This window comes from Parabacteroides distasonis ATCC 8503 (assembly GCF_000012845.1).
Taxonomy (GTDB): domain Bacteria; phylum Bacteroidota; class Bacteroidia; order Bacteroidales; family Tannerellaceae; genus Parabacteroides; species Parabacteroides distasonis.
Genome location: NC_009615.1, coordinates 4219901 through 4277571, shown reverse-complemented (window position 1 = coordinate 4277571; position 57671 = coordinate 4219901). Strand labels below are relative to the sequence as shown.

General features: G+C 45.0%; 34 protein-coding genes (2 of these 34 running past the window's edge). 13 read left to right on the top strand and 21 right to left on the bottom strand.

Translation table 11 applies throughout. The features are described from left to right. The 3 genes from BDI_RS17455 to BDI_RS17445 all read left to right on the top strand — a co-directional run. Positions 1-100: the 3' end of an LptF/LptG family permease gene (locus tag BDI_RS17455; protein WP_049762373.1), read on the top strand. It extends 1826 nt beyond the left edge of the window; the window shows 100 of its 1926 coding nt (coding positions 1827-1926); its start codon lies beyond the left edge, outside the window; its stop codon occupies positions 98-100. Positions 101-124: 24 nt separating this feature from the next. Further along, positions 125-1342, top strand: coding sequence for a bifunctional 3,4-dihydroxy-2-butanone-4-phosphate synthase/GTP cyclohydrolase II (locus tag BDI_RS17450; RefSeq protein ID WP_005859476.1), 1218 nt, complete (start codon positions 125-127; stop codon positions 1340-1342). Positions 1343-1423: 81 nt separating this feature from the next. Further along, positions 1424-2617 carry a pyridoxal phosphate-dependent aminotransferase gene (locus BDI_RS17445; RefSeq protein WP_005859478.1) on the top strand — a complete coding sequence of 398 codons (1194 nt, stop codon included), beginning with the start codon at positions 1424-1426 and terminating at the stop codon, positions 2615-2617. A 155-nt stretch (positions 2618-2772) separates the two neighbouring features. Here the strand turns inward: BDI_RS17445 and tsf are convergent, their stop codons facing one another. From tsf to BDI_RS17415, 6 genes are all read right to left on the bottom strand, one after another. Continuing rightward, positions 2773-3762, bottom strand: a complete 990-nt coding sequence (gene tsf, locus BDI_RS17440; RefSeq protein ID WP_005859480.1) for a translation elongation factor Ts — start codon at positions 3760-3762, stop codon at positions 2773-2775. A gap of 144 nt (positions 3763-3906) precedes the next feature. Further along, on the bottom strand, positions 3907-4743 hold the full coding sequence (gene rpsB, locus BDI_RS17435; RefSeq protein WP_005859482.1) for a 30S ribosomal protein S2: 837 nt from the start codon (positions 4741-4743) through the stop codon (positions 3907-3909). Between the two features lie 140 nt (positions 4744-4883). After that, positions 4884-5270 carry a 30S ribosomal protein S9 gene (gene rpsI / locus BDI_RS17430; protein ID WP_005859484.1) on the bottom strand — a complete coding sequence of 129 codons (387 nt, stop codon included), beginning with the start codon at positions 5268-5270 and terminating at the stop codon, positions 4884-4886. Positions 5271-5275: 5 nt separating this feature from the next. Next, complete coding sequence (gene rplM, locus BDI_RS17425; RefSeq protein WP_005859486.1) at positions 5276-5731, bottom strand: 50S ribosomal protein L13; 456 nt, start codon at positions 5729-5731, stop codon at positions 5276-5278. Between the two features lie 195 nt (positions 5732-5926). After that, positions 5927-6559, bottom strand: a complete 633-nt coding sequence (locus BDI_RS17420; protein ID WP_005859488.1) for a porin family protein — start codon at positions 6557-6559, stop codon at positions 5927-5929. Between the two features lie 332 nt (positions 6560-6891). Next, positions 6892-10101: a DUF6383 domain-containing protein gene (locus tag BDI_RS17415; protein ID WP_011967340.1), complete on the bottom strand. Its 3210-nt coding sequence runs from the start codon at positions 10099-10101 to the stop codon at positions 6892-6894. Positions 10102-10907: 806 nt separating this feature from the next. Between BDI_RS17415 and dnaE the strand changes: the two genes are divergently transcribed. Both dnaE and trxA read left to right on the top strand, forming a co-directional pair. Further along, a complete protein-coding gene (dnaE, locus tag BDI_RS17410) occupies positions 10908-14711 on the top strand; it encodes a DNA polymerase III subunit alpha (RefSeq protein WP_008772806.1) in 3804 nt (1267 codons plus the stop codon). A gap of 87 nt (positions 14712-14798) precedes the next feature. After that, positions 14799-15116, top strand: a complete 318-nt coding sequence (trxA, locus tag BDI_RS17405) for a thioredoxin (RefSeq protein WP_005867529.1) — start codon at positions 14799-14801, stop codon at positions 15114-15116. A gap of 60 nt (positions 15117-15176) precedes the next feature. On the opposite strand, the gene mnmD is transcribed toward trxA, so the two are convergent. Then, positions 15177-15839 carry a tRNA (5-methylaminomethyl-2-thiouridine)(34)-methyltransferase MnmD gene (mnmD, locus tag BDI_RS17400; RefSeq protein WP_011967339.1) on the bottom strand — a complete coding sequence of 221 codons (663 nt, stop codon included), beginning with the start codon at positions 15837-15839 and terminating at the stop codon, positions 15177-15179. A 70-nt stretch (positions 15840-15909) separates the two neighbouring features. Here mnmD and BDI_RS17395 point away from each other — a divergent pair, with 70 nt between their 5' ends. Next, complete coding sequence (locus tag BDI_RS17395) at positions 15910-18303, top strand: TonB-dependent receptor (protein WP_011967338.1); 2394 nt, start codon at positions 15910-15912, stop codon at positions 18301-18303. A gap of 132 nt (positions 18304-18435) precedes the next feature. Next, positions 18436-21084 carry an ATP-binding protein gene (locus BDI_RS17390; RefSeq protein ID WP_011967337.1) on the top strand — a complete coding sequence of 883 codons (2649 nt, stop codon included), beginning with the start codon at positions 18436-18438 and terminating at the stop codon, positions 21082-21084. Here BDI_RS17390 and BDI_RS17385 read toward each other — a convergent pair. Continuing rightward, the gene (locus BDI_RS17385) at positions 21079-22086 is read right to left on the bottom strand and encodes a sensor histidine kinase (RefSeq protein WP_005859503.1); all 1008 of its coding nucleotides are present in this window, start codon (positions 22084-22086) and stop codon (positions 21079-21081) included. The two genes, BDI_RS17390 and BDI_RS17385, sit on opposite strands and share 6 nt — an antisense overlap. Next, positions 22083-23447 (bottom strand): sigma-54-dependent transcriptional regulator, encoded by a 1365-nt coding sequence (locus BDI_RS17380; protein ID WP_005859505.1) that lies wholly within the window; start codon positions 23445-23447, stop codon positions 22083-22085. The genes BDI_RS17385 and BDI_RS17380 overlap by 4 nt, the downstream gene beginning before the upstream one ends. Before the next feature lie 216 nt (positions 23448-23663). Here BDI_RS17380 and BDI_RS17375 point away from each other — a divergent pair, with 216 nt between their 5' ends. Beyond that, positions 23664-24269 (top strand): DUF4858 domain-containing protein, encoded by a 606-nt coding sequence (locus BDI_RS17375; protein WP_005859506.1) that lies wholly within the window; start codon positions 23664-23666, stop codon positions 24267-24269. Here BDI_RS17375 and nudC read toward each other — a convergent pair. Beyond that, entirely contained in the window at positions 24240-25013 is a 774-nt protein-coding gene (nudC, locus tag BDI_RS17370) for an NAD(+) diphosphatase (RefSeq protein ID WP_005859508.1), read from the bottom strand. The two genes, BDI_RS17375 and nudC, sit on opposite strands and share 30 nt — an antisense overlap. A gap of 213 nt (positions 25014-25226) precedes the next feature. Between nudC and BDI_RS17365 the strand changes: the two genes are divergently transcribed. Then, positions 25227-27614 (top strand): ABC transporter permease, encoded by a 2388-nt coding sequence (locus BDI_RS17365; RefSeq protein ID WP_011967336.1) that lies wholly within the window; start codon positions 25227-25229, stop codon positions 27612-27614. On the opposite strand, the gene BDI_RS17360 is transcribed toward BDI_RS17365, so the two are convergent. Then, on the bottom strand, positions 27553-31662 hold the full coding sequence (locus BDI_RS17360; protein WP_005859515.1) for a hybrid sensor histidine kinase/response regulator transcription factor: 4110 nt from the start codon (positions 31660-31662) through the stop codon (positions 27553-27555). The genes BDI_RS17365 and BDI_RS17360 overlap by 62 nt on opposite strands. Positions 31663-31824: 162 nt before the next feature. Here BDI_RS17360 and BDI_RS17355 point away from each other — a divergent pair, with 162 nt between their 5' ends. Beyond that, positions 31825-34221 carry a TonB-dependent receptor gene (locus BDI_RS17355; RefSeq protein WP_011967335.1) on the top strand — a complete coding sequence of 799 codons (2397 nt, stop codon included), beginning with the start codon at positions 31825-31827 and terminating at the stop codon, positions 34219-34221. Between the two features lie 347 nt (positions 34222-34568). Here the strand turns inward: BDI_RS17355 and BDI_RS17350 are convergent, their stop codons facing one another. Next, on the bottom strand, positions 34569-37583 hold the full coding sequence (locus tag BDI_RS17350; protein WP_005859519.1) for a DUF6383 domain-containing protein: 3015 nt from the start codon (positions 37581-37583) through the stop codon (positions 34569-34571). Positions 37584-38399: 816 nt separating this feature from the next. On the opposite strand from BDI_RS17350, the gene BDI_RS17345 reads away from it, so the two are divergent. Continuing rightward, entirely contained in the window at positions 38400-41102 is a 2703-nt protein-coding gene (locus tag BDI_RS17345) for a S9 family peptidase (protein ID WP_009275367.1), read from the top strand. A gap of 8 nt (positions 41103-41110) precedes the next feature. On the opposite strand, the gene BDI_RS17340 is transcribed toward BDI_RS17345, so the two are convergent. Together BDI_RS17340 and BDI_RS17335 are read right to left on the bottom strand one after the other, a co-directional pair. Next, positions 41111-42088 (bottom strand): ATP-binding protein, encoded by a 978-nt coding sequence (locus BDI_RS17340; protein WP_009275366.1) that lies wholly within the window; start codon positions 42086-42088, stop codon positions 41111-41113. 18 nt (positions 42089-42106) lie between these two features. Next, complete coding sequence (locus tag BDI_RS17335; protein ID WP_008779184.1) at positions 42107-42883, bottom strand: response regulator; 777 nt, start codon at positions 42881-42883, stop codon at positions 42107-42109. Between the two features lie 157 nt (positions 42884-43040). On the opposite strand from BDI_RS17335, the gene BDI_RS17330 reads away from it, so the two are divergent. Then, positions 43041-45404 (top strand): ABC transporter permease, encoded by a 2364-nt coding sequence (locus BDI_RS17330; protein ID WP_009275365.1) that lies wholly within the window; start codon positions 43041-43043, stop codon positions 45402-45404. Between the two features lie 22 nt (positions 45405-45426). On the opposite strand, the gene BDI_RS17325 is transcribed toward BDI_RS17330, so the two are convergent. The 7 genes from BDI_RS17325 to BDI_RS17295 form a co-directional block, all read right to left on the bottom strand. Then, complete coding sequence (locus tag BDI_RS17325; RefSeq protein WP_227742516.1) at positions 45427-46125, bottom strand: hypothetical protein; 699 nt, start codon at positions 46123-46125, stop codon at positions 45427-45429. 37 nt (positions 46126-46162) lie between these two features. Further along, on the bottom strand, positions 46163-48745 hold the full coding sequence (locus BDI_RS17320) for a M14 family metallopeptidase (RefSeq protein WP_011967333.1): 2583 nt from the start codon (positions 48743-48745) through the stop codon (positions 46163-46165). 15 nt (positions 48746-48760) lie between these two features. Continuing rightward, entirely contained in the window at positions 48761-50368 is a 1608-nt protein-coding gene (locus tag BDI_RS17315) for a RagB/SusD family nutrient uptake outer membrane protein (RefSeq protein WP_005859529.1), read from the bottom strand. Between the two features lie 12 nt (positions 50369-50380). Next, positions 50381-53650: a SusC/RagA family TonB-linked outer membrane protein gene (locus BDI_RS17310; RefSeq protein ID WP_011967332.1), complete on the bottom strand. Its 3270-nt coding sequence runs from the start codon at positions 53648-53650 to the stop codon at positions 50381-50383. 284 nt (positions 53651-53934) lie between these two features. Then, complete coding sequence (locus BDI_RS17305; protein ID WP_009275363.1) at positions 53935-55197, bottom strand: LVIVD repeat-containing protein; 1263 nt, start codon at positions 55195-55197, stop codon at positions 53935-53937. Positions 55198-55217: 20 nt separating this feature from the next. After that, complete coding sequence (locus BDI_RS17300) at positions 55218-56600, bottom strand: porin family protein (protein WP_041525615.1); 1383 nt, start codon at positions 56598-56600, stop codon at positions 55218-55220. After that, positions 56590-57138 carry an RNA polymerase sigma factor gene (locus tag BDI_RS17295; RefSeq protein WP_011967330.1) on the bottom strand — a complete coding sequence of 183 codons (549 nt, stop codon included), beginning with the start codon at positions 57136-57138 and terminating at the stop codon, positions 56590-56592. Before BDI_RS17295 ends, BDI_RS17300 begins: the two co-directional genes overlap by 11 nt. A gap of 101 nt (positions 57139-57239) precedes the next feature. Between BDI_RS17295 and BDI_RS17290 the strand changes: the two genes are divergently transcribed. Then, a protein-coding gene (locus tag BDI_RS17290; protein ID WP_005859539.1) for a hypothetical protein crosses the window boundary here: on the top strand, positions 57240-57671 show its 5' portion. The gene runs 387 nt beyond the window's last position; 432 of the gene's 819 nt are visible here — the first part of the coding sequence; its start codon is at positions 57240-57242; its stop codon lies beyond the right edge, outside the window.

Below are 57671 nucleotides of genomic sequence, written 5' to 3'. Positions count from 1 at the left end.
GTACCAACGTAAATTGCTACGGCATGATATCGTTATGGTACAAAAGACCAGTAAGGAGCTGATCAATATGATATATTCATTACATTTGCTAAAAAAATAACTCGGATATAAATAATCAATAAATATGAGCGAGATTCAATTAAACACCATCGAAGAAGCTATCGAGGATTTCCGTGAAGGAAAGTTCTTAATCGTTGTAGACGACGAGGACCGGGAGAATGAAGGAGACTTTATCATCGCGGCCGAGAAAGTAACCCCGGAAAAAATCAACTTCATGTTGAAAAACGGACGAGGTGTATTATGCGCCCCGATCACGGAAGAACGTTGCCAAGAGTTGGAGCTGGATATGCAAGTTGCCAATAACACCTCTTTACTAGGTACTCCTTTCACGATAACAGTAGATAAATTAGGAGGGAAATGTACGACCGGCGTTTCCATGTACGACCGTGCGGAAACGATCTTGGCGCTGGCTGATCCAAAGACCAAGCCATCCGATCTGGGACGTCCCGGACATATCAATCCGCTCCGTGCCCGCTCTCGTGGCGTACTTCGCCGTGCGGGTCATACAGAGGCTGCCGTGGATTTGGCCCGGTTAGCCGGTTTATATCCCGCCGGAGCCTTGATCGAGATCATCAACGAGGATGGAACCATGGCACGTCTGCCGCAATTAATTGAGGTAGCCAAGAAATTCGATATCAAGATTATTTGCATCAAGGACCTGATCGCTTATCGCCTCCGGACCGAATCGATCGTAGAGAACGGCGTAGAGGTAGATCTCCCTACCGAGTACGGACATTTCCGTCTCATTCCTTTCCGCCAGAAAAGCAATGGATTAGAGCATATAGCTTTGATAAAGGGTAAATTCGAAAAAGACGAGCCTATCTTAGTACGCGTGCACTCATCTTGCGCTACAGGTGATATCTTCGGTTCCATGCGTTGCGAGTGCGGAGAGCAACTGCACGAGGCTATGCGCCGCATCGACCAAGAAGGCAAAGGGGTTATCGTTTACCTGAACCAAGAAGGACGAGGCATCGGATTGATGGAGAAGATGAAAGCATACAAGCTCCAAGAGGATGGTTTGGATACGGTGGACGCGAACTTGCATTTAGGCCATCAAGCGGATGAGCGAGATTATGGTGTCGGAGCACAGATCTTACGTCATATCGGCGTAACGAAAATGCGCCTGATGAGCAATAATCCGGTAAAACGCGTAGGTCTGGAAGCATACGGACTTGAGGTAGTAGAGAACGTTCCTATCGAGGTGAAACCAAATCCATACAACGAATTCTACATGAAAACGAAGAAAGAACGTATGGGGCATGTGCTGCATAACATTAAATAGTTATCAGAACGTTGCAAGAATTCCGATTATTGATTACTTTTGTCGCATAATAATAAAACAACCTATACAAAAAGCAATGTCATGACACAAGTCTCAGATCGTTTAGCGAGTTTATCGCCTTCAGCAACATTGGCGATGTCACAAAAGAGCGGTGAGTTGAAAGCTCAAGGTATCGATGTTATCAACTTAAGTGTGGGAGAACCCGATTTCAATACTCCCGACTTCATTAAAGAAGCCGCGAAGAAGGCGATTGACGATAATTTCTCACGTTATTCTCCCGTAGCGGGTTATCCGGCATTACGTAATGCTATCGTTGCCAAATTGAAGAACGAGAATGGACTGGAATATACAGCAGGCCAGATCTCTTGTGCAAACGGTGCCAAACAATCCGTTTGTAACACGGTCATGGTATTGGTAAATCCGGGGGACGAGGTTATCATCCCTGCCCCTTTCTGGGTAAGCTATCCGGAGATGGTGAAGTTAGCGGAAGGAACTCCCGTTATCGTTCCGGCTGGTATCGAGCAAGATTTCAAGATCACTCCAGCTCAGCTGGAAGCCGCTATTACGCCTAAGACAAAAGCGTTAATCCTTTGCTCCCCCTCCAACCCGACGGGTTCTGTTTACAGCGCCGAGGAATTGGCAGGTTTAGCGGAAGTATTGAAAAAACATCCGGATATCATCGTTATAGCGGATGAGATCTACGAACATATTAACTATATTGGTAAACACAACAGCATCGCTTCTATCGAAGGAATGAAAGACCGTACGGTTATCGTAAACGGCGTTTCCAAAGCGTATGCGATGACTGGCTGGCGTATCGGTTTCATCGCCGGACCGGAATGGATCGTGAAAGCGGTTAATAAATTACAAGGACAATATACCTCTGGCCCTTGCTCCGTATCTCAAAAAGCGGCGGAAGCGGCTTATACAGGCTCACAAGAACCCGTTGAGGAAATGCGTAAGGCCTTCGAACGTCGTCGTGACTTAATCGTTAATTTAGCGAAAGAAGTTCCGGGCTTCGAGGTGAATAAGCCGGAAGGCGCCTTCTACTTATTCCCCAAATGTAGTTATTATTACGGCAAGACAGATGGAACCCGTGTAATCAACAACGCTGATGACTTAGCTATGTATCTCTTAGAAGTAGCGCACGTAGCTTGCGTAGGTGGTACCTCTTTCGGGGCACCCGAGTGTATCCGCATGAGTTACGCTACCAGCGATGAGAATATCGCAGAGGCGATCAAACGTATTAAGGATGCGTTGGCCGCATTGAAATAAGAAAAAATTAAACAGATATACTTACTTGGCAAAGTAAGATATATTGCATTGGACAAGTAAGTATATCTTCTATGGGCAAGTAAGCTATACTTCATAAAAAAGGCGATACATTGAGTTGTATCGCCTTTTTCTTTATATCAAATACGTTACCGCAATTACTCAGCACGCAAAGTGAAACGTTTGAACGCCAAGATTTGTAACTCAGGATCGATCTCCTTCATTGTCTCTCTTACAGTCTTCTTGCCATCCATAATGTCTTCTTGGTTCAACAAGCAAACCTCTTTCAAGAACTTGCCCAGACGACCCTTAGCGATATTCTCGATCATCTGTTGAGGTAAGTTAGCCGCCTTCTCAGCGGAAACAGTAGCAATGATTTCTTTAGCCTTAGCTACATCCTCTGCCGTGATCCAACCCTTATCCATGTTACTTTCCATGTGAGCCTCGCTATCTACATGCGAAGGATTAATACCAGCCTTCTTCAATGCAGCCTCTACAGCCTTCTGCACCTGCTCAGCCTTCGTCTTCTCGATAGCAACCTGGATCTCTTTCTCTTTTACAGACTCAGGAACACCAGCCTCATCAATAGCAATCGGATTCATAGCGGCGATCTGCATAACAATATTGTGAGCGGCTTCCTCAGACTCCTTGTTGAAAGCGGCGATCGTACAAAGTTGGTTCTTACCCATATGGTTGTATACAGTAGTGTAAGCACCTTCAACTACGCAGTAGCCATCCAACTCCATTTTCTCGCCAGTGATACCACTACGATCCGTAACAGCTTCTTGGATAGTACCCTTGCCCATAGGCAAAGCTTTCACCTCGTCCAAAGTACGGCATTTGTTAGCCACGGCAGCGTCCAAGATAGCTTGAGTCAAAGCCACGAAGTCCTCATTCTTAGCCACGAAGTCCGTTTCGCACTTCAAAGCGATGATAGCGGCGAACTCGCCATCCTTCTTAGCCAACACACAACCCTCGGCAGCCTCACGATCAGAACGTTTAGCGGCGATAGCCTGTCCTTTTTTACGGATAATTTCCATTGCTTTCTCGATGTCACCGTCAGACTCTGTCAAAGCCTTCTTACAGTCCATCATACCAGCTCCACTCATTTTGCGCAGCTTGGTAATATCAGCCATTGTTACAGCCATAATCTTATTTCCTTTATCTTTAAAATGTTTATACTTTCAAAAATTGACAATGGACAGTTGCCAATTGACAAATCCTGTCAAAAGCCAACTGCCCATTGTATTTGTATTCTAATTGTCAATTGTCAACGTCAATTGTCAATCGAATTATTCTTCGTCTTTCGCGAACTTACCGGCAACGTTAGCGTTCAACGCATCGTCGTCTTCTTTCTTCGTACGTTCTTTCTTAACAGCAGCTTTTGCCTTACGCTCTCTTTTCGGAGCTTCCTCAGCAGCCTCTGCGTCAATTTTCTCAGCCTTACGCTCTTGCAAGCCTTCGTTCATAGCCTCGCAGATAGCGCCCAAGATAACCTCTACAGACTTTGTAGCGTCATCGTTAGCCGGGATAACGTAGTCGATATTGTTCGGATTAGAGTTCGTATCAACCATACCGAATACAGGGATACCCAAACGGTTAGCCTCGCGAACAGCGATATGCTCTTTCATCACGTCTACAACGAACAACGCTGACGGAAGACGAGTAAGGTCTACGATAGAACCTAAAGTCTTCTCCAACTTAGCGCGTTGGCGAGTGATTTGAAGTTTTTCTCTCTTAGAAAGATTATCAAATGTACCATCTTTTGTCATCTTATCGATAGTAGCCATCTTCTTGATAGCTTTACGGATCGTCGGGAAGTTGGTCAACATACCACCCGGCCAGCGCTCGATAACGTAAGGCATACCTACGGAAGCAGCCTTATCAGCGACAACTTGTTTAGCTTGTTTTTTGGTAGCCACGAAAAGAACTTTCTTGCCTTGTTTAGCCAAGTTCTTCATAACTTCAGCGGCTTCGTCTACTTTAGCAACTGTTTTATAAAGGTCAATGATATGAATACCATTGCGCTCCATGAAGATATAAGGAGCCATAGCGGGATTCCACTTTCTTTTTAAGTGTCCGAAGTGTACACCAGCCTCTAATAATTGATCAAAATTTACTCTTGACATTGTTTTTTTCTTAAATCGTTTACTTTCTTTGTTTAATTTCAACCATCAGGTAGTCTTTCCGCATGTCCACATGTAAAAAGAATCCCGATAATTTAGATACTAAACGCTTCGCTTTACTTGTAAGGGACTCACAAATAACATTAACGTTTACTGAACTGGAATCTCTTACGAGCTTTCGGACGACCCGGTTTCTTACGCTCAACAGCACGAGGATCGCGAGTTACGAATCCTTCCGCTCTCAAGACAGCCTTATCTTCCGGATTAATCTTTATCAACGCACGAGAGATAGCCAAACGGGCAGCCTCAGACTGACCTTTGAAACCACCACCGTCAAGGTTGATCTTAATATCATATTGCTCTGCGACGTTCAACTTTGCTAACGGCTGCTTTACGATAAACTGAAGGATTGAAGAAGGAAAGTATTTTTCCAGCTCACGTTTGTTGATCGTGATCTTTCCCGTACCTTCGCTAACGAATACGCGAGCGACTGCCGCTTTACGTCTTCCTATTGCATTTACTACTTCCATCGTGATTATTTATATGAGTTTATATCGATTAACTTAGGTTGTTGAGCCTCGTGCTTGTGCTCAGTTCCCTCATAAACGTACATGTTGTTCAACAACTTTGCACCCAGACGGTTCTTAGGCAACATACCTTTTACTACTTTACGGAACAGACGGTCGCCACCTTTCTTCAAAAGATCAGCCGGAGTATACTCGATCTGTCCACCGGGATATCCGGTATATCTCAAATAAATACGATCGTTCCACTTGTTACCAGTCAGAACGACTTTGTCTGCATTGATGATGATTACATTATCACCACAGTCAACGTGCGGAGTGAAATTGGGTTTGTACTTACCGCGCAAAAGCTTCGCTACTTTAGCGCAAAGGCGACCTAACGTCTGGCCTTCAGCATCAACAATGACCCACTCTTTGTTTACAGTTGCCTTGTTTGCAGAAATGGTCTTAAAACTTAAAGTATCCACTGCTTAAAAATTAAATTAATTAATAACTCAAAAAACTAGCCTTACCAACATTGTCACAACGGACACATGATGCAACAACGTGCTAAGAACTAAACTCTTAGTACAATTTGATAATAATCGGCTTGCAAAGGTACGGGTTTTATCCGAAATACCAAACAAATCTAATTATTTTTCAAGTTATTATGAAGATACTCATCACTTACGGAAGTAATACCCCAAAGAGAATGTCACGTTATTTTGATAAACGGAAGTCTCGCCGTCACGCTTCAAGGCACGGCGGTCTATCATGCCGCATAGGGAACTTACGGAAAAGAAAAAGTTACTATATTCTACCGATAGGCCGACGTTCATGCCAAAATCGCAAGGTTTCAAATCCTTCTCCTCGGATACGCCGAAATGGAGATCCGGATTGGTCTCTCGGCTCTTCATCTTGCCAAACAAGGACCAATCAAAGGTAGGACCGGCGAATACGGACAGATGAACGTCCGTGAAGGTAAACGTATAAGCCACATTCACGGGTATCTGCAAAGAGTAATACCAACATTTATTATGAAGCGCCATCCCATGTATATCCTGATTCGAATAATAAGCGCCACCTTGGTTTACGAACGCCACCTCAGGACGAAGCGACCATTTTTTATTCTTACTCAAAGGAATATCCGCCAAACCCGCTATGCTGAAACCGAAGCGGGCTCCCGCCTCATACGTATCCTCCACTTTCTGGATCAACGAAGAATAAGCGCCTCCGGCACGTACGCCGAAAGAAACCTGAGCCATCGCCGGTAAAATCATCATCACGGCAATCAACAACAATCCGATCTTTCTCATAAACTTCCTCATTTGCTTTTCCTTCTAATAGCAAGCAAAGATATACATTTTTCAATAACATCTACATTTATCCTACTGAAACATACAGGAAAGCTACATAAAAAGAACAACTCATGAAAGGGCCGCTCAAAAGTTAGCCCCGATCGCAGAAACGACCGAGGCTATTTTTTTCCCACCTTCCCTCCTCACGGAGGCAACGGTGGATGAACTTTAATTTATTACTTTAGTATTAATATTAATCCATTCCCGCCTATTCGCCCTCACGGGGTACTTGAATCACTACAACTCCCGCAGGAATGATTTTCGATTTATGTTATTTATCGTCATTATTCTTATTTAACGACTGCCTTAACAGCTTCCTCGCCTTCTACAGACACCACAACGATACCTGCCGGAGCAGCGATCGTAGCGTTATCGGAAGTAAGAACCGTGTTAGCGATAGACTTGCCAAGAACGTTCGTTACAGAAACCATCTTGCCAGCCGCACCTTGGATCTCGATCGTACCGTTGCCAACGATAACCTTGATGCCTTCGGCAGCATCAGCGATAGACTCATTGGAAGTAGGATCACCAGCAGCGATAGTGAAACGCATAGCGTTTTTCTTGTTACCGCTCCAAGACAATTTATCGTTGACACCATATAAATAAGAACCCTTATCAGCTACAGAACGGATACGATAAGCGTTCTCGTCGTCCTCACACTGGATGATCTGAACCTTGAAGTTGTCCAAGCCTCCTAATACACCCTCATCATCAGCCTCTTTAGCCACGGCAACCTTGTTACCTTTAACGATCGTAGTCAAAGTATCCTTACTTTCCCAAAGAGTGGCCGGCTTGAAGACAGCCTTCGTGTCATCCTCGTTCCATTGATACTTTCTGTCGTATGTACCGTCTGCCACATAGTAGTTTACAGAGTCTTTCGGATTGAATAAGAACAGTCTGTTACCATCCTCAACCGTACCTTTGTTAGAGATATAGAAAGAAGGAACTACCGCATCCTTATCTGTTACCTGTAAGTAGAAAGAATATTGATTCTCGTTTACAACGATACCATCACGATCCTCGTTCATGGAGATATAGTTGTTCATCTCGCTTATCAGGGAAATATGTCCTTCCTCAGCGGGATAGCTGATTTCCGGAGCCTCAACAATCAAGTAAGTATTCAATAACCAATCTTGTTGACTACTCGGAGTTGTAGCGATAGGCCATGCATAAACAGAAGACGGAGTAGTATATTGACATTCGTCGATAGAAGCCTTATAAGTAGCGTCTACTACAGACGTCGTATTCGCATTTAAAATAGAAGCGATATTTGAGCTTGTGCTTGTCACCTCAATCAAATAAACAGAACCATCAGCAGCTTGCTTAATCACAAAACGTGTAGTGTTATTTTCGCCAACTAATTCCTCTTGGGCAGACACGTTAGGACTTCCTGCCGGGAAGTATTCCTCGGTTTCAATGCCATCATTGATATACTGCAATCGATAAACATAGGCATAAGCCTTATCACCTCTAGCTTGTACAGTCACACGTCCATCCTTGTTATAAACAAAGCTACGCTCGATGATCGTACGTTTGTTATCCTCTTTCACCAATTGCCATTGAGCGGCGCCAGATACCTCATTTGCGAACTTATCATTCTTATTCAATATATACTCTGAAACTGCTAAAGGCAAATTATTTTCGGTAGCTGCCACATACCACTTATTAGAAGTCTCGTTGTTATCACGAGCAAAAGCCATCGTCACCAAAGTCTCATTGTCCACGTTCAAGAAACCAGCGTATGGATCAACTTCTGCCGGAGTCAATTCCACGATTAGCTGTTGCATATCAGCATCATCGCCCTCTGCCTCACGATATGTGTTCTCATTTACGTAGATAGCGGTAACTGTTTTGTTATCTGTAGCCAATTCGTAAACATTCTCGCCTAAATCAGTTTTCGGGAACAAGCTAGCTTGGAAATACTCGCCGGTCTCACGGTTCGTGAATGTCACTTTATATGTATCGTCTACACTGGAAATAGCCCATTGATAAGCCGGAGTTTCCAATTGAGAAAGAACCTTAGCTTTCGCAACAAATTGGAACGAACCTCTCTTAACAGCATTCGTCAAATACTTTCCATATACGCTCTTGATGTCTTTCTTATCGACACCCTTACCATCTAAGACACGGATTGTATAAGCAGAAACCTTCGCCTCTGTATTCAACAACTCAATACCGCTCTTCATCCCGGCAGCACCTTGCTTGAATATAAAGTAGTTAATTGGGTTATTGCTAGCATCCGTCAAAGTAGAAGTCGTGGCCAAATAGTAGTTGTCATTGTGCTTCAAGATATGCAACTTCACCTTGGCATCTGCTTGATCCGCTTTGCTCGCTTGTTTGCGGTAACGGAATCGATCCACGTTCAACTCATACGGATAGCCCTCGGAATAACTCTTCTGTACACGGAAGTTAGCGTTGTTTATGGAGATCTCATCGCCAGCGGCTTTCCAGTTGGAAGAAGTTCCTTGATACAAATTCAACTCGCTGATCTTTTTCTCTACCAACATGAATCCATCACCAGACGCACGTCCCGCATTTGTACCTTCCACTGTTTCGGTTGAGCTTAAAACCAAGACAGTTGCGTCCATCCAAGCTTTATAACCGCTAGAAACAGCATTAGTTCCGCTACAATCATCCTTATCAGGTGCATTCTCTGTAAAGAAGTACATACCAGCGGGAATCTTCAAATCAGCCGTACTTCCTGAATAGGAAGGATAAGAAGTAGCGTCCACTCTCAAGTCAGAAGGCACATAACGGGCAACGATTCTTTTCTCATTGAATAGATTACCATTAGGCTCGCTAGTCTGATCGGAGTCCAATCTTTTTGAGACGAAAGAGAAACCTGCCGTGTTATACAAATCATTCAACTCATCAGCTCCCACAGCCCCTAATTCCTCTGATTCTACCGCATAGAAAGATAAATCAAAAGACGAAGCCGTAGTTGAAATTAAAGAGCCACCAGCACTCCATTTTAACTGGAATACATCACTCTTATTCCCGTTATAAGCGAATAGAGCCTTCTCGCTTGCAGTATATTTACCTGTTGTTCCGATTTGAGTAGCTCCAAATGCAAAAACATCTTTAATCACATTTCCAGAAGCCGCACTATTCAATTCTACGGCCTCTGAACCAGCAGTCGTGTTGACACGTAGAGTCTTACCTGTGGCTACATTCTCAAATTTGTACGAATAAGCGCCCAAATTCTCTGTTACGGTAACTTTCCAGATATACTGCTTTACATCATCTTTCTTGTCATCCGCAATAGAAGTAGCTTTATAATCAAGAATACCTTCTTGTAATACACCATCCTCGCTTACAGAAGTAAAACCATACGCTAAACCGTTGGCATCCGTCATCACATAAGCTCCGGATTTCAGTTCCGTAACAGCACTACCCAAGCCCAATAAACTTTGAATAGAGTTTTGAGCGAAGGCACTACCGCACAGCGACCCTGCCACGAGCAGACCCGCCGTTAACAATGTAGAAATCTTTCTGTTCATAATTTAGAATTTAATATTAATAATAGTGTTAATTAAGCACTTAGCTATTTTCTGATAGCAGACTACCGTTAGAAAACGACTAGTCTAAACCATCGTTTAGATCTTGCGTTTTTCGAGAGATACAAAGGGGAGTTTGTGGAAGGAAGAGCTTGTTTCGTAAAGGATAGCCTATCCTATTGATAAGAAAGCGAATAAGGCATGAAAAAAATAACACAGAAGGGTTGCAAGTGTCAAAGAAATGCGTACCTTTGCAAATGACTAATTAAAACGATCGTTTAAATCAATCATTTTTCTCTTCTATTATTTAATGTACATGCGTACATTAGTAAATACACCATGGAATAATCAACAAAAGTAAGATCACCTTTTGCGATAGATCGGAATATTAGTTTCCCTTGTTCTAGCAAAATGACACTTTGTAAACAGAACTCCCTGAGATTCGCTTTTTCCAAGCATAAGTACAGTATAAAACGGCTTTTCACACAGAAAAACGCCATTCATAACTATCTTCCATCCGCTAGTTCGAGCACCTCACGAAAACCTCCTGTCACGATATACGGCTTATATCAAGCAAAATATCAATACAACATCTGTTTATATAACATATAGATTCTATAGAATCACACATATTATAACCTCATTATATCCTTCAGAAAACACGTACGTCTTTTTCCAAAAACATGTACGTGTTTCCGAAAAAAGACGTACGTGTTTTTTTAAAAGCAAAACAACCTCTCTCGTACTAAAAAATATTTCCTACCTTTATGCACTCATTTCAATATGCACCAGACTATACATTAATATATATGGAACCGTTTATTCATTTACACGTACATACCCAGTATTCCTTGCTGGACGGACAGGCATCCATCGACGCATTGATCGACAAAGCGTACAAAGACGGAATGCGTGCGATCGCCGTAACAGACCATGGCGTTATGTTCGGTATCAAGGAGTTTTTCAATAAGGTTAGCAAAAAGAACAGTAAACCTCTCGGGATCATCAAGGACTCCGAGAAAGAACTAAAACCGCTGCTGGCCAAGGATGCGCCAACCGATGAGGAACAACAAAGGATAACGGAACTACAAAAACAAATCGCCGAAGCGAAAGCTTCCATCTTCAAGCCGATCATCGGGTGCGAATGTTATTGCGCTCGCAACGGAAGGCATAGCAAGCTGGCCTCGCAAGACGACCGTAGCGGCTGGCACTTGATCGTTCTGGCCAAAAATAAGAACGGATACAAGAACCTGATCAAGATGGTATCCCTCTCATGGACGGAAGGATTCTACGGACGTCCGCGTATTGACAAAGAGTTGTTGGAGAAATATCATGAGGATCTGATCATCTGCTCCGCCTGTTTAGGAGGAGAGATCCCACAGCATATCATGCACGGACGAATCGATAAGGCTGAGGAGTCTATCAAATGGTTCAAAAACTTATTCGGAGAAGACTATTACCTTGAGATGCAACGGCACGAGACACACGACCCCAACGCCGATTGCACGATTTTCCCGCATCAACAAGAGGTGAACAAGGTACTGATCGAACTTGCTCACAAACATAATATCAAGCTAATCGCCACCAACGACGTCCATTTCGTCAATGCCGACGACGCTGAGGCCCACGACCGCCTGATCTGCCTTAGTACCGGCAAAGACTTGGACGACCCCAAACGTATGCGCTACTCCAAGCAAGAATGGATGAAGACAACCGCCGAGATGAACACCATCTTCGCCGATATCCCCGAAGCTTTGAGTAATACCCTCGAGATAGCCGACAAAATAGAATTCTACTCCATCGACAGCGGTCCTATCATGCCGACTTTCGCCATTCCCGAGGAGTTCGGCACCGAGGAGTCCTACCGTCAGAAATTGACAGAGCATGATTTATTTGAGGAATTCACCCGAGACGAGAACGGTAATGTCGTATTAAGCGAGGAAGAGGCGCACTCCAAAATCAAGAAATTAGGTGGATACGACAAACTATACCGCATCAAGCTGGAAGCCGACTATTTGGCGAAATTGACATACGACGGAGCCAAGGAGCTTTACGGAGACCCCTTGAACGATGAAGTAAAGGAGCGTCTGAACTTCGAGTTACATATCATGAAGACCATGGGGTTCCCCGGCTACTTCTTGATCGTGCAAGATTTCATCCGTGCCGCTCGTGAGGAACTCGGTGTATCCGTAGGACCGGGACGTGGTTCGGCCGCCGGATCTGCCGTAGCTTATTGCTTAGGGATCACCAAGATCGACCCGATCAAATATGACCTCCTGTTCGAGCGTTTCTTGAATCCGGACCGTATCTCCCTCCCCGATATCGATACCGACTTCGATGATGATGGCCGTGGCGAGGTCTTACGCTGGGTAACGGAGAAATACGGTGCCGAGCGTGTGGCTCATATCATTACTTATGGTACGATGGCTACCAAGTCCGCTATCAAAGATGTCGCCCGGGTACAGAAATTACCGTTATCCGAATCGAACCGGTTAGCCAAATTGGTTCCGGATAAGATCCCTGACATGAAGAAGTTCAAATTGGGCGACGCCATCAAGTATGTGCCGGAACTAAAAGAGGCGGCTAACGGAAATGATCCGCTGGCACGGGATACCTTGAAATACGCCCAGATGCTGGAAGGCAACGTCCGTAACACGGGTGTACACGCCTGCGGTGTCATTATCGGACGTTATGATATATCGGATGTCGTACCTGTCAGTACGGCGAAAGACAAGGATACCGGCGAGGAGATGCTGGTTACCCAATACGAGGGTTCCGTGATCGAGGAAACCGGATTGATCAAGATGGACTTCTTGGGCTTGAAGACCTTGTCCATCATCAAGGAAGCGATCGAGAACGTGAAACTGACTACCGGACATGATCTGGATATCGACCATATCAGTCTGGAGGACCCCAAGACTTATAAATTGTATTGCGACGGAAAGACAACCGGTACATTCCAGTTCGAGTCCGCCGGTATGCAAAAGTATTTGAAGGAGTTGCAACCTTCTAAATTCGAGGACTTGATCGCCATGAACGCCCTGTATCGCCCGGGCCCAATGGATTACATCCCTTCTTTTATCGCCCGTAAACAGGGTAAGGAGGAGATCAAGTACGATATTCCCGTCATGGAACGCTACCTAAAAGATACGTACGGTATTACGGTCTATCAGGAGCAGGTCATGCTTCTATCCCGTTTGCTCGCTAACTTCACGCGTGGTGAGAGTGATGCCTTACGTAAGGCGATGGGTAAGAAGTTGATCGAGAAGATGAACCACTTGAAGTCTAAATTTATGGCTGGTGGTCAAGCCAACGGCTATAAAGAGGAAACTTTAAATAAGATCTGGTCCGACTGGGAGAAGTTCGCCTCATACGCATTCAATAAGAGTCACGCTACTTGTTACTCATGGGTGGCTTATCAGACCGCTTACTTGAAAGCGAACTTCCCGTCCGAGTATATGGCCGCCGTCTTGAGCCGAAGCTTATCCAATATCACGGATATCACGAAGTTCATGGATGAATGTAAAGCGATGGGTATTCAAGTATTGGGACCGGACGTGAACGAGTCTATCTTGAAGTTCAGCGTAGATAAGAACAAGAACATCCGCTTCGGGCTAGGCGCCGTGAAAGGCGTAGGTGAGTCAGCCGTACAAAATATCATAGAGGAACGCAAGAAGAACGGCCCGTACAAGAGTATCTTCGATTTCGTAGAACGGGTGAACTTGACCGCTTGCAATAAGAAAAACATAGAGTCCATGGCTTTGGCCGGAGCGTTCGATAACTTCGGTATCCAGCGTGAGCAGTTCTTCACCGACAGTGGAAAAGGGGAATTGTTCTTGGATACCTTGGTTCGCTATGGTAACAAATACCAGATGGATAAGAGCACGGCAGTCAACTCTTTATTCGGTGGAGACGCCTTGATCGCCATCGCTAAACCGGAGATCCCGCAATGCGAGCGTTGGAGCGATCTCGAACGCCTAAATAAAGAGAAGGAGTTGGTCGGTATTTACCTATCCGCCCACCCGTTGGATGAATACCGTATCATATTAAAGTATGTATGTAATACCGGCATGGTAGAACTTAACGAGCGGGAAACCTTACAAGGCCGGGAGGTTTTATTAGGTGGTATCGTCACCGGTTTCCGGGAAGGAATGACCAAGAACGGAAAGCCTTACGGAATCTTGAAGATCGAGGATTTCACGGGTAGTGGCGAGATCCCTCTTTTCGGACAGGATTATATCGAATACAGCAAGTATGGTAAAATAGGGATGTATCTCTTGATCACAGCCCGTGTAGAGCCTAGCCGCTGGGACCCCAATAAACTGGACTTCAAGATTGGTACCGTCAACCTTTTGCAAGACGAGAAAGACAAGCTGATCGAGAAAATCAGTATCACGGTCCCGATCCATGATTTGGACGAGCCGACAATCAATGAGCTTTCGGTATTGATCAAGAACAATCCGGGCCATAGCCTGTTATATTTTAAGGTTGTCGATGGGGAACATAATATTTCCCTAAATCTCTTCTCCCAAAATATCCGCTTAAACGTGACCCGTGAGCTGGTAGACTTTTTACAGGAGAACGAGAATATCGATTTTAAAATTAATGGTTAAAGTTGTACGACGCTGAAAGAATTTGTACTTTTGGCGTCATAACAATCATTAGATTATAATTCATAATTAAATAATACGTAATTCAAAATGGCACTACAAATTACAGACGCTAATTTCGAGGAGTTGGTTAACTCCGGAAAGCCCATGGTTCTTGACTTTTGGGCAGAGTGGTGTGGCCCTTGCCGCATGGTATCTCCTATCATTGATGAGTTGGCAACCGAATACGAAGGTCGTGTGACGATCGGTAAAATGAACGTTGACGAGAATGACGATGTAGTCGGACAATTCGGTATCCGCAACATCCCTACCGTTCTTTTCTTCAAAGACGGTAAGATGGTTGATAAAGTAGTAGGCGCTACGGCTAAGGATAAGTTCGTAGAAAAGATCGAGGCAATGCTTAAATAATTGAAAGTTGAGAATTGAGAATTGAAAATACCGAGGAATACGCTCTGTAACTTTCAATTCTCAATTTTTAATACCCCTAAGTATATGTCGCTTGCCCGGAGGACCGGGAAGACGGCTCATCTCAAAACCAGCCGCTTGCATACCTCTGCGTACCTCTCCTTTTGCGCAATAGGTTACGATCACTCCGCCCGGTGCGGTATGAGCATACAAACGATTATAGATTTCCTGATTCCACATCTCCGGTTGTTTCTCGGGCGCAAATGCGTCGAAATAGATCAAATCGATATCATCCGGTAGTTCACAGGCGTTACTATTTCCTTCTATTTTATGAAGTGTAAAGCGCTCTGAGATTGAAACGGGAGTATTCCACTCCGCCTCATGCAAGGCTAAGAATAACTCTTTTCTCTCCGGCCAGATCAGCTCTCCATAATTCAAGGTACGAATCGTATCTAAAGGAAGCGGGTATAACTCCACGGTATGATAATCAATATGATGTGCTTGAGATAGCTCGACATCCTTAAATGTCAAAAAGGCGTTCAGCCCTGTACCGAAGCCAACTTCCACGATTCGGATAAAGTCTTTCTCCCGCGCATGCAATCCCGCCTCAATAAATATATGTCTCGATTCCTGCAACGCCCCGTTCACGGAATGATAATGTTCATCCATCGCCGGAATATATAGCGTATGGCTTCCATCCGCCGTTATCTGTAATTCTTTCTCCATATGTATGCAAAGATAATACATACGAATCAGAATAATACTTATCTTTACCGCTATAAATATGATATAAGATATGGATAGACGCCATCTTTACTTCTTACTATTCTTATTATGTACCATACAAGCCGCTATCGGTCAACAGCGCTCCTTCTCTATCAAGGGAGTTGTAAAAGACGCATCGAGCGGACAGCCGATACCTTTCGCTAACGTAGTGGTATGGAACACGACGCAAGGGGCGGTCACCGATTCCACCGGATTATTCGAGATATCCGGCATATCACCCGGAAGCTATCGTCTCCAATCCTCCTTTCTGGGATATAAGCCATTCGTTACCGCCGAATTCAGACTAGCGAATAAAGATATATTCTTCCCGATCGAGCTAGAGGAAGCCAGCCAGAATCTGCAAGAGGTTAGCGTAGTAGCCTCTCCGTTCCGTAAAACCGCCGAAAGTCCGCTAGGACTTCGTGTAATCGGTTTCAAGGAGATAGAGAAAAGTGCGGGAGGAAACCGGGATATCTCCCGGGTAGTACAAACCTTTCCGGGAGTAGCGTCTACGGCAGCGTTTCGTAACGACTTGATGGTAAGAGGAGGAGGTCCCTCGGAAAACCGTTTCTTTTTGGATGGCGTAGAGATACCGAATATCAACCATTTCTCTACCCAAGGAGCCTCCGGAGGTCCGGTCGGTATTATCAATCCCGATTTTATCCGGGAGGTCAACTTTTATTCGGCCGCATTCCCCGCATCCAAAGGGAACACTTTAAGTTCGGTATTGGATTTTAAACTACAAGATGGGAATAAGGAGAAATTCTCATTGCGAGGAGTCCTAGGAGCCTCAGATATCGGTGTGTCCGCTAATGGACCGCTAGGAAAAAAGACCACTTACCAAGTGTCTGTTCGTCGCTCTTACCTTCAATTCCTTTTCGATATGATCGGCTTGCCGTTCTTACCTACTTTCACGGATGCCCAATTCAAGATTAAGCACTCCTTCAACCCCAAGAATGAGCTTACAGTTCTCGGATTAGGGGCGATCGATGATATGAAGCTGAATACAGGAATGGAAGACATGAGCGAGAAAAACCAATATATCCTCTCTTACTTGCCGGTCGTAAAACAAAAAACGTATACCCTTGGAGCGGTTTATAAACACTACGCCGGTAAAAATCTCTACTCGGTCATTATCAGCCGTAGCCAGACCAACAATAAGAATATTAAATACAAAGACAATGACGAAAGCAAGGAAGAGAATCTCTCCTTAAATTACCGTTCGGATGAGATCGAGAATAAGTTCCGAACGGAAAACACGTTCCGCTTACCATTCATTCAATTGAATGTCGGAGGAAACATCGAATACGCCCAATACACGAATGACACCTATCAAAAGCAATTTACCTCTATCCCCCGTACCATCGTATATCAAACAGACCTTGGCATATGGAAGTGGGGTATCTATGCCACGGCTATTTATGAGAGTTATAACGAGCGGTTTACCGCCTCTTTAGGTGTTCGTGCGGACGCAAACAATTATTCCTCGGATATGAATAATTTGTTAGATCAGTTATCTCCTCGCCTATCCTTATCCTACCGCTTGTCCGATCCGCTTTATATAAACGCGAATATCGGACGCTACTACGAGCTTCCTCCTTATACGACATTGGGATTCAAGGATAATGAAGGTAATTATGTAAACCGGGCAAATCATTTAAGCTATATCCGAAGCGACCAAGCCGGATTAGGCTTGGAATACCGTCCTACCTCATACTTGAAATTCACGGCCGAAGGATTCTATAAACATTATGATCGTTATCCGATGTCCATACTCGACAGTATCCCACTCGCGTCGAAAGGTACGGACTATGGTGTCTTGGGAAATGAGGCCGTATCGTCTACCGCTACAGGGCGAGCTTATGGGCTTGAGATCATGGGACGTTGGTATAATTATAAAGGGCTTACTTTCATCGCGTCCTACACTTTGGTAAGAAGCGAATTCAAGGATGGGAGAAATATGGACACTTATCTTCCCTCGGCTTGGGACAATAAGCATCTGTTCACGTTTAGCGGGACTTATTCTTTACCCAAGAACTGGGACGTAGGCGCCAAGTTCCGGGTAGTAGGAGGCGCTCCCTATACGCCTTACGATGTAGAAAAGAGTAGTTATGTAGAAGCTTGGGACGCTAATAACGGGCTATACTATGATTACAGCCGGTTTAACAGCGAACGGCTCAAGCCATTCACGCAGTTAGATATCCGTATCGATAAAACATTTTACTTCAAAAAGATCATGCTTGGAGCCTATATCGACATCCAAAACATATTGAATTCCAAATACAAAGAGCAAGACGTATATATCAAAACGGGTAAAATTATCAACCCGGAAGCTCCCATATATGAACAACGGTACGAATTAAGACCGATAGAACGTCTTACAGGAACGCTTCTCCCAAGTATCGGAGTGATGATCGAGTTATAGATTTTAGGCGTAATAGATTCTTTTTATTTTGAATTTCAGCAATTAATCATAAATCTTTCCTATTTTTGTGGTCTGTATTAATAACAAATAGTACTTTAATCGCAAATAAGCACATGAATAGGTAGGTAAAGAATGACATTATTAAAAAACTACATACGATTCGTACTCTTTATCGTGTTAAGTCTGGTCTTTTCTTTCCACTTATACGCTACAGATAATGCAGGCCCTATTTTAATCATTAGCTCCTACAATCCCGATACACGTAATACAACCGCCAATATTTCCGAGTTTATGGAGGAATATAAGCGGGGAGGTGGTATCTCGCCGGTGGTTATCGAGAACATGAACTGTAAGAGCCTCCCGGAAGCCCCCTTATGGGACGGTAAGATGAGAGGTATATTGGATAAATATAAGGAAAATAACACCCCTCAGCTTATCATTATCTTAGGTCAAGAGGCATGGGCTTCTTATATCTCCCAAGAATACAAGCCTGATATACCGGTTTTATGCGGTATGATCAGTAAGAATGCGATCTTATTACCCGACTCGGATTTAAATGTCGCCGAATGGGAGCCGAAATACATCGATATCCAAGAGTACGTAGATAAAGGTTTACACCTTGGCGGGTTCTTGTATTCTTATGACGTAAAAGAAAATATCCGGTTAATACGTAAGCTATATCCCAAAACTCAAAATATAGCATTAATCACCGATAATACCTACGGTGGTTTAGCTATGCAGACCTTGGTAAAAAAGGAAATGGAAAATATCAAGGATCTGAACTTGATATTACTGGATGGAAGAAAGAATAATATCTACACCATCGTTGAGCAAATCAAGAACCTGCCGGATCAGACCGTGATATTGATCGGTACATGGCGTGTAGACGTGAACGACGGGTATTATGTTGGAAATGCCACGTATACCATGATGACCGCCAATCCCAGAATCCCGACATTCACATTGGCATCCGTCGGCATAGGGCACTGGGCCATCGGAGGTTTCAGTCCCAAATACAGGCCTATAGGTTCCGATTTGGCGAAAGAGGCTTTAAGTATATTGGAGAAGAAAATCGCCCCTAAAGATATCCATCCCCAAATCATCCCCAATGGATATGTGTTCGACGCTTCAAAGATCAAGGCTTTTGATATCAGCAGACTGTCATTGCCCCACGACGCTACTATTATCAACGAGGACCCGAGCCTATTCTCCAAATACAGGTTCGAAATCTTGCTAAGCGTAATCACCGTATTGTTTATTTTCCTGATTATGATATTAATCTTCTTTATCCGGACCAATAAGCTGAAAGATAAGTTATTGGATCTACAGAAAGATAATATACTAATCATGAATAATATCCAAGCTTCTATCTATTTCATCAAGCCGGATTATACCGTAAAATGGAGAAACGAGGTAGAGTTCCATGACTGTATCCCTGAATTCGGTCCGGCTAATTGCTTCTTGGTCAAGAACGGAGTAAAGCCTTATTGTACCCGTTGCACGGTCGCAAAGGCCATGGAAACCAAAAAGCAGGTCGATATCACGAATGAGTTCGGCGATGGAAAGTATCTTCATATTTTGGCGAACCCTGTATTAGACGAGCACAACAACCTTATCGGGGTTATTTTCAAGAAAGAAGACGTGACAAAACAAAAACAGGCGGAGAACGAACTGAGGAAAGCGAAAGAGAAAGCGGAAGAGTCCGATCGTTTGAAATCCGCATTCTTGGCGAATATGAGTCATGAGATTCGAACGCCATTGAATGCGATCGTCGGTTTCTCCGGATTATTGGCCGTAACCGAGAATATGGAGGATAAAGAGGAATATATCAATATCATTAATAGCAACAACGACCTGCTATTGCAATTGATCAATGATATTCTCGATCTAGCCAAGATAGAGGCGGGTACGCTAGAATTCGTGGATTCAGACGTAGATGTCAATCAACTATTCTCCGATATCGAGCAGTCTTCCCGTTTGAAGGCGCAAGATGGTGTGCAGGTATGCTTTGTCGAGAAGATCCCGAATTGTATCTTACGCACCGACCGTAACCGGGTCTCCCAAGTCATTACCAACTTTATCAACAATGCCATCAAGTTCACAACTCAAGGTAGCATCCTGTTTGGCTACCGCCGTAGAGACGATGAGTTGTATTTCTATGTAAAAGATACGGGATGCGGTATCGCCAAGGATAAGATCGGTCAAGTTTTCACCCGTTTCGTTAAGTTAAATAGCTTTGTGCAAGGAACGGGGCTGGGATTATCGATTTGCCAGATGATTATCAAGCGTCTGGGTGGAGATATAGGGGTGGAATCAGAGCAAGGAAAAGGTTCTACATTCTGGTTTACGTTGCCCTATTCGATACTAGAGATGCAGGAAGTCCCGCATGAGAAACCAAAGACCGAGAATGTACAGAAGAGCCAGTCATCCAAATCTGCAACCCTATTAATAGCGGAAGATAACGAAAGCAACTATACTTTATTCCAAGCCATGTTGAAAGATTATAACCTTATACACGCATGGAACGGGGAACAAGCGATCGATTTATTCAATAAATATCAACCGGACTTAATCCTAATGGACCTAAAAATGCCGATCGTAGACGGCTATGAGGCTACACGGGTAATTCGGGAAAAGAACCAGTCCATTCCTATCATCGCCGTAACAGCTTTCGCCTTCGCAGAAGATGAGGAACGGGTAAAACAAAGCGGATTCTCCTCTTACATCGCTAAACCGATCAAGCCGGATAAGCTAATCGCATGTATTAATACTTATTTATAGAATCCGTTTGGTAACAATCGGAAAACGCAAAACGAAAGAGGAACCCTTCTCTACTTGAGAGTCGAGACTAATACTTCCTCTATGACGGTTCATGATCTGCCGGCAAAGACTTAATCCGATGCCGGAACCTTTAGATTTAGTCGTGAAGAAAGGAACGAAGATTTTGTCGATTGCCTCGGGAACAATTCCGCTACCATTATCAATCACCGAAATAATTACCATACCGTTTTTTTGGACAGCCTCCACTATAATTTGAGGGGATAAGGATTCTTCACAAGCCTCTATCGCATTTTTCAATAGATTAATTAATACTTGTTCCACCATGATCCGGTCCGCATATAAATTCAAGTCTTCCGGCTTTACATGAAAGAAGAGGATATCGGATTTCTCCGGGAATAGAAGCCGGATATCGTCAAAGAGAGCCGAAACCGAGAAGTTTCGTAAAGTAGGTAAAGGCAGACGGGTTAATTTCCGATAATTCTCGACAAAATCCAATAACCCCTTACTTCTTCGGTGGATCGTTTGCATGGCTTGCACCATAATAGCGTAGTCTTTCTCATTCATGCCATTTATCGTCGCACGCTCGGCTACCGTCTCCGATAAAGAGATTACCGGAGCGATCGAGTTCATGATCTCATGCGTCAATACCCGGATAAGTTTCTGCCATGCCTCGGTTTCCGCCTCAGCGACCACCGAACTATACAATCGACTCCGCAAAGCCTCCAAGGCAGCGTTCATAGAAGAGGCCAAAGCCTTTTCGTCTTCCGTCATTGAATCGGAAGGATAAAACAGGCTCAGATCCCCGTAATGAATACTCTCTATCAGGTATTCCATCCGCTTAACAGTCTTTTGCTGATCCTTATATAAGAAAACCGAAAGCGCAAGAATACAAAATCCGAACAGCGCAGGAATAAACAAAAACCCTTTCAGCATTAAGAATGAGGCAGTAAAAGACAAGACCACGATCCCCAAAATACGAGCGAACAACAAGTAACGTATCATAAGCCAAATTTCTCCAATTTACGATACAAGGTAAAGCGGGTAATCCCTAGAAGCTCGGCGGCACGAGTGATATTCCCCTCGGCACGACGTAAGGCACGTTCGATCGCTTCTTTCTCCAATACCGTCAAATTTAACTCATCGGATGGTTCCTTATCCCTAAGCGGGACAGAACGCAGAATAAAGTCTTCCGGCCTTAGCCAATTACTTTCAGACAAGATAACCGCCCGTTCAATCGCATGTTGCAGTTCACGTACATTACCGGGCCAAGCATAATTATGTAGCTTATTCTTCCCATCCCTGTTAATGCCCTTCAAGTCTTTCTTATATTTACGGGCATACTTCGACAAGAAATGTTCAGCCAATAAGATCACGTCATTTCCTCGTTCCCTCAAGGGAGGAATATGTAACTCGATCGTATTAATACGATATAAAAGATCTTGCCGGAAAGTACCTTCTGCCACAAGATGATGGATATTCACGTTCGTTGCGCAGATCAACCGGATATCAATCGGTATGGGTTGCGTTGCTCCCAAGCGGGTTATCTGTCGTTTTTCCAAAGCGGTCAACAGTTTCGCTTGCATGGAAAGGCTTAAGTTCCCGATCTCATCCAAGAACAAGGTACCACCGGAAGCTACCTCCATTCGTCCCGGCTTTTCCTTACGGGCATCCGTAAAAGCCCCTTTCTCATAGCCAAATAATTCACTCTCGAAAAGTTGTTCCGGAATAGAGCCCACATCGATCCCGACGAAAAGATTCTCCGAACGCGGAGATTGATGATATAAGGCGCGGGCAACTAAATCTTTACCGGTTCCATTCTCCCCCAAGATTAATATATTGGCATCCGTATTCTTTAATTTATCGACCGTAGCGAAAATAGCCTGCATCGGTTCGCTTTCACCGATGATCTCGAAGCCAGCATCCTCGGGTGAACTAAGAATCTCAACTTGTTTCTTTAAATTTCGCACTTCCGCCCTACTCTCCCGAAGTTCCAATGCAGAAGAGAGTGTAGCGAGTAATTTCTCCTTTTCCCAAGGTTTCGGGATAAAGTCGGTAGCTCCCGCCTTAATCGCCCGCACGGCCTTATCCGTATCCGAATAGGCAGTCATAAAAAGAACCACCACGTCCGGGTCTATCTTCTTTATCTTCTCCAGCCAATAGAAACCCTCCTGACCACTAATAGCATCCCGTTTGAAATTCATATCCAACAAGATAATATCCGGGATAAAAGTCCGCATGAAATGATCGATGCGCTCCGGTTGCGTAGCCACTCTTATTTGTTCCATATAGGGCTCCAGTAATAAGTTAAGGGCAAAAAGGATGTCCTCATTATCATCTATAATTAATAGTTTTCCCTTTTTCATAAGCGCTGAACTAGTTTGTGATGCCTCAAAGGTAGGTATTAAATCAATGGAAGAAGCGTGCGTAATCGAACGATTACCGTGCGCAGATGAACTGTTAAATTAATAGTCCGCAAAGAGGGTTAAGATTAAGTAAACGGTAAGACTATTTAAGCGAAAGAAAAAACGAGGAGAAAGAAGGAAGACTATCTTTGAACACAATTAACAATTCAGGCATTCATGAGACCACTATTGATTGGATTTTTCGTCTGTATAAATATACACTTAGGCTATGCGCAATGGACTGAGCAAGATTCGATCTGGCTAAAGGATGTATTAGCAGGCAAAGATTCCATCAAATTGAACCCTGAATTCCAAAAAGCAATCCAAAGCGGTTCTTTCCTCAACCCGGAACCGGGAAAACCGATGGGGAAACCTCAACTGGCCGCTCCCAGCAATATCCCTATCACCAAAGATTTCTCAGAATATATCCAACAAGACGATACGACACACCGAAAAGTAGCATTGAAGGATTTACCGCCATCGGTATTCTGGCGACATAATCCACCGTATAAAAAGATACTGCCTGTCTATCAATCTATCTTAGATGAATTGAAAAGGACTCCGTCCAGTGGTCGTACCTCACTAGCTACCTTCGATCTAGGAAGGATGACCAGCCGGAAAACATATGTCCATAAACGCAACGCAAAACGCAACGGAACTTGGCAAAACTACGGCAACCTCCCTACCCCGGATGTCATCTCTAAAAAAAAGAAATTCGAAAGACAACAGGCAGAGGCCGCAAAAAAGGACTCCTCATTGATGATCCAACCACCAATCGATTAGCTTACGGGCCAAGCTCAACTTACGGGGGATCTCCGGTAGATTATCTTTGGTATAGAAGGCACCAGAGCTTAGTTCCTCATCCTGCAACTTAATTTCCCCACTTACATAATCCGCTACAAAGCCAACCATCAAGCCACTCGGATAAGGCCAAGGTTGGTTTCCGAAATAAGTGATATTATCGACCTCTAAACCCGTTTCCTCACGGACCTCCCTGCGCACACACTCTTCCAAGGTCTCGCCAACTTCTAAGAATCCGGCCACTAATCCATGGAAAGTTCCCCGGAAATTACGGGCATGTACCAAAAGAATCGAATCCTCCTTACGGATCAAGACGATCATCGCTGCTGAGATTGTCGGATAAATCTCATGTTTGCAAGAAGGACATTGCTTCGTGATCGACGTAGTCTGCACGGTAGGAGTACCACATACCGGACAGAAACGGCTATGGCTATCCCAATAAAGCAATTGATAAGCCTTACCCGCCTTCTCGTAACACGCTCTCGAGATATAATCCCAAGAGGCACGCAACCCCATATGTACGTAACGGTCATTCCCCTCCACCGGAGTATCTAATTCTGCCGTACGTGCGGGAAGTCCATCCCGGTAATCAACCTCCAGCGTATGAGAAACCGGAACTGGGGGATTCTCGCCATAGGGGATGGTATACGTATCATTCTCTTTCTGAAGCAACAGTTGGTCTTTATAAAAAAGGAACCAATAACAGAGTTTATTTGAAGTTTCCATGCTAATATTCCCGAATTATCTTTCTGTATGTAAAACATCCGCGAACTTACGAATTAAAATCCAATAACGTGCGGAAGCGAACGTGCACCGTGCGAAGGCACACACAATCGTTTCTAAGCATTTTTCTATTATCTTATGATTAGCAGAACGTTACATCGATGGCACATTATTTGCCTCCTTTCTAAAAAATGAATATATTTAAAACCTGTTACAATGAAACTAATGATTCGAAACTTACTTTATCTATTCAAGCGGTTTAAGACCGCTGTCGTGTTAAACCTCTTTGGCTTAACAATCGCTTTCGCCGCTTTCCTCCTGATAGTAATGCAGGTGGATTACGAGATGAATTACGATGCCATGCACAGCAAATCAGGCCGAACCTTCCGGCTAGAGGCAAATCACGGAGAATTCGAGCATAACGCCATCCATTGCCTAATGTTTAGCGATGCTTTTGTTAACTCATCCGCTCATATCACGGATTACTCCTACCGTTATCCATTCTACGGAGGAGAACGGTATTGCCAAATCGACGAAGTAGACGATCAAGGAGAAGCGAAAGTCTTTAAGGAAAACTTCCAGCTTTGTCTACCCAATATCTCAGATGTCTTTGATTTCCACATGAAAGAAGGTTCCGTCGAATGCCTATCCATTCCCGGCTCCGTACTCATTCCGGAGAGTGTCGCCAAAAGGCTGTTCGACAAACAATCCGCTATCGGTAAACGTATCCGGATGTCCGGCAGTAGTGGCTGGCAACCTGTAAGTACCACGATACTTACTATTGGGGGTGTCTATAAGGATTTCCCGGGAAATACTACGGTACAAAACCGTATTTACGTCCCGATGGACCAACTGGATCTATTAAAAAGTTCTTGGCAAATGTATGCCAACGAAATATACGTCACGCTAGACGATCCCCTAAATAAAGAGGAGGTATTGGATCATTTCAACAAGACTTTCGATTTCGCTAAAAGCCAAATGGGTTCAGCGCAAGAGATCGCATTACGTCTAACCCCCTTAAAGGATGTTTATTACACGCATGATACAACTTTCGACTTTAATCCGAAAGGTCACCGGGAGACAAATTATGTGTTACTGGGTATCGCTTTCCTCATCTTATTCATCGCCGGAATCAATTTTACCAATCTCACAACCTCGTTGATTCCCCTACGATTGAAAACGATCAATACGCACCGGGTATTAGGATGCTCCATCTATAAGTTACAAGCCATCTCACTGATTGAATCGATCGTGATCTGCTTGATATCCTACATTCTCGCCTTATTCATCGTAAACGATTTGTCTTACACACCGATCGCTAATTGGGTAGATGCGGATATACGTCTTAGTCAATACAAAGGCCTGATCCTTCTCACTGCACTGATCGCTATCTTGACGGGTTGCTTGGCGGGACTTTATCCAGCTATACGAAGTACCTCCTATGCGCCGGCCTTGGTACTAAAGGGCTCTTTCGGTCTTAGTCCCAAAGGGAAAAAAGTACGTGTCGCCCTGATCGGTTTCCAATACACGGTATCGATCGCCTTGATTATTGTCACCTTATTCATGGGACTTCAGAACCATTTCATGACCTCTAGCGAGCAACTAGGATTCAATAAAGACCAAGTAGCCATCGTGAACCTGACACCGGAGATCTACGCCAAGCATAAGCCCCAATATATCCAGAAACTTAAAGATTATCCGGGAATAGAGGATGTGGCCTTCTCCGTCTACGAATTATCGAAAGAAGATGACATGATCGATCTCGAATATGCCCGTCATGAAGATAAGGATGTATTCTTCAAGGTATTCTATGCCTCCGAGAATTTCCTTTCCGTCATGGATATCCAAGTAGAGGAAGGAAGGGATTTTACACGGGAGGATTTAAACAAGGCACAAAGTGATTATATCATCAATCCGGCGGCAGAGCGGGATTTCCACTTACATCCCGGAGATCGTTTCAATGATCGTACGGTTCTAGGAGTCAGCAAGGATTTCCGGTTTAACTCTTGCCGGATCGCAAGCTCGCCTTTCGTATTCGCATTGAATAACGATATACCCAATCCTAAATTGGTATCCTATATCCGCTTCAATTCGAAAACGAATTTACAGGAAGCTGTCGCCCACGTCCGGGAAACATTGAAAGAGATCGATCCGACTTTCCCTTTCGAGATCTCTTTCTACAACACCATCTTAAATAATTTATATCAGAAAGAACAAACACTGGGTAAACTAATCTCCCTATTCGGAATAATGGCGATCTTGATCTCTATCGTAGGTGTATTCGGACTCGTGCTATTTGAGACGCAATACCGCCGGAAAGAGATCGGTATCCGCAAGATCAACGGAGCGACTACCGGACAGATTCTTTTGATGTTCAACAAGACTTATATCCAGATCGTCTCCGTTTGCTTCATCATCTCGATCCCAATAGCATGGATGGGAACACAACAGTGGCTAGAGAATTTCGCTTATAAAACACCACTCCATCTTTGGGTCTTCATCGTAGCTTTCCTAATCATTCTCTCGGTTACGATCGGTACCGTTACTTTCCGGAACTGGCAAGCGGCGAATGAGAATCCTGTGAACTCGGTGAAGTCTGAATAAACTCACTCGGAGTGATCCCGTAAATTTCTTTAAAGCAACGGGTAAAATAGTTCGGATCGGAGAAGCCGACCTGAGCAGCTACCTCCCCAATCGAATAAGCGTGCTGCCCCAATAACTCGGCGGCACGCTTTATACGTATATTACGGGTGAATGAGGAAGCGGAGCAACCAGTAGTAGACTTTAATTTCCGAAATAAGCTGGCACGGCTCATCGCCATCTTGGAACAGAAAAGCTCTACATCAAACTCCGGGTCCTGCAAATGAGCCAGAACGACCTTTGTCACTTTCGAAAGAAATTCCTTATCCGGATCGGCGATGGTTTGCTCCGGAGTACGCAAGTCGAACCGATCCCTGAAATATAACTTTAGTTGCTCACTACGTTTGAGCAGATTCTTGATCTTCGCTTTTAAGACAGCAAGACTGAATGGTTTAGGCAGATAATCATCCGCTCCGGCTCCATACCCTTCCAATTGTTGACGTTCTTCCGCTAAAGCAGTCAATAGGATAACCGGTATATGGGCCGTCCGTTCATCCGTTTTCAAAGCCTCGCAACATTCAATCCCATTCATGACCGGCATCATTACATCCGAGACAATCACGTCCGGTAGGATCTCCAAGGCTTTCTCCAAGCCGACCTTTCCGTTTTTCGCTATCACGACCCGGTAATCCGTTTGAAAAGCATTCATCAAATAACGACATAGATCCTCATTATCCTCTACAAACAAAAGCGTTTGTCGTAGATTCTCCGGGACCGAGTTTGTTTCTTCCAATGGAACTGATTCCCGCAAAGATACCTCTTCCATTTTAGGTTCCGAATACTCCAACCACTCCTCAGGATAAGCCTCTTCCGATATAGGCAAGGCAACCGTAAAAACAGAACCTTTCCCCAATTCACTCTCACATTGAATGGTTGCCTTATGTAACTCCAATAGCTCTTTTGTGTACGCAAGGCCGATCCCCGAACTCTCCGAGCGGCGAAACGCTATCGATGCCCCCTTATAATATCGATCAAAAATATACGGTAACGATTCGGGAGGAATGCCGATTCCACTATCCGTAATTCGTAAAGTCATGACCGCATCGGATGAGCTTTGCTCCAATGAAGCGGAAAAGCTTACCGAACCACCATCCGGCGTATACTTAAATGCGTTCGACAGTAAATTATATAGAACCTGCTCTAGGATATTCTTGTCAAAATAAGCGATTGAGATATCCGGGGCAATCGAATACGTAAACGCGATTTTATAGGAATCGGCCAAAGGAATAAAGGTTTCCGAAATATCCTCTAAGAATCGGCTGAGATCCGCACAAACGATATGCGGGGAAGGTACTCCCCGGGTCAATACCGATAAATCCAGCAATTCATTGACATGCCAAATCAAGCGATTGGTATTCCGGGAGATCGTACGCAAAATCTCTTTATCTCCACAAGATACTTCTGAACCGGAATGCCGTTCCAGATCCTCCGTCAATCCCTTGATTATCGTCAGAGGGGTACGAAGCTCATGAGAGACATTCATAAAGAAACGAGTTTTCAACGCATCTTTTTCCTCCAGTTCTTGCTTGGCCTGTTTCAACAGCCGTGTACGTTCTTGTATCTTACACTCCAACTCGGCTTGGCGAAGTTGATACCAGCGCACCCTGCTCTTATAGGCGATACACAACAGTACGCATACAACCACGAATACCAGCAAAATAAACCACCACGTCCGCCACCAAGGAGGAAAGATCCTGACAGGTTCGGTAATGGGAGCGCTCCAATAGGAACCATTGCCGGAAGTTTCCACCCGAAACACATAGTTTCCCGGTGGTAGACGGTTATATATAGCCGTACGATCGCTGGCGTCCACCTCCCGCCAATCCGTATCATATCCATCCAGACGATACCGGTATCGGATACTACGGGGATGAGAATAATCGAACGCAATAAAACCCACCTGTAAACCTTGCTTCTCACGTGAGTCTCCGATCGTGAGGTTCGTGATTCGCAGAGACTCAGGTATTTTTCTCAAACCGTCCGTTAACTGAACGGGATCAAAAGAAACGATCCCCTCATTACTGCCAAATACAAGTTCACCCGATTTGCGCTTACAGCAAGCGCCACCCATAAACTCATTCGATAATAAACCGTTTGCCGTCGTATAATTAACGATATGCCGGTTTTGTATATCCAAGCGACTCAGCCCTTTATTCGTGCTGACAAACAGGATGCCCGGCTCGCCTTCACGGATTCCTCGTACGATATTTCCCGATAAGCCATCCTGTACCGTGAAATGATCAAATCGCCCGGTTCGCTTGTCGTATTGATCCAACCCCGCATTTGTACCGATCCACAAATAACCGGAAGAGTCCACAAACAGACAATGAATATGATTCGACGCAAGGGGATTCATCTCACCCGGTATATATCGATACGTGATAAGCGCTCTCGTCTTCGTATCCCACACCCGAAGCCGCCCCTCATCCGCTCCTCCCCAAAACCAAGACTCTTCGCTCACGCATAAGTTACATAACTCCGACAACGAGTTGATCGGATAATCATAAGAGACTTGGTAATCCGGTATAAAAGGGCGGATTCGGAAATCATCCAGATTCAACCGGTCCGGGTTGGCGTCTTGATAACTGATCCATAGGTTCCGCTCCGAATCCTCACGGATAGAACCTATAATCTTTCCGGATAAAGAGGACGGACTTTTTTGGGGTGAGAAGGTAAAACGCATATCTACCCGGGAAGTCTTATGGTTAATCCGATCTAATCCCCTAGAGGTCGCAACCCAAAGATTCAGGTCCGAATCCTCATAAACGGCTAGGATATGAAGAGAAGACAGATTCTCTTTTTCCGTGTATCCCAAGGTATATCGAAACAAGGAAGGTGTTAAATCCGCATGGCTCACCCCATACGTGGAATGCCCCGCCCACAGATGATCCGAGTCATCCAGAAACAAACAGGTAATCTGGTTACTGCTGATTGAATGTGCGTCTTCCGGCACGTTCCTCAACTGTCCCATTTTCCTCTCCTTCGGAGAATAATAAAAAAGACCTTGATTGAAACGGCTATCATCAAACCAGACCGTTCCGTCCTTACTCTCGAAGATGGATCTCACTTGGCATTCTCCCGTAGGTTCCAGATCCTCCGGCCGGTCAAAGAAATGCTCACATCGCAAGGCAAGCCGATTCATCCGGCTAATCAAGCTTGTCCCCTTATTATGTCCGATCCAGAAATCACCATCACCGGTCTCCAAGAATTGATATACCCGAGTATCCTCACGACCGACAGATTGGAAGATCTCTCGCTCTCCCATATCAACCGAACGAAAAGCCCCTTCACGTCCCGTACCTAACCACATATAATCAAACCGGTCGATATAGATCGCGTTAACGCCATTCAAATTGCCGGCATTGATATCCTCCCGGTCATTTGTCCGTATCGTATAATCTTGAAAGTGGTTTGTTTCTTTGTCATACAAACTAAAACCAGCTAAAGTCCCTACCCAAAACGAATGATCCGGCGCCGAATACAAACAATTCACAGGAGACGACGAGACTACCGAACCCGCCGAAGAAAGGCGTACCAATTTCTTCTCTTTAGCGTCATACTCCAACATCCCGTTCTCCGTACCTATAAAGATATGTCCCGGAACGGAGGCCGAGAAACAAGTAGGACTACCATACACACGTAACTGTTGTCGAAGCCATTCTTTCGTGAAATTCAGAAATGTATCCGAACCTCTGTCATAACGGCTAATCCCACCCGAGGAAAAAAAGATCCAGATACCTCCATCTGAATCCTCGAATAATTTATCGATAGAACTGCTTTGTATACTTTCCGGACAATCCGGTACGGGCAAGAATACTTTAAACGTATATCCATCGTAGCGGTTCAAGCCTTCAGTCGTCCCGACCCAGACATACCCGGTACGATCCTTCAAAATAGAGGTCACCGAAGAAGAAGAAAGCCCGCTATCCATTGTTATCCGGTCAAAAATAACGTTGGTAGCTTGCGTTCTCGTTACCATAAGTACAAACAGCAGTAAAAGGTATATTCTCATCCATTCATCCGATTAATGCCCCAAATATAAAGATTAAGTGGGTGAAAATCACAGAAAACAGAAAGATTGAACGATTTGTACGGTATTATGAAACATATGTCCGGCCCGCTCCCTCCCTATTTCCCTAGCTTTGCGGTATCAATTCTAAAACGAATGTAAAATATGAGAAAACTTTTTCTATCGCTAGTATTCCTTAGCGCACTACTATCTATCCATGCGAATCCGGGTATTAAAGGAATCGTAATCGATCAAACCACCCGTAAGGCATTAGACTACGCTCACGTTGTATTATATGATGGAGATCATATCGTCGAAGAAGCTATGACTGAAGCGAACGGTTCTTTTCTAATCCAGCCCGTAAAACCGGGAACGTATTCGATCCGTATCCATTTTCTGGGATATGATGTTTATATGGGAGAGGAGTTTATCCTTACAGAGCAAATCAAGGATCTGGGTATTATCCCGATGCAAATGCTTGAGGTAGGCTTACAGGAAGTGGAGGTCGTAGCCAACAAGAAACAAGTCATCTATAAACTGGATAAAAAGATCATCGAGGCTTCTTCCAACCTGCTTTCCTCGGGAGGAACCGCTGTCGATATCCTAGAGAACACGCCTTCCATCCGGGTGAACGCCGAGGGAGAGGTTACCTTCCGGGGGAGTAGCGGATTCACAGTCTACGTAGATGGAAAGCCCAGTATATTTACCGGGACCCAAGCCTTGGAACAGATCCCGTCCGGACAAATCCAGAATATAGAGATCATAACTACCCCGTCCGCCCAACATGATACAGGGGGTGATGTCGGGATCATCAATGTCATTACCAAGAAGAACTTCGGGGAAGGGTTGAGCGGAGTAATCAACCTAAGCGGGAATACGGTATGGAGCCGGACCTTGGATTTCTTGTTGACCGGACAAAACAAGGCGTCTCAATGGCGTATAGGCGGTTATGTGGGAAACCGACTTCGCAAAAGTCATTTTACCCAAGAGAAAACGACGTTGGTAAACGATACGACAACGACTTCTTATTCCAATGGCCCCCGTGAAAGTAACGGCTACGCATATATTCTCAATGGAGGTTGGAGCTATACACAAAAACAAACGACTTTTTCCATTAACACGGAAGGTGGATATGCCGGACTCAAGCGAAAAGGGGATCTGGAATATACGGAAGAACGTTCCGCTAATGGCGAGCAATTCGAGAACGGAGAGTTCAAGAGCCTTGACGACTTTGATATCCATGAGACTTTCGGACTAGGGAATCTGGCCGTGGATCATAAGTTCAATGATAAGGGGCATAACCTTAGCGGTAGCTTCTTCTTGAAATATGGAGGCGACGCTCTGGAATATTTCCAAAGCGATCTGTTCGACAAAAACAACGTACGCCAGCAAGGTCATCGTGCGTGGGAGGCCGAACATCGTTGGACCGTCCGTGCGAAAGCCGATTATGTATTTCCATACAGCAAAACCGGACAAATCAAGGCGGGTTATCAATATTTCTCATACTCGGAAGACGGCGATTATAGTATGCAGTTTTGGAACCCGGATACCAAAGAGTTCTTCTGGCGTGACGATATTTACAACACGTTCTATTTCCAACAAGGGATCAACTCCCTTTATGCGATCGTTGGGGATAGCTACCGGTCTTTTGATTTTCAAGTAGGATTACGGGGAGAACATACGCATCAAGTATTACGTAGCTCCAAAGATTGGGCAAACCGCCTACAAAAGCGTTTTGAGTTGTTCCCATCCGCCCATATCGGTTATAACCTCACACAAAATCAGAAGCTTCTATTCGCTTACAGCCGTCGTACGACCCGACCGGAGCTTTATTTCATGGAGCCATACATCACTTACAAGGATTACTATACAGCCGAGATCGGTAACCCGGATATACGCCCGGAGTACATTCATTCTTTCGAGTTGAATTATTCCTTGACTTCCGGCGACAATGCCTTGTCTGCCTCCCTATTCCACCGAACCCGCAAAGACAAGATCGAACGATTACGGGTTCCTTACCAAGCCGGGGTTACCTTGGATTCCATGGCGAACGTGGGACATGATTATTCCACCGGAATAGAACTATCGGGCAGTTTGCAGGCCACCAGTTGGTGGAATACGCAAATAAACGGTAGCCTTTATCACTACCGGGTAGAGAACGAGTATAAGACGGACGGGAAGAATGAGACCAGTACCAATTACGAGATCGCATGGAACAACGCTTTCACGGCAGGTAAATACACAAGGATACAGCTTGACGGCAATTTCGTAGGCCCTTCCGTAACCACCCAAGGAAGAACCCAGTCGTTCTGGTTTGTCAACCTAGCGATACGGCAACAATTCTTCAAACGGAAGTTGACGGCCACCCTCTCTTTCCGGGATGTCTTCAATACGGCCCGTTATGTCAATACGATCACTTCCTCGAACTTGATTTCCAAAACACGAATCCGGCCCGATTACCCGTTGATAGGCTTGACCCTTAGCTATACGTTCAACCAGTTCAAGCTAAAGAATGGCTTATCCAACAATTCAAAGGATTTATTCGAGGGGACGAATCATTAGTACAAATCATACTATCGCAAAATCCTATATAATGGAACATCTGAGATGTTTTAACTATTTGTCCTTGCAACTGTTATTATCATCTCCTACTTTTGCGATAGGAAATATGACTGTGAAGATTTCCATATAGTGAGGACTGAGCCGAAAAAGTAAGCCCCGATCGAACAAACGACCGGGGCTGATTCTTTTCCCGCTTTCCTTCCTCACGGAAGTACTAAGGGATGAACTTTAATTTATTACTTTAGTATTAATATTAATCCATTCCCGCTTGTTCGCCCTCACGGGATACTTGGATAATCCGCACGGGGATGATTTTCGATTTATTTTTCATTATTCCTTTACATGTCTTATTTAACGACCACCTTTACAGTCTCGTCGCCAACCGTTACAAGAACGATTCCTGCGGGAACAGCGATCGTAGCGTTATCGGAAGTAACCACTGTCTCAGCCAATGGCATACCCAACAGGTTACGAACATAAGCCGTCTCGCCTTGAGCGCCTTGGATCGTTACGGAACCGGCGTTGCCGATCACTACGATAGAAGAGGCGGAGCTGTCGATAGACTCGTTACCGGTCGGGATGATACCGTTCTCAACGCTTACGACCAAAGCCTCTGATTTATCGTTCGTGAATCCAAGTTTACCGTTCAAGTTGAAGATATAGTTTGAACTAGATAAACTCTTGATGATATACTCACCTTCTACAGTAGCATCTTTCAATACGATCTGGAACTTAAAGTTGTTCAAGCCATTCTTAGCGGTCACCTCTGTTTCCTTACCTTTTACAGTAGTAGACAAAGTATCGATACCTACCAAAGTAGCCGGGCGGAAAATAGCCTTGATAGAGGTGCGATCCACCAACTTATAGCTATCGTCTGTTACTAGGCTAGCAGAACCCGGGTTGTAATAAGAAGCGGAATCCTTAGCGTTATACAAGAACATTCTCGGAGCGTTGGCTGTCGTATCAACACCCTTAGAGATATAGAATGAAGGAGTATAAGCTTTCGTATCAGCAGTATCCAACCAGAATGTCAAGTTCTCCGCATCTGCGCTTGTCGGAGCGATAACAGCGTCGTTAGCCTCGCCTACAGCCACGAAACCACCTTCCAATGCTTGGAAAGAAGCATGTCTAAGAACAGAAGGCAAGGAAGGAGTCGTGATATCTCTCACTACGAAGAAACTAGCTTTTACGTCTTTTGCTGTCGCATAAATACTTTCCTGCGTCAACTTGCCATCCGTACTACTCAAAGCCAAACCTTGCGTATTCTTATTAATGATCTCTGTGTATTTACGTTCTGTACCAGCCTTAATTAAATAAGCGGAACCGTTCTTGTTCTCCTTCACGATAAATCTAGGAGCGTCTTCCACGTCATCTTCTTGAATAAGTGAATAGCTTCCACGAGTTTCATTCAAATAGAAAGCCTTACCGTCCATATGCAATTTGAATGCGTAAGATACGATAGCGATATCTTTCACGTCTTTCGTCTTAGTCTCTTCGTCTTTTACGATATAAGCGTATTTTGTAGATCCATAGATCGTATCGGATTTAGCCACGTCGCTTTCAGCGGCACTGCAATCGAACTTGATGATTTCCCATTCAGCGGCATCCAACGCTTCTTGAGTAGCCTCTACAGAAGAAGGAGTAGAGCCTGTATATTTAGCTTTCAAGTACAAATCCTTATAAAGAACATTCGATCCAACCGTAAATTTCAGTCTAGCTAACTCAGCAAGCTCAGCGTCTGAATAATCAGCGTAACCTGCGGAAGGAGTTACCGTAGCAGGGATCAATTTGATCTTCAAGCCATCTACTGTTGCCAAATCTTTGTCATTAGAAATCGTATATGAGTTATTTGCAACATAAGCATAAGTGAATGTCTTAGACTCCGCATTTACTTCGTAAACATTAGCCTCATCGGTCTTACGTAAAGAAGCCGTGAATGAAAGGCCTGTGGCAGCACCCGTAGAAGTATTATAGGTATTTACCTCACGGTTCGTGAACGTGAACTTCTGCCCGTCAATCTTAGTTACTACCCACTGATTCTGCGGAGCGTTCAAGTTTACATAATCCGGGCCTTGAGCGAACAACTCATAATCGCTCGTTCCTACTTTTAAACCTAAGTACTTACCGTATTCGGAAGAACCGGATTTAGTCACATTCTTCTCATTGCTTACGAACAATACATTAAATACGGACGGCGCATCCTTACTCAACAATTCAGAAGCTTTCAGCATATTGGAAGTGCTAATCGTACATTTTGCGGTAGTCGGCTTGCTAGTCGTTGTTACATAAGTAGTGCCTGTAGAGGTAATAGCGTCTACATAAACATCAGGAACTGTAGTTTGATCGTCTTTAGCCGCATCTTTCTTCACACGTACGGAAGACAGTTTCAATGTATATTCACCCGGTTTGTTTACGTTATCCATCTCTGATACCGTAAACGCAGCGTTACCGGCGTAAACTTGCTCCTTAGACGTGTTTGCAGTCATTACCAAATTCTCTCCGGATACCAACTTGAAAGCGAAACCAACGCCATCCGCTCTCTTCAGCGCATTGATACCAAAATGGTTTACCGGGTCTACAGCGATAAAGGTAGAAGCCTTGAAAGTTGCCTCATCTACAATACCACCTTTCGGAGCAGATACGGCGAAATAAGTTCCTGACGGTAAAGACAAGTTTGTAGCCCAAGTCTCTCCAGCAAAGTTATAAGCCCTAATCTTCTGATCGAAGATATTCTCCTTCGGCTGTGGATTAATCGCCGGAAAACTCAAAGCGAAACCATTACCTAAAGCCGCATTTAAGTCATCAACAGAAACAGGAGCTGCATCCTGTACGAAAACTTGAATATTTACTCCGCTAGAGTTCATTGACCAAGTTGTACCCGAAAGCCCGATTTGGTGAGAAGCGTCAACGGCTTGGATAGCCTTACCTGCTTGAATATACTTGTTTGCGTCCAACCATGTCAACTCATTAGCCTTGCCTGCATCCACCGTCGTAGTGATTGTACCATCCGTGGCAAAAGACAATAAAGTACCTGTTTCCTTGTTCTTAAACGTAAAATAGGATTTACCATTACGAGTTACATGAGAAATAGCCCATAAATACGCACCATCGCCACTAACTACATCCTTATCAGTTTCCGCCGTAGTATTCAATGCGGTGTATTGCTCCGCAGTACCTTTTTTCACGCTCTGTCCACCAATGTAGCTGTAAGTTCCGCCATTCTCATTCGCAAGATAATAATACTTGCTGCCATTGAATTGGGTATCTGCCGCTTCTTTGGTTGTTTGAGCATTCGCAGTAGTAAACAATGCACCTGCGGTCAGCAAGCCCATTGTCATCAACGTAGAAATTCTCTTGTTCATAATCTCTAATTTAAATATTAATAATAGTGTTAATTAAATATCATTCAACATATTAACCGATCACCTCCTATTCGAAAACGACTAGTCTAAACGATCGTTTAGATCTTGCGTTTTTAAAGAAGAAAAACGGGAGGTTCGTTTACGGAATCGGTTGTTTCGTAAAGGATAGGCTATCCTATTGATAAGAAAGCGAATAAGGGAACAAAAAAATAGCTCGGAAGGGTTGCAGAAGTCAAAGAAACGCGTACCTTTGCAAATGACTAATTATAACGATCGTTTTCACCAATCATTTTCATATATATAATATAATGTACATGCGTACATTATAATAGCGTACTAAAATATCTCCTTGCAATAAATAACATATTCAATATAAACTCCCCCGTTTTGGGCCTCGGAAGTGAATAACTAACGGCTTGTCGAGTGAATAACTAACGGCTATACCTAGTGGATAACTTACGGCTTGGGAAGTGAATAACTAACCACTTACAAACCTTTTTTCCTACCGTTGACCAAAGGAATTTCCTATCATCATAATGCCCATTATAAGGTCTTTACAATAGGCAATGTAACACCTTTATAATGCCCATTGTAAGCCGCTTATAACTGCGATCATTAGAACGCTCAAAAAGGACACTGATAATCAATACATTAAAAACGCCATTACCTTGTCCAGAAAACACGTACGACTTTTACAAAAAACACGTACATGTTTTCTCGGAAACACGTACGTGTTTTTCCAGAAGCAAATTCCGGTCAAAAGCAACAAAGATTCTGATAAAGCCATTATCTTTGTTTTAAAATCAATACATAACCATGATGAGACACTTAAAGTACTTGGCTTTTGTAGCATGTCTGGGAAGTCTTTCCCCAGCCTTCGCGCAAAACGCCTCTAAAAGCCTAACAGTTGATGACCTAGTCACTTGGCAACGAATCACGGACCGGGAGATCTCGGACAACGGAAAATGGGTAGCTTGCAAGATGGAACCTTGGGAAGGTGACGCTACCGTTTATTTGTATGCGGCCCAAGGGCAAGAGACCGCCACTTTTTCTCCGGCCGATAAGTTCGCGTTCTCCGCTTCCTCGGGTTATCTGGTTGTCACGCAAACACCCGGAAAGTCCACGGTAGATTCCCTGAAAGTATTGAAGACGAAAGAGGACAAGATGCCGATGAACACCTTGGTAATCTATTCCGTCGCCGGTAAAAAGGAGACGATAGACTCCCTCAAAACCTTCAAATTAGCGGACGAGGCGGATTGGATCGCTTATCAAAGAGGCCGGAAGGACTCCACGTTGTACGTCCGTTCGCTGGATGGAAGCAAGACCTTCCAGTTCCCGACCGTAACGGATTTCCAATTCGCCAAGAAAAGCGGTATGCTATATTACACGAGCGCAGCGGAAGGAGAAGCAGGTATATTCACCTTGAACCCGGAGAAAGGAAGTCCGGCGCTCATCAAAGAGGGAAAAGGCGTATTCAAACAAACCACGTTCGACGAGAAAGGGGAACGGCTAGCTTTCTTATATTGCGCCGACAAAGATTCTTCTTACAAAGCGTTAAGCTTATGGTTATCCGAGCATAACGCTCCCGCAAAAGAAATCGCCACCCGTGGAAACAAGGCTTTCCCCGCTGAATGGGTAATCAATGAGAACGGGATGCTTCAATTCTCGAAATCTGCTTCCCGTCTGTTCTTCGGTACCTCACCGGAGCCGAGGCAAAAAGACACGACCCAACTAGCCGAGAATCGTCCGAACGTACAGGTTTGGAGTTGGGATGAGCCCGTACAATATACCGTACAGAATTATAACAAGGAAAAAGACTTAAAGAAAAGCTATCAAGCGGTTTATAATCTGGGCAACGGCTCTATCTTCCAATTGGCGAATGAGGAATTACCGAATATCCAATTGGGTAACGAGGGTGACGCAGCCTTGGCGCTCCTTTCCACTTCCCGTCCCTATTCTTTGTCTTCCATGTGGGAGGCCCGCACACGCAGCGACTATTATACCGTATCGCTGGATAACGGGGAGCGCAAGCAAATCGCCCAAGCGGATTATGGACGTTTCCGCCTCTCCCCACAAGGTAAATACGCATATTGGTATGGCGAGACGGATAGTTGCTGGTACACGATCGCCTTGGCAGAAGGTAAGCGATATCGCCTAACCACCCCGGAAAGCTTCCCGGCTTGGGACGAGGAGAACGACGTTCCTAATCATCCTTATGCGCATGGAGCCGCCGGCTGGACCGCGAACGATCAAAATCTATTGATCTATGATCGTTACGACATCTGGAAATTCGATCCGACCGCAGCTACCTCACCGATCAACCTGACCGTGAACGGAAGGAAGGAGAAACTGTCCTACCGCTTGGAACAACTGGATAAAGAGGCTCGCTTTATCGACCTCGGCAAACCGCAATTATTAAAAGGATTCAACGAGACCACGAAAGGATACGGATTCTATAACGCACGCCTCTCCGCTCCAGCAGCCCCGAAGACCTTGCTGGCAGGCAACTATATGTTGCGATCTATCAACAAGGCGAAGAATACGGACGACGTGATCTATACGATGGAAACCTTCCAGCAATACCCGGATATCCACTATTCGACCTTGGCGTTCAAGAAATCCGTGCAATTGACGCATGGAGACAAACAGCAGGAAGGTTTTATCTGGGGTACCGCCGAGTTGGTATCATGGATTTCCTTGGACGGCCGTCCACTGGAAGGTGTCGTTTATAAGCCGGCGAATTTTGATCCGAACAAGAAGTACCCGATGATGGTAAACTTCTACGAGCGGAATTCGGAGACTTTATATAATTACCGTATGCCGGAACCGCATCGTTCTACGATCGATTATCACTTATACAATAGCAACGAATATGTCATCTTCAACCCGGACATTCGCTATGTAGATGGTTATCCGGGAGAAAGCTGCTATAACTGCTTGATGCCGGGTATCACCATGATGATCGCCAAAGGATATATCAACGAAAAAGGGATCGGTGCGCAAGGACATAGCTGGGGAGGTTACCAAGTAGCTTATTTAGCGACTCGCACGAATTTATTCTCCGCTATCGAGTCTGGGGCGCCTGTCGTAAATATGTTTAGCGCTTATGGCGGTATCCGTTGGGGTTCCGGCATGGCCCGCTCTTTCCAATACGAGCATACACAAAGCCGTTTAGGAGCTACGCCATGGAGTTCTCCACTTCGTTATCTGGAAAACTCGCCGTTGTTCACGATGGATAAGGTGCAGACCCCAATATTGATCATGCACAACGATGCCGATGGTCATGTGCCTTGGTACCAAGGTATCGAGTATTTCGTTGCCATGAAACGGTTAGGTAAACCTTGCTGGTTACTGAATTATACAGGTGAACCGCATTGGCCGATGCATATGGCAAACCGCATCGATTTCCAACGCCGCATGTTCCAATTCTTCAACCATTACCTGAAGAACCAGAAGATGCCTAAATGGATGTCCGAGGGCGTACCTGCCGTAGAGCAACCGTTTGAGTTGGGGTATTGATCAGACAATTACAGCTTCATACGAAACTCGGTACGGACACCGGGTAAGGAATCAACGGTTAAATCGCCGCCATGCAAGCGCATTATGCGGTGGGAGATACTGAGGCCGATGCCGCTACCACCGGACTTCGTAGAGAAGAAAGGCGTAAAGATAGCAGACAATAGTTCAGGAGAAATACCGGGGCCATTGTCTGTTATAGTTATATATACCCTACCATCTGTCTTCAAGGCTTCTACGGAGACGATACCATCCGCTTGCCCCTCTATCGCCTGTAATGCGTTACGGATCAAATTAATCAGAGCCAACACGATCAAGTTTTGATCCACACGTACCGTTAAAGCTTCCGCAGAGGAGAAACGGATACGGTCGCTACCCGGCTCGGCACACAACAACCGTTCCATCTTCTGAAATAAAGAGGTTATAGGCACCTCGGTTCTTTCCGGCTCCGGGAGATGCGTCAGACGATGGTAGGAATCCAAGAAGGCGGATAAATTTTGCGCTTGCCCATGAATAACCTCCAAACCTTCCCGTAATTGCTTCGGAGTATATGTATCGGAATATTTCAATAGGTCAGCAGACAAGGAACGGATTGGCGTAATCGAATTACGAATCTCATGCGTCAGTACCCGCAAGATACTCTCGTAATATAAACGCTTCTCTTCCATCTCACTCTGGTTTTGACTGAATAGGAGGATAATCCGGTTCATTTCCGTATACAAATCCTTTACAAAAGGATCATTCGTTTTATTTGGGTACCGCAAAGCTGTATCCCCATTACGAACCGACTCAAAGAAGGTAGCTATCTTACGGTTTATACCGTTCATCCACCGGATTAGTAACAGAGTTATCAACAGGATAATACACAGACATACAAAGGATAAGAAGTAAGAGGTACCGGTTATCAACAATACGGACCCAAGTAACGCGAGAAACACGATCAAGGAGACGATTCCTATAATCTTCAAGTATAAACTCCGGTTAACCATAGCTACTCTCCTTATAATCTACAATCCGTATTTCCGCATCTTATTATAAAGGGTCTGGCGGCTAATATCCAATTGTTGAGCCGCAAGCGTCAGGTTCCCTTTCTTTTCTTTCAATACCTCGGCGATAAACTGCCGTTCCATATCCTCCAACGTACAAGGATGGGAGACTTCCGAAAGCTCCTCCACATAGAAATCATCGGCATCCAAACGGCATTTATCCACAAGTAAGACCGTACGTTCGACGATTTGCTGCAACAAGGCCAAATCACCCCGCCCGGCCATATCGGATAACTTATCGACCGCCTCCGCTGTCAGACGAGGCAATGGTTTCGCATAAGCCTCCGTATATTTCTTTAGCAATGCATTAATAAGAGATTCGGCCACAGATGAAGCCTTATCTGTATTTGATTCCATACGGTGTTCCCACACATGGACAAGGGTTTGAATAAGTTTCTCGTTATCCCAAGGTTTCACGATAAAGTCCGAGGCTCCCCTTTTAAGGGAAGATACAGCCAACTCGATATCCCCAAAAGCGGTTATCAAGATAACGGCCGGAGGATTCTTAAGCTCCAAAATACGATCCAACCAGAAAAGCCCTTCCCCACCGCTTTGCTTTCCAGCGCCGAAGTTCATATCCAGTAAAACCATATCTACATCTCCATTCCGTAAAAGGGCAGGCAATAGAACAGGAGATGATACGGTAACGATCGTCTTAAACTCATGGGACAGGATCGTCCGCAGACTTCTCAATACCGCCTCATTGTCATCTACGACTATAATCTTCGCGTTACGCATGAAGCCTCCTCTTTTTTCGCACGCAAAGATACGATCTTTTCCCGGCTCTCAGTGTCCAATATTTAGACAAATCCAGTCCTTTACGAACGTTTCCTCCGATTTTATTTGCCATATTCCACGCAACCGGATAGCTTTGAACCAACAAACAGATAAAACCATGGAATCCATATCTCTAAAACTTATATTCCGTAGCTGGTGGCGAAACAAGACGTTCGCCGTCATTTCCTTATTGAGTCTGGCGGCAGGCATCACTTGTACCAACCTACTGATCTCATACGTCATTTATGAATCTAGGATAGAAGCCCATAATCCCAATAAGTCGCATATCATCTATATGGCACAAGACTCTCCCTTGACCTCCGGAGAGAAAGTATCTTTTATTAAAGGGAAGATCCCTGTGCAGCTAAAAGACCAATACCCTGAAGTTGAGGATTATTTACGACTGAACATAGACAATGCCGCCTCCATCACGATAGGAGAAAAGCGCTTCGACCCAATCTCGATCGTCAGAGCTGATCCCTCCTTTCCTCGCTTTTTCCCTTACAAGGTAATGGCAGGAAATATAAACAAGGCATTAACCCAACCAAACGCAATTGCGTTGACCGAATACCAAGCGAAGATATTCTTCGGGAACGAGGATCCTATCGGTAAAACCTTTTCGGCAAAGTACGCTTATGAGAACGAGACGATTACCTACGAGGTCGCCGCCGTTATCAAAGAGTACCCTCAATCATTCTTGAAGTTCAACGCATTGGCAGGTACTACCTCCCAATTCAATGGCGGCCCTACCTTATTACTGGTAAACGATCTCTTCAACATTGATACGTTCACTCAAAAACTAAAGGATGATAAGGTACCTACTTTCAACGGAACCGGACAGTATTATTTCTATACCCTCCAAGAGAGTTATTTCCAAGAGCAAACCTATACACAAGAATACATCCCCTATATCCACCGAAACCAGAAAGACTTACTGTACGTTGGTTTGTTCTCAGCCATCCTAATCCTCGTGATCGCCTGTTTCAATTATGCCAACCTAAGTTTCTCCCGCATTTTGCAACAGGTAAGGATGATCTACACCCAGAAGGTGATGGGAGCATCGGCTGGGCAAATCCATCGCCAGCTATTCTTGGATACTTTCCTTACCGTGCTGATCGCTTTCTTTTTATCCTTGTTACTTACACTAGATTTCCTGCCGGCTTTCAACCGGATCGTTTCCGGACGTATCTCCTTGGGATTTTTCTTTAGTGGACAGGTCTTACCTGTGATCGTGGCACTCATCCTAGCTCTATCCATTATCCCCTCATTATATATGAGCCATAAGATCAACTCCCTTTCCCATTCCGAGTATAAATCATTCACCACCGGTACCCGGAAGCGGACAATCATAAGCGGGCTCTCCATCTTACAATTCGCCATCTCAATAGCTCTGGTATTCGCCACGCTAACCGTACGGCAGCAACTAACGCTCACTCAGACAAACGGTGAACGTTACCGGGACCTCATCGAAATAGCCGACTGGAGTGGGAATCATATACAGACCTTCTCTGAAGAGATCCGGCGTTATCCTTCCATAGAAGAGATGTGCCTTTCGAGAAGCGGGATCATACAGTTCAACTTGCGGACAATGGTCTTGAAAGACGAAAACGGAAACGAACTAAATTATACGCTAGGCCAATACGAAGGTGATAGTACTTTCCTAAAGGTTATGAAGATAAACATTCTTCAAGGGCTCTCAGAGCGAGAGGCTCTAAAACAATACAGCACACCCGTCTATATTAACGAACAATACGCACGTTTGCTCGTGCCCAAAGGCGAGAATCCCGTGGGTAAGCCTGTCCGCCTTTACGACACTGAATTCGGGAAGATGGAAAAGGAGGGAGAACCGATAGCGATTATAGCAGGGATCGTGGAGAATCTATATACAGGAACCTTACGACAAGAGGTTTACCCTAGCTTGACCTACCTAACGCATACTCCCCCCTATAACCTCGTCCAAGTCCGACTGAAAAAAGAGCACAGAGCCGAGGCTCTAGCTTTACTGCAACAAACATGGGAAAAGATCAATCCCAACGTACCTTTCGAATACCAAGATATATACGAGGAATTTATGTTATCTAACCGAAAAACGATCGAACTGGCACATTTGCTCATCATGTACTCGATCATCAGCCTCCTGCTAACCGCCTTCGGATTATTCGGCATGGCTCTCTATGCCATCCAGCAGCGTACGAAAGAAATCGGTATCCGTAAGGTAAACGGGGCTACGGCCGGGGAGATCTTGTATCTATTAAATCGTCGGTTTATCGGCTGGGTAGGGATCGCTTTCGCGATTGCCGTTCCTATCACGTGGTATTCGCTGAGTTGCTGGCTGGAGAATTTCGTATATCGGGTGGACATATCCATAGGAACATGCCTGCTGTCCGGCGGTATCGTATTGATGGTTACGCTACTGACCGTAAGCAGGCATAGTTATAAGGCGGCATCCCGTAATCCCGTAAATGCCTTACAGAGCGAATAGCGAAAAGGAATATTTTGGATACTCACCTCAGTGTCTTCTCATCAAGGAATGCATCACAATCATCATACAAATTGAAAACTAATTCCTCGGGAATTACCGACCTTGATCGCCACGTTTCGATGGAGGAATAAAAACGTTCGAATAACTCCTCCTCCAATCGCTCGGTTTGCTGCATATACCCATTGCCGCTTAGATTGAAAAGTAATTCCCAATGGAAATAACTTTCCGTATTCGTCCCCCGATGATAACTGTAAATCTTATCCCGAAGCATGTTCGACGCGTCACATAACGGAGCATGTTTATTTTGATCGACAGTTAACGCCTTGGGCAACTTCTTATCGGCGCCTTTCAACCAAGCCGGAACCGCAGGAGTAACCGGTGGGTAACCGATAACCGTCCACATCGTAGTGAACGAAGCATCCTCGTCCGGCCGTACACCTTGAATAGCCACAGCGCAAGAGGTACTTCTACGAGCGATAAAATCCTGCTCCGCAAACCAACCGGAAGTCTCTGGCTTATTATGTTTTCCATCTTTCAAGTCGATACCCATCAAAGGATTATGGAATGAGCGAGATAAATGGGACCGCACACAATTCTTCAAGTTTTCCGCATCGCGATTTTTCCACATAATCGGACGTCCGTCAGGTGTTACCTTGCCAGAAATGATAGCCGACGTGCAAGCATTGGCAAATTCCATGGCTCCTGATAAAACAAGAGCCATGAGACACAATATATTTCGTTGCGTACTCATCCGACAACTACATACATTTGTTATAAAACAACGCATTCATGAACAACTTACTAGTTCCAAAGAAGTAAGAACGGAAATTCATATCATCAGCAAAAACAATCACCTTACCGCTTCTATAAGGTTTCACCATTATAGCAGGCTCCTCTCTCAATAGGTTCGCATTATCCGCCGACAAGAATCCCGACAACAAAGGCTTCTTGGTATAATATAAAGGCGAAACATATGGATCCCTATCTTTCTGGAAAATGATATCATTCGTTTTTATAACAGCAATCTCATCTTGATCAAGTCCCCAAGCTAGCGGATGCGTCTTATCCAAATGACAGTTCAGAATTACCCCTTTGATCAACTTTCCGGCTTTTGCTTCCGCCTTATCCGCAAAAGAACGATAAACCGATAAGCTGTCCGCCTTTTCAAGCAATGTTTCCTTTGTCTTTAAAGAGATAAGCCCTTGTTTACCAGCCCATGCGCTAGCCTTTCCGGTAGCGATCAACACTCCTCCGGCAGCAACCCACTCCTTCAAGGCTGTCTCGGTACCCTTAGTTAGATTTGGAACACCATTAGCCAAAATGATAACATTGTAAGCCTTCAAGTCCTTGCCTGTCAAAGACGGGTTCTCTATCAATACCGGACGCATCTGAAAACGCTTATCCAACAAGAACCAAATCTCACCCGATTCCGGGATACTTACGCCACGTCCTACCAACATAGCCACTTTCGGCTGCTCCAATGGTTTAAAAGCCGGGCTGCCAAAATCCACATCAGCCATCAATCCCGTGTTGGCCGAATAGATATCCACTCCCGTATTTTTCGCCAACTCATCCAATGTCGCATAGAGCACATCCGAAGGAAGCGGCTGATTATGCGTCAATACCTGGTAGGTACCATAGCCCATCGTCCATTCTCCCTCTTCGTTCTTAAATTGGAACGGACGGTTGGTCGCACTGACCCGAATCCCCTTACGCTGCAACTCATAGACTACCTTAGGTGCATAAAACTCCCGGTTCTCAAACACATACCCCACCCGGCTTTCCCCGCCGATGAGCCGTCCTTGCGGAAAATCATTTCGCTCAATCCGATCACCCATCAATCCGGCGACACTCTTCACCGGAGCACACTCCAAGTTAAACGCATGCGGGAACGTCCATGTAGAGATATCATAGAAAGTACTATCCGTATATTCTAAACAATCCTCCATAAGCACCTTAACCATCGTACTGTATTTTTGCGCCACCGGAATGACATAGGCTGAACCTTTTTGGAACTCCTTGTTACCTGCGGCTTGATAGTCCTTCGCCAACTGATAGACCTCGATATGATGACGGGCCATATTCTCCAAGAAATGAAAAGCGACAGACTTAGATCCGCGTGTATCGAACACATAGCCCTGTACCGCCTCCTTCCGCACCTCAGAAGCCGTACGTTCATAATATTCCTTCTGATAAGCCAGCAAACGGGTACGCATCGCCTTGGCCGCTTCCAGCGTAGCGCAAGAGGCTAATGCCTGATTCCGGATCGTCCAGCCAAAGGTCCATTCCCCGCTCGGGGTATTACGCAAATGTCCGCGCGTGGAACCTTGCTCATATAGCAGGCAAACGGATCCATGCGCATCTCCATAAGCAGCCCCTTTTCCGTAATAGAAGTCATCATAACCCTCCTTCGAATAATAAGTCGTCCCAATCCGATCGAGTGCCTTTGCCGTATAAGAAGAAATCTCGGCTGTCAAGTCTTGATTAAGCTGGGGAGTAAACGGATGGGTACGCTTAGGATGTCCCGGACTGAAATAATAAGGACGTAACGCCCCTTGCTCATGTTGATCCACGACCACATTGGGCAACCATTCAAAATATCCATTTAAGCCATTGATCCCCTCGGGATGTTGTGCCATAAGCAAGTCGCGATTACAATCGATCCAATAATGGTTCGTACGACTGGAAGGCCAAGGCTCGGTAAACTCACGTGATTTTATATCGCTAACATTCGTGAAACTTCTAGAGGAATTCACCCACGACGCAAACCGATTGATTCCATCCGGATTGGCTCCGGGAGTCATCACGACAATCTCTTGGTCTAGTAATTCCTCGATCTCAGGCCCTTGTGCCGCCGCCAAATGATAGGCAACAGCCAACGAAGCGTTCACACCCGATGCCTCATTTCCATGAATGCTATAAATCAAGCTTACGATCACAGGCATGTCGTCTATCACTACGCTTCTCGATTTCGCCACGTCGCTCAACTTTAAGTGCTCCTCCTTCAGTCGATCTATATTCTTTTGGTTCTCGGCCGAAGTAAACACGACCTCTATAAAAGGACGGTGCTGATAGGTACGCCCCGTCTCCCTAATCGTGACACGGTCGCTGCATCGCGCCAATGTTCTCATATATTCCACTACTTGATCCCATCCGGCATGTTGTTCTCCAAGCTGGAATCCCAAGATTTTTTCCGGGGTAGGAACCTGAGGGTCATAAACCTGAGAACCTTCCGGCAAGAAATACGTTAAATCATACGGATACTCATCCGCTTGTGGTTGAGCAAAAACACCTGTCGCCAAGAAGATTGGCAACAGGCACATTAAAAAAAATCTTCTCATAACTATTTATTTACTTTATGGATTCGGTTCGCAAAGCGGATTCAGTTGAGTCTCCTTATCAGGAATAGCCCATTGCCAATCCCTATGTCCGGCCGGACGATATCTGTTCCCGTTACCCGTCACCGTTCCATCTCCATACATATTGTAATTAGAAGCTTCTGGATCCACCACTTTAGGCATTGCGTCTTTGTTCCAATATTCAATCAAACCATTCGGGAAAACCTCAGGACGAGGAGCCGGTCCACGGTCCAAATCCATATTCAAACGTTTCAAGTCGAACCAACGGAAACCTTCCCCCCAAAGCTCTATGCGACGTTGAGTCATCACCTCTTCTATCAAGTTTTCGCCCGTTTTCGTAGACAATGTATACTCCGGATCCCGATGACTTGCCAGCGGATAAAGAGCCTGAGCCGCTTTGCCTGGCTCCCCAGCACGTGCATATCCCTCCGCCATGATCAACATCATCTCCGGCAAACGCATGAAAGGAACATCCCGGCCACCTTTCGTCGTAGGATCCGATACGATAAACTTATTGGCCATATAATTAGCATACGCTTTACTGTTACACTCCGCCCGGATCGGTCGCGGAAGAGTATTGGGATCGGTCGCCCTCGGAAACCAAATTCCTTTACGCACATCGGTATCACTGATCTTGTCGTATAACTTATTATAAATCGCACGAGGGGTATTGCCATTATACGAAATGATCTCATTCGACATATATCCATGGAAGTGAGTCAAGTTCGGAGCTTGCTGCAACAAAGGATTCGATCCCCACAACCATTCTGTATTTGATTGATCGCTAAAACGATCATTCAATGTCGTATAGGTATCATCTTGCAATTTGGCTCCTGATAGATCAACGACCAATTTAGCCATTTCAGCCGCTTCCAACCATTTACCTTGCGTCAATAAGATACGAGCCTTCAAACCGCGAGCCACGTGCAAATCAATATGCGACTTATTAGTCCGTTTCTCCTCCGTAGCACCCAATAATTGGATCGCCAAGTCGATATCCTCATTGATCTGCGTATACACCTCCTCTACAGAAGCTCTCGCTCTTGGCTCCGTTGAGTTATCGTTACGAATTACCACACCCAATTGCGTGTTATCGCCCTCTGCCTTATAACGGCCGCCATACATCTGTACCATCGTGAAATAGGCGAAAGCCCGGTAAAAATGGGCTTGCCCCTTGATATAATTCCTCTCGCTCTCCAAACCTTCCGCAGCATCGATATTATCGATAATCATACTACTGTTAGAGATAAAATATTGCAACAAGCGATAAAAATGGGTCGCGCTACCGATCGTCGCATTCCGATGGCTCGACCATTGAGCCTGCTTTTGGAACTGCGCATTGCTGTACGTATATACCAAATCATCCCCCATCACCTCATACCAAATCATCAACATATCGTAACCGCCATAAAAAGCCGAACTAGACAGATCACCCGTCCACATCAATTTATGCAAGCCATTTACAGCCAACATAGCCGATTGGGTATCATTGAACACTGCTTGCTCATCCACCGTTTGTGTGGAAGTTGTCTCCAAAAAATCCTCCTTGCAGCCATTGAATAATACCACAAGAGATAGCAACACTACTATATATATATTTTTCATATTGAACATGATTTAAAAAGTAAGATTCAAACCAAAAGTAAATACTCTCGCAGGCAAATAAACATCCGCATTACCACTATATCCTGAGAATATGTTTGAACGAGGGAAAATACCTTTTCGTTTCGTCAGCAAGAATAGATTCTCTCCTGACGCATATACCCGGAGTCCTTGCATGGAAACCTTCTCCAGCCATTGCTTCGGCAGATCATAGCTCAAAGTAGCGGAAGCCAACTCCAACATATTCGAGCTGATCAACCAACGAGTAGAAGTTCCCGCATTCATATTCGTATCTGCGAAATCCTCGATGCGAGGCACATTCGTGACATCGCCCGGTTTCTGCCAACGATTCAAGATATCCACATGCTTGTTGGAAGTCAAGGATGCGGATCCTGAAGGCTGTGTCATCAAATCAGAATATCCTACATCATACATCTTGCCACCTAGCTGGAAGTTAAACAACAGGCTTAAAGAAAGATTCTTCCAAGATACGTTCGTATTAAGACCTCCCGATACCTTCGGTGTAGATTCTCCGGCCCAATCATAAATGGCCTCATTCACGTTAGTCGTATATGTTTTTCCATCCACCTCTACTAGGTCGACAGACTCCACCGTCAGTTCCGGATCCGGCACATAGATAGAGTTTCCGGTAGCAGGATCTACTCCCGCCCACTGGCGAAGATAAAACTCATAGCGCGAATGTCCCTCTTCCACCCGATGTACTCCGCTGTTATAAGGTTCTACCGGCAAAGAGGTAATCCGATTTTTCAACCATGTAGCGTTAATTCCCACAGACCACGTCCAATCCTTCGTCTGGATGATTCTTCCGTTCAAATCAACTTCCACACCTCGATTGTACATCGTACCTGCATTCTTATATGCGCTGGTAGTACCCGTATCCGGTGCTTGCGGGATCGAGAACAATAAGTTGCTGGAACGGCGATCGAAATACTCTACACTACCCGACAAACGGCTTTTAAACAACTCAAACTCTAACGCCACATCGCCATTGCGAGACACCTCCCATTGCAAATCCTTATTACGAACGACACGTTGCTGGATATAACCGGCCTCCAATCCGTTCATGGCCTGCTCGTAAGCCGCTTGCCACGCATAGTAGCTACCGATGGCATCATTACCCACCTCACCGTAAGCGACACGCAACTTCAGCAAATCGATGAAATCAAGATCTTCCATGAAACGCTCCTCGTCAATACGCCAACCAGCTCCTACCGAGAAGAATGTACCCCAACGGGAATCCTTGTAAAAGCGGGAGGATCCGTCGCGGCGCACGGATGCAGAAAGGAAATAACGGCTGTTATAGTCATAGTTCGCACGGGCAAGGAATCCCTCCGTCTTGTAGGTATTCGTATAAGAGTCTTGCTCGTCCGGCACCGAATAATTGCTGAACTCAAAGTTGCCATTATGGATGGTCTGGTTTTGCATGGAGCCTTTCAGGTAATTGTACTCATAATCATAACTCTCATGTCCTAATAAGACATCGACATGGTGATTGCCGAAATTCTTTGTATAGGAGAGCAATTGGTTGAACGTCCAAGTTGTCTCAAACGAAACGGTCTTCGTGCTTGACCCCACCTCAGTCTTCTCCGGATAATAGATACTGGCCGAATGCCCTAAACGAGAGCTTGTTCCCACGGCTCCGTTCACCGTAAACTTGAAATCATTCAAGAAACGGATCTCCGCATACAATTTTGCGTTCAATTGATTCCGCTTGTATCCGTTGCTGATATTTTGCAACTCAATAGCCGGGTTATTACCAGAGATATACGCACGCGAAGGCGCTTCCACACCCTCCTCGATCGTATAGGCCTGACCGAAGTCGTACACTTTATTACCATTGGCATCCAGCACATATTCTTTGGTACGAGGATCGTGTACATGGATCGGATAGATCGGTCCGATATAGCGAGTGAATCGGAAAGGGTTGTTGTTATTTCCCGAAGCTTGCGACTGCTGCCCTTCCGCCTTGCTGATATTCCCAGAGAGCGTACCGCCAATCTTCAAGAACGAGGTGATCTGCGAGTTAACATTCGTATTCAAGGTATATCGGTCAAACTTCGATCCGATGATATAACCACCTTCCGTCAGATAACCGGCGGAAAGATAATAATCCGACTTATTATTACCTCCGCTCACGCTCACGCCTATATCCGTACGGCTGCCCGTGCGCTGGATAGCGTCTTCCCAATCGGTATCATCCGCCCACATGAACGTAGCGTTCGGGTTAAGCACACCGTTCGCATCCACGACCTGATCGTCCGGCACGTTAAACGGATTGAAGCCCAGCGTTCCTGAAATCAAGTTTTGAGCGGCTGCCATTCCCGCTTGCTCTGGTGACGCACCACCACTTATCAACTGGTTGCGTGCGCTCTCCCAATATACTTTCAAATAATCATTCACGCCCAATCGTTCATAATCCTGACTTTGCCGATTCGTGAATCCTTGGTTGATTTTCACATTCACCGACATACGATCCTTACTACCCGTCTTGGTGGTTATCAAGATAACACCATTACCACCTCGTGCGCCGTACAGAGCTGCAGATGAGGCATCTTTCAAAACAGACATACTCTCTATATCACTGGGATTGATACTACTGATACTCTGATCGTAGGGCATACCGTTAAGTATAATCAAAGGGGTATTCGTCGCAGAAATAGAGCCCAATCCGCGAATATAGATATCCGAATCTGAACCGGGCTGACCACTGGCTGAGGCTACTTGCACACCCGGCGTAGATCCTAGTAAGGCTGAAGTTGCCGATGTAACAGGACGAGCCTCTATCTTCTCTGACTTCAGCAAACTGGCAGATCCAGTAAACGTACTTTTCTTAGCCGTACCATAGGCCACGACCATCACCTCATCCAATGTTTCCGAATCATCCTCCAGAAGTATCATCATCTCTGATTTGATCGGAAGCGTTTGCGAAGTCATGCCAACAAAAGATACGGTAAGCGTACGGGCATTTGCCGGCAAGTTGTCCAATGAGAAACGTCCCTCCACATCTGTAATTGTACCGATTGTTGTACCTGTCACAACAATATTAGCACCAATGACCGGCTCGTTATCAATTCTTTGCAAAACACGTCCTGCAACTTTCCGGGATTGTTGTTCAATGCCATTTAAATAAGAAGTAGGCAAAGCCTCGGCAGAAACACTACCTGCCACTGAAAAAGCCAATAAAAAATGAGCTAAAAGCACGTTTTTAAAAGTCAAACAACGAATGCATCCTTTTAGTCCGTGCATATTGTCAAAAAGATTCATAATAATAGTTTTAGATTTTAATTTATCAAACACAATAACATCCGCAAGATCAGAATAAATATTATAACATCAAAGTAGGAAGCTCATTTTATTTACATTCTCGTATAAATAACACATAAAAAGTAGCGAATTTTCGTGAACGTATTCCATAGAAACAAGCCTGCTATTCGGCGGTATCGTACTGATGGTTACGTTACTGACCGTAAGCAGGCATAGTTATAAAGCGGCACCTCGTAATCCCGTAAATGCCTTACAAAGCAAATAGTGAAGAGGAATATTAAACTCTATTCGCCCATTGGCAATTTACTTAACTGAGATATTGCCTGTAAATTGGAATAATCGTATTGGTAAAGGCCATCATCGGCGATCATCATCAAGGTATTCCTAAAAGGGATTACATCGTAACCCTCCATACCTGCATAATGAACAAGCTGATTAGCCAGCAAGGTCATAGGATCTTTCGCATTGAAGACCTTTAACCCTTCGTCACAGAGGAATAAAGTACCGTTATCGATACCTAATCCTTTCGGACATTTCATGCCATAAGTAACCAGCAGGTTCGGTTGGTCCACATCACTTACATCTATGAGCATCAGTTCATTGGTATTTTGCCCGCAAGTATTTCCGGAATGCACGGTCACATACGCTAAGTCATCCTCCACGACAACCGGATCACAACCAAAGACATGACTTACGGAAGAACGATACTTAGGCGCTAACGGATCTTCCAGCGAATAGATCAACATGCCGGTCGGAGTTCCCATGAACATCTTATCTTTATAGTTGAAAAGAGTCTCGACATCACGTTGCAACCAAATGTCGTTTGTCGTCAAGACAGGCTTGTCTCCAGACAGGTCGAAAACACACATGATATTCTGTTCTACCGTATATAAGTACTTACCATAAATAGAAAAACGAGCCATAGATCCGTTCACGCCCTGCGTGGAAGTACCCGGCGCCGCATCGTTCGCCATCAGATCACCGCCATAACTCGGATAATGGTAAATGGTTTCCTCCCGTTCCTTCGGCTCCCAACCAACCACGACACCTTTCGCTCTCGCTTCTTCCGAATAACACATATTATAATCGAACCCATAGCCATTCTCTATGGTCGGAAGCGCATAACGGAAAGCGTTCTCCACACGACCTTCCAATTCAGGTCTCTCCGGATCGGAGATATCGAACCAGACCAGATCCACATACGAATCCGCATACAATTTATCATCCTTGATCGAGAGATCCTCGTTACCGATCAATTCTACAAAGCCCACTATCCGGGGAGATGCCGGATTCCTGTTATCCACGATATGGATGCCCTTATCCGGGGAAGAAATATACAGGTAATCCTTATAGAAACAGATCTTACCCCGCTTGGTGATTGGCACCACCTCATCCGTCACCTTCACTGAATTCCGAAACTCGGAGATCGACATGAATACCGGTTCGTTGATAGCATACCGCACGACCTCCACTCTCACTCCATCATCCTTGCATCCCATTAAGACGCAAAGGCTAAAGGCAAACGCCCAATAAAAAAGTTTCCGCATAATTATAATAGATTTAATCATTAAAAAGCATATCGTATACCTGCGCTCAACCCAAATCCCAACGGCTTGTCCGTACGGATACTAGCCGGTTGATCACAGTCAAAATAATGGGAGAAGCGAGGCTCGAAATAGAGGCTCCAATCCCCATAAAAACGATAAGCAGCACCGACCGAGGCATTCACGGACCATTGCATACCATGGATATCCTCCTTTTTGCTCTTGGAGATAGTCGTTCCGTTTCCGGCGATATAGCCACTATACACGGCCTGCAAGCCCTTCTCCATCATAAAGCCTCCGGAGAGATAGACATTCCATCGCTGATTCTTCCATAAATAAACCACCAGATTCAAGGGAATACCCAGATAATGCAAAGACGATTTCACCTCTGACGGGCAATCCCCTCCCCTCTTGAATGTAGTGGATAAATACGTATACATCAATCCACTTTCCACCGCTATACGCCGGCTCAAATCCTTCCGTACCGTAAAACCGAAAGATATCGGAAGGGAATAGCTAACGTCCGGATAAGATTCGAACGAACGATTATCCAAGAAGTTCTCATCCACCTTAGAACTCCGTAATACCGGGGCATTACGAAATGAGGCCGTTTGGGAAGGCGTATTGCCATTCTCCTTCTCATCATCGTCTTTATCCGGCTTATCCGGATCAGGATCTTGGGAAGGAACATTCATATCTCCCGGAGAAGAAACATCACCATAACTCATATCCGTATTTAAAAAGCTATCTACATAACCACTAGAGCCAACGGCGGCGGCCAATAACCACTTATTCCGTTTACTCTTCTTGGCTTTCTTTTTCAAAGAGGCTTTTCGTCGGGGACTCCGTTCGCCTTCCGGTAGAGGAACCGTAGAGTCACCTCGCTTAACGACTATGTCCGTCGAATCCTCGGACGCATCCTCCTTCACAGACGGTTCTTCTACGATAGCCGCAATCGCATCCTTCTCAATAATCTCGATAGTCTTACACTTCTCATCCTCCCGAATCGTTTCCTTTTCCCCGACAATAGCGGAAAGCTTAGCCTTTTTTTCCCATTTCAGCACTTTCGCTATACGTTTCTTTACAGGCTCTACAGGTAAAACGGGATGCTCCGAAAGAATATTCATTTCCTCCGCTTTCTCCGATATCTCTTTCTGAAAGGGGCTCAATTCCTCCAATGGCATCTTCTCCGGGGAAGGTAGCAGCCAAATAACCAAGGCCAGCACCGCGGCGGCGACCAAGCCTCCCGTCCACAACCAACCCCGTGGTCTCGCTCTCTGGTTCATCCGGGCCTCCACCTCATCCCAGCAGCCGGCATCTACCGGCAACCGGTGCTCTTCCAAGCGCTGCCGCATATAGCCGCTGAAATCATCCAGCCGTTCGTTATGATCCTTATCATCCCGCATTTTCATGCCTTATTAAAGATTGTACACTCTTTTGCAAAGCGTTCCTCGCCCGGATAAACTGGGAGCGGGAAGTCGCCTCCTGTACATGCAGCATCTCGGCGATCTCGCTATGCGTATATCCCTCTATCGCATATAAGTTGAAGACCGTACGATATCCCGGCGGCAATTGGGCCACGCAAGCCAACAAGTCGTCCGCCGATAAACGGTCCAATACGGAGTAGTTGATATCTTCCAAACTGTCGTCATAGCCATCCAAACCTACACTTAGCCTCGTGTTCTCTGAAGACCGGAGATATTCAAGAGCCGTAGTGACAAAGATCCGCCGTATCCACCCCCCGAAAGCCCCGGAGCCGGAATACGACCGGATCTTCGTAAATATCTTCACGAACCCGTCCTGCAGAAGATCACGGGCCGTCTCCCTGTCACCCACGTAACGCATGCAAACACTCATCATAGCAGGAGCATATTGCTCGTACAATTCCTTACGAGCCCATGATTCGCCTCGCATACATCCATCGATTAACAGTTGTTCATCCATAAGTACTTATGCTCTCTATTATATGGATGAAATAGGTATCCTAAAAGTTGCATCTTATTCAAAAAAAAGTTACCTTCACATCAAAAATAGGAGGAGAGTGTATGAGACGAGGATTATTTATATTCATGGCATGGATATGTGTCGTTGGAATCCAGGCACAGTCTGACTTTTCGTTTATTTTAAATAAAGAAGGTAAAATCATCGTCCTGCCTAAAAACAAGACGTATGAGTTGAACATCCCGAAAGCCTCTTATAAGACATTTACCCCTGCGGGGACACGGGATATCGATATTAAACTGCGGGAGTTCACGCCCGATATTCCCCATACGTCCCTACAAGAGCGTCCGATGGATATGCAGATATCTTCCGCCGCCTATCAGCCGTTCTTTAACGTATATACCCCGATGCTTCGGGAGGTATCGCCAATGGCGTTGGATTTCAATGAGACTTATATGAAACGGCTAAACGAAAGTTTCGATCTTATCGCTAACGGTGTTCAATATACATGGCCGGGAGTCGGAGGCATGACGATC

Coding starts and splice junctions, on each gene's coding strand:
- trxA (WP_005867529.1), top strand. CDS start 14,799: ATGGCACTACAAATTACAGACGCTAATTTCGAGGAGTTGGTTAACTCC.
- BDI_RS17320 (WP_011967333.1), bottom strand. CDS start 48,745: ATGAGAAGATTTTTTTTAATGTGCCTGTTGCCAATCTTCTTGGCGACA.
- BDI_RS17375 (WP_005859506.1), top strand. CDS start 23,664: ATGAGACCACTATTGATTGGATTTTTCGTCTGTATAAATATACACTTA.
- BDI_RS17340 (WP_009275366.1), bottom strand. CDS start 42,088: ATGGTTAACCGGAGTTTATACTTGAAGATTATAGGAATCGTCTCCTTG.
- BDI_RS17325 (WP_227742516.1), bottom strand. CDS start 46,125: ATGGCTCTTGTTTTATCAGGAGCCATGGAATTTGCCAATGCTTGCACG.
- BDI_RS17345 (WP_009275367.1), top strand. CDS start 38,400: ATGATGAGACACTTAAAGTACTTGGCTTTTGTAGCATGTCTGGGAAGT.
- nudC (WP_005859508.1), bottom strand. CDS start 25,013: ATGGAAACTTCAAATAAACTCTGTTATTGGTTCCTTTTTTATAAAGAC.
- BDI_RS17360 (WP_005859515.1), bottom strand. CDS start 31,662: ATGAGAATATACCTTTTACTGCTGTTTGTACTTATGGTAACGAGAACG.
- tsf (WP_005859480.1), bottom strand. CDS start 3,762: ATGGCTGTAACAATGGCTGATATTACCAAGCTGCGCAAAATGAGTGGA.
- BDI_RS17335 (WP_008779184.1), bottom strand. CDS start 42,883: ATGCGTAACGCGAAGATTATAGTCGTAGATGACAATGAGGCGGTATTG.
- BDI_RS17330 (WP_009275365.1), top strand. CDS start 43,041: ATGGAATCCATATCTCTAAAACTTATATTCCGTAGCTGGTGGCGAAAC.
- BDI_RS17300 (WP_041525615.1), bottom strand. CDS start 56,600: ATGCGGGATGATAAGGATCATAACGAACGGCTGGATGATTTCAGCGGC.
- BDI_RS17365 (WP_011967336.1), top strand. CDS start 25,227: ATGAAACTAATGATTCGAAACTTACTTTATCTATTCAAGCGGTTTAAG.
- BDI_RS17420 (WP_005859488.1), bottom strand. CDS start 6,559: ATGAGAAAGATCGGATTGTTGTTGATTGCCGTGATGATGATTTTACCG.
- BDI_RS17450 (WP_005859476.1), top strand. CDS start 125: ATGAGCGAGATTCAATTAAACACCATCGAAGAAGCTATCGAGGATTTC.
- BDI_RS17415 (WP_011967340.1), bottom strand. CDS start 10,101: ATGAACAGAAAGATTTCTACATTGTTAACGGCGGGTCTGCTCGTGGCA.
- BDI_RS17315 (WP_005859529.1), bottom strand. CDS start 50,368: ATGAAAAATATATATATAGTAGTGTTGCTATCTCTTGTGGTATTATTC.
- BDI_RS17385 (WP_005859503.1), bottom strand. CDS start 22,086: ATGATACGTTACTTGTTGTTCGCTCGTATTTTGGGGATCGTGGTCTTG.
- BDI_RS17310 (WP_011967332.1), bottom strand. CDS start 53,650: ATGAATCTTTTTGACAATATGCACGGACTAAAAGGATGCATTCGTTGT.
- dnaE (WP_008772806.1), top strand. CDS start 10,908: ATGGAACCGTTTATTCATTTACACGTACATACCCAGTATTCCTTGCTG.
- BDI_RS17395 (WP_011967338.1), top strand. CDS start 15,910: ATGGATAGACGCCATCTTTACTTCTTACTATTCTTATTATGTACCATA.
- BDI_RS17305 (WP_009275363.1), bottom strand. CDS start 55,197: ATGCGGAAACTTTTTTATTGGGCGTTTGCCTTTAGCCTTTGCGTCTTA.
- BDI_RS17350 (WP_005859519.1), bottom strand. CDS start 37,583: ATGAACAAGAGAATTTCTACGTTGATGACAATGGGCTTGCTGACCGCA.
- BDI_RS17295 (WP_011967330.1), bottom strand. CDS start 57,138: ATGGATGAACAACTGTTAATCGATGGATGTATGCGAGGCGAATCATGG.
- BDI_RS17390 (WP_011967337.1), top strand. CDS start 18,436: ATGACATTATTAAAAAACTACATACGATTCGTACTCTTTATCGTGTTA.
- rpsI (WP_005859484.1), bottom strand. CDS start 5,270: ATGGAAGTAGTAAATGCAATAGGAAGACGTAAAGCGGCAGTCGCTCGC.
- BDI_RS17380 (WP_005859505.1), bottom strand. CDS start 23,447: ATGAAAAAGGGAAAACTATTAATTATAGATGATAATGAGGACATCCTT.
- BDI_RS17445 (WP_005859478.1), top strand. CDS start 1,424: ATGACACAAGTCTCAGATCGTTTAGCGAGTTTATCGCCTTCAGCAACA.
- mnmD (WP_011967339.1), bottom strand. CDS start 15,839: ATGGAGAAAGAATTACAGATAACGGCGGATGGAAGCCATACGCTATAT.
- BDI_RS17355 (WP_011967335.1), top strand. CDS start 31,825: ATGAGAAAACTTTTTCTATCGCTAGTATTCCTTAGCGCACTACTATCT.
- rpsB (WP_005859482.1), bottom strand. CDS start 4,743: ATGTCAAGAGTAAATTTTGATCAATTATTAGAGGCTGGTGTACACTTC.